The 55803-nt window shown below is 55.7% G+C and carries 57 protein-coding genes and 8 pseudogenes (2 of these 65 running past the window's edge); 23 read left to right on the top strand and 42 right to left on the bottom strand.

Annotation, left to right across the window (positions count from 1 at the left end):
* The 4 genes and pseudogenes from CNO20_RS24330 to CNO20_RS10450 all read right to left on the bottom strand — a co-directional run.
* Nucleotides 1-201: pseudogene (locus CNO20_RS24330) on the bottom strand (IS200/IS605 family accessory protein TnpB-related protein) (its annotated part extends 33 nt beyond the left edge of the window); the annotation flags it as partial.
* A gap of 102 nt (nt 202-303) precedes the next feature.
* Nucleotides 304-927 carry a class I SAM-dependent methyltransferase gene (locus CNO20_RS10455; RefSeq protein ID WP_269844138.1) on the bottom strand — a complete coding sequence of 208 codons (624 nt, stop codon included), beginning with the start codon at nt 925-927 and terminating at the stop codon, nt 304-306.
* Nucleotides 928-2484: 1557 nt separating this feature from the next.
* Entirely contained in the window at nt 2485-2763 is a 279-nt protein-coding gene (locus tag CNO20_RS23805; protein WP_233204111.1) for a hypothetical protein, read from the bottom strand.
* 340 nt (nt 2764-3103) lie between these two features.
* Nucleotides 3104-4383: pseudogene (locus CNO20_RS10450) on the bottom strand (MFS transporter).
* Nucleotides 4384-4757: 374 nt separating this feature from the next.
* Here CNO20_RS10450 and CNO20_RS10445 point away from each other — a divergent pair.
* Nucleotides 4758-4925, top strand: a complete 168-nt coding sequence (locus CNO20_RS10445) for a DUF1931 family protein (protein WP_101296063.1) — start codon at nt 4758-4760, stop codon at nt 4923-4925.
* A 133-nt stretch (nt 4926-5058) separates the two neighbouring features.
* On the opposite strand, the gene CNO20_RS10440 is transcribed toward CNO20_RS10445, so the two are convergent.
* From CNO20_RS10440 to CNO20_RS10405, 8 genes and pseudogenes are all read right to left on the bottom strand, one after another.
* A complete protein-coding gene (locus CNO20_RS10440; protein ID WP_101296062.1) occupies nt 5059-5343 on the bottom strand; it encodes a PadR family transcriptional regulator in 285 nt (94 codons plus the stop codon).
* Between the two features lie 189 nt (nt 5344-5532).
* Nucleotides 5533-5871 (bottom strand): annotated as a pseudogene (locus CNO20_RS23800) (helix-turn-helix transcriptional regulator); the annotation flags it as partial.
* Between the two features lie 436 nt (nt 5872-6307).
* On the bottom strand, nt 6308-6703 hold the full coding sequence (locus CNO20_RS10430) for a VOC family protein (RefSeq protein ID WP_101296201.1): 396 nt from the start codon (nt 6701-6703) through the stop codon (nt 6308-6310).
* A 173-nt stretch (nt 6704-6876) separates the two neighbouring features.
* On the bottom strand, nt 6877-7503 hold the full coding sequence (locus tag CNO20_RS10425; RefSeq protein ID WP_101296060.1) for a superoxide dismutase: 627 nt from the start codon (nt 7501-7503) through the stop codon (nt 6877-6879).
* 284 nt (nt 7504-7787) lie between these two features.
* A complete protein-coding gene (locus CNO20_RS10420) occupies nt 7788-8321 on the bottom strand; it encodes an Rrf2 family transcriptional regulator (protein ID WP_101296059.1) in 534 nt (177 codons plus the stop codon).
* Nucleotides 8322-8383: 62 nt separating this feature from the next.
* A complete protein-coding gene (locus CNO20_RS10415; protein ID WP_101296058.1) occupies nt 8384-8806 on the bottom strand; it encodes a DoxX family protein in 423 nt (140 codons plus the stop codon).
* Nucleotides 8807-9031: 225 nt separating this feature from the next.
* Nucleotides 9032-10168: a serine hydrolase domain-containing protein gene (locus CNO20_RS10410; RefSeq protein ID WP_101296057.1), complete on the bottom strand. Its 1137-nt coding sequence runs from the start codon at nt 10166-10168 to the stop codon at nt 9032-9034.
* A gap of 369 nt (nt 10169-10537) precedes the next feature.
* Nucleotides 10538-11059: a universal stress protein gene (locus CNO20_RS10405; protein ID WP_394337259.1), complete on the bottom strand. Its 522-nt coding sequence runs from the start codon at nt 11057-11059 to the stop codon at nt 10538-10540.
* Nucleotides 11060-11326: 267 nt separating this feature from the next.
* Here CNO20_RS10405 and CNO20_RS10400 point away from each other — a divergent pair.
* Nucleotides 11327-11740: pseudogene (locus CNO20_RS10400) on the top strand (transcriptional regulator TrmB); the annotation flags it as partial.
* Nucleotides 11741-11845: 105 nt separating this feature from the next.
* Here the strand turns inward: CNO20_RS10400 and CNO20_RS10395 are convergent.
* On the bottom strand, nt 11846-12259 hold the full coding sequence (locus CNO20_RS10395; protein ID WP_101296055.1) for a MarR family transcriptional regulator: 414 nt from the start codon (nt 12257-12259) through the stop codon (nt 11846-11848).
* Between the two features lie 129 nt (nt 12260-12388).
* Between CNO20_RS10395 and CNO20_RS10390 the strand changes: the two genes are divergently transcribed.
* Complete coding sequence (locus tag CNO20_RS10390; protein ID WP_101296054.1) at nt 12389-12937, top strand: DUF8170 family protein; 549 nt, start codon at nt 12389-12391, stop codon at nt 12935-12937.
* Between the two features lie 81 nt (nt 12938-13018).
* On the opposite strand, the gene CNO20_RS24325 is transcribed toward CNO20_RS10390, so the two are convergent.
* Both CNO20_RS24325 and CNO20_RS10380 read right to left on the bottom strand, forming a co-directional pair.
* The gene (locus CNO20_RS24325; RefSeq protein ID WP_101296053.1) at nt 13019-13558 is read right to left on the bottom strand and encodes a hypothetical protein; all 540 of its coding nucleotides are present in this window, start codon (nt 13556-13558) and stop codon (nt 13019-13021) included.
* A 342-nt stretch (nt 13559-13900) separates the two neighbouring features.
* Nucleotides 13901-14338 carry a hypothetical protein gene (locus CNO20_RS10380; protein WP_199174803.1) on the bottom strand — a complete coding sequence of 146 codons (438 nt, stop codon included), beginning with the start codon at nt 14336-14338 and terminating at the stop codon, nt 13901-13903.
* A gap of 606 nt (nt 14339-14944) precedes the next feature.
* Here CNO20_RS10380 and CNO20_RS10375 point away from each other — a divergent pair.
* Nucleotides 14945-15238 carry a PadR family transcriptional regulator gene (locus CNO20_RS10375; RefSeq protein ID WP_101296052.1) on the top strand — a complete coding sequence of 98 codons (294 nt, stop codon included), beginning with the start codon at nt 14945-14947 and terminating at the stop codon, nt 15236-15238.
* Nucleotides 15239-16215: 977 nt separating this feature from the next.
* Here CNO20_RS10375 and CNO20_RS10370 read toward each other — a convergent pair.
* From CNO20_RS10370 to CNO20_RS10360, 3 genes are all read right to left on the bottom strand, one after another.
* Nucleotides 16216-16593: a hypothetical protein gene (locus CNO20_RS10370; RefSeq protein ID WP_143423185.1), complete on the bottom strand. Its 378-nt coding sequence runs from the start codon at nt 16591-16593 to the stop codon at nt 16216-16218.
* A gap of 500 nt (nt 16594-17093) precedes the next feature.
* Nucleotides 17094-17396, bottom strand: a complete 303-nt coding sequence (locus tag CNO20_RS10365) for a transcriptional regulator (protein ID WP_101296050.1) — start codon at nt 17394-17396, stop codon at nt 17094-17096.
* 406 nt (nt 17397-17802) lie between these two features.
* On the bottom strand, nt 17803-18297 hold the full coding sequence (locus tag CNO20_RS10360; protein WP_101296049.1) for an Lrp/AsnC family transcriptional regulator: 495 nt from the start codon (nt 18295-18297) through the stop codon (nt 17803-17805).
* 1046 nt (nt 18298-19343) lie between these two features.
* On the opposite strand from CNO20_RS10360, the gene CNO20_RS10355 reads away from it, so the two are divergent.
* Entirely contained in the window at nt 19344-20021 is a 678-nt protein-coding gene (locus CNO20_RS10355; RefSeq protein WP_101296048.1) for a helix-turn-helix domain-containing protein, read from the top strand.
* Between the two features lie 556 nt (nt 20022-20577).
* Nucleotides 20578-21411, top strand: a complete 834-nt coding sequence (locus tag CNO20_RS10350; RefSeq protein WP_101296047.1) for a TrmB family transcriptional regulator — start codon at nt 20578-20580, stop codon at nt 21409-21411.
* Nucleotides 21412-21659: 248 nt separating this feature from the next.
* Here the strand turns inward: CNO20_RS10350 and CNO20_RS24510 are convergent, their stop codons facing one another.
* Entirely contained in the window at nt 21660-21821 is a 162-nt protein-coding gene (locus CNO20_RS24510) for a DUF7522 family protein (protein ID WP_158237390.1), read from the bottom strand.
* Between CNO20_RS24510 and CNO20_RS24320 the strand changes: the two are divergent.
* Nucleotides 21807-22785: pseudogene (locus CNO20_RS24320) on the top strand (hemolysin family protein); the annotation flags it as partial. The gene CNO20_RS24510 and the pseudogene CNO20_RS24320 sit on opposite strands and share 15 nt — an antisense overlap.
* A 166-nt stretch (nt 22786-22951) precedes the next feature.
* Here CNO20_RS24320 and CNO20_RS10340 read toward each other — a convergent pair.
* Nucleotides 22952-23992: an AI-2E family transporter gene (locus CNO20_RS10340; protein WP_199174802.1), complete on the bottom strand. Its 1041-nt coding sequence runs from the start codon at nt 23990-23992 to the stop codon at nt 22952-22954.
* 317 nt (nt 23993-24309) lie between these two features.
* Here CNO20_RS10340 and CNO20_RS10335 point away from each other — a divergent pair, with 317 nt between their 5' ends.
* The 3 genes from CNO20_RS10335 (at nt 24310) to CNO20_RS10325 (ending at nt 27312) form a co-directional block, all read left to right on the top strand.
* Nucleotides 24310-26115, top strand: a complete 1806-nt coding sequence (locus CNO20_RS10335; RefSeq protein WP_101296198.1) for an SLC13 family permease — start codon at nt 24310-24312, stop codon at nt 26113-26115.
* A gap of 95 nt (nt 26116-26210) precedes the next feature.
* Complete coding sequence (locus CNO20_RS10330; RefSeq protein WP_101296046.1) at nt 26211-26639, top strand: DUF7539 family protein; 429 nt, start codon at nt 26211-26213, stop codon at nt 26637-26639.
* A 352-nt stretch (nt 26640-26991) separates the two neighbouring features.
* Nucleotides 26992-27312: a DUF5789 family protein gene (locus CNO20_RS10325; RefSeq protein WP_101296045.1), complete on the top strand. Its 321-nt coding sequence runs from the start codon at nt 26992-26994 to the stop codon at nt 27310-27312.
* A 221-nt stretch (nt 27313-27533) separates the two neighbouring features.
* Here the strand turns inward: CNO20_RS10325 and CNO20_RS10320 are convergent, their stop codons facing one another.
* Together CNO20_RS10320 and CNO20_RS10310 are read right to left on the bottom strand one after the other, a co-directional pair.
* Nucleotides 27534-28784, bottom strand: coding sequence for a magnesium transporter (locus CNO20_RS10320; protein WP_101296044.1), 1251 nt, complete (start codon nt 28782-28784; stop codon nt 27534-27536).
* A gap of 392 nt (nt 28785-29176) precedes the next feature.
* Complete coding sequence (locus tag CNO20_RS10310; RefSeq protein WP_101296043.1) at nt 29177-30388, bottom strand: CBS domain-containing protein; 1212 nt, start codon at nt 30386-30388, stop codon at nt 29177-29179.
* A 329-nt stretch (nt 30389-30717) separates the two neighbouring features.
* On the opposite strand from CNO20_RS10310, the gene CNO20_RS10305 reads away from it, so the two are divergent.
* Both CNO20_RS10305 and CNO20_RS10300 read left to right on the top strand, forming a co-directional pair.
* The gene (locus CNO20_RS10305; protein WP_233204101.1) at nt 30718-31083 is read left to right on the top strand and encodes a hypothetical protein; all 366 of its coding nucleotides are present in this window, start codon (nt 30718-30720) and stop codon (nt 31081-31083) included.
* Between the two features lie 164 nt (nt 31084-31247).
* Nucleotides 31248-31856 (top strand): DUF998 domain-containing protein, encoded by a 609-nt coding sequence (locus CNO20_RS10300; protein ID WP_158237389.1) that lies wholly within the window; start codon nt 31248-31250, stop codon nt 31854-31856.
* 196 nt (nt 31857-32052) lie between these two features.
* Here CNO20_RS10300 and CNO20_RS10295 read toward each other — a convergent pair whose 3' ends face one another.
* The 3 genes from CNO20_RS10295 to CNO20_RS24315 form a co-directional block, all read right to left on the bottom strand.
* The gene (locus CNO20_RS10295; RefSeq protein ID WP_101296040.1) at nt 32053-33432 is read right to left on the bottom strand and encodes an FAD-binding oxidoreductase; all 1380 of its coding nucleotides are present in this window, start codon (nt 33430-33432) and stop codon (nt 32053-32055) included.
* Between the two features lie 180 nt (nt 33433-33612).
* Nucleotides 33613-34122 carry a halocyanin domain-containing protein gene (locus CNO20_RS10290; RefSeq protein WP_101296039.1) on the bottom strand — a complete coding sequence of 170 codons (510 nt, stop codon included), beginning with the start codon at nt 34120-34122 and terminating at the stop codon, nt 33613-33615.
* 123 nt (nt 34123-34245) lie between these two features.
* A complete protein-coding gene (locus tag CNO20_RS24315; RefSeq protein WP_394337258.1) occupies nt 34246-34740 on the bottom strand; it encodes a DUF6220 domain-containing protein in 495 nt (164 codons plus the stop codon).
* A 128-nt stretch (nt 34741-34868) separates the two neighbouring features.
* On the opposite strand from CNO20_RS24315, the gene CNO20_RS10285 reads away from it, so the two are divergent.
* Entirely contained in the window at nt 34869-35498 is a 630-nt protein-coding gene (locus CNO20_RS10285; protein WP_101296038.1) for a helix-turn-helix domain-containing protein, read from the top strand.
* 120 nt (nt 35499-35618) lie between these two features.
* Here CNO20_RS10285 and CNO20_RS10280 read toward each other — a convergent pair whose 3' ends face one another.
* Nucleotides 35619-35798 carry a geranylgeranylglyceryl/heptaprenylglyceryl phosphate synthase gene (locus CNO20_RS10280; protein WP_101296037.1) on the bottom strand — a complete coding sequence of 60 codons (180 nt, stop codon included), beginning with the start codon at nt 35796-35798 and terminating at the stop codon, nt 35619-35621.
* 299 nt (nt 35799-36097) lie between these two features.
* Here CNO20_RS10280 and CNO20_RS10275 point away from each other — a divergent pair, with 299 nt between their 5' ends.
* The 4 genes and pseudogenes from CNO20_RS10275 to CNO20_RS10260 all read left to right on the top strand — a co-directional run bounded on the left by CNO20_RS10275 (nt 36098) and on the right by CNO20_RS10260 (nt 39527).
* Nucleotides 36098-36892 carry a formate/nitrite transporter family protein gene (locus CNO20_RS10275; protein ID WP_101296036.1) on the top strand — a complete coding sequence of 265 codons (795 nt, stop codon included), beginning with the start codon at nt 36098-36100 and terminating at the stop codon, nt 36890-36892.
* A 490-nt stretch (nt 36893-37382) separates the two neighbouring features.
* On the top strand, nt 37383-38060 hold the full coding sequence (locus CNO20_RS10270; protein WP_101296035.1) for a helix-turn-helix domain-containing protein: 678 nt from the start codon (nt 37383-37385) through the stop codon (nt 38058-38060).
* A 100-nt stretch (nt 38061-38160) separates the two neighbouring features.
* Nucleotides 38161-38623, top strand: a pseudogene (locus tag CNO20_RS10265) (zinc ribbon domain-containing protein); the annotation flags it as partial.
* Nucleotides 38624-39062: 439 nt separating this feature from the next.
* Nucleotides 39063-39527, top strand: a complete 465-nt coding sequence (locus CNO20_RS10260; protein ID WP_101296034.1) for a nucleoside deaminase — start codon at nt 39063-39065, stop codon at nt 39525-39527.
* Between the two features lie 30 nt (nt 39528-39557).
* Here CNO20_RS10260 and CNO20_RS10255 read toward each other — a convergent pair whose 3' ends face one another.
* Nucleotides 39558-39830 (bottom strand): DMT family transporter, encoded by a 273-nt coding sequence (locus CNO20_RS10255; RefSeq protein WP_269844137.1) that lies wholly within the window; start codon nt 39828-39830, stop codon nt 39558-39560.
* A gap of 433 nt (nt 39831-40263) precedes the next feature.
* On the opposite strand from CNO20_RS10255, the gene CNO20_RS10250 reads away from it, so the two are divergent.
* Nucleotides 40264-40650, top strand: coding sequence for a hypothetical protein (locus tag CNO20_RS10250; protein ID WP_101296033.1), 387 nt, complete (start codon nt 40264-40266; stop codon nt 40648-40650).
* Nucleotides 40651-40815: 165 nt separating this feature from the next.
* On the opposite strand, the gene CNO20_RS22580 is transcribed toward CNO20_RS10250, so the two are convergent.
* From CNO20_RS22580 to CNO20_RS10245, 3 genes are all read right to left on the bottom strand, one after another.
* Nucleotides 40816-41109 (bottom strand): DUF7344 domain-containing protein, encoded by a 294-nt coding sequence (locus CNO20_RS22580; RefSeq protein WP_143423184.1) that lies wholly within the window; start codon nt 41107-41109, stop codon nt 40816-40818.
* Nucleotides 41110-41467: 358 nt separating this feature from the next.
* Nucleotides 41468-41674, bottom strand: a complete 207-nt coding sequence (locus tag CNO20_RS24310; RefSeq protein WP_143423183.1) for a helix-turn-helix domain-containing protein — start codon at nt 41672-41674, stop codon at nt 41468-41470.
* Nucleotides 41675-41746: 72 nt separating this feature from the next.
* Complete coding sequence (locus tag CNO20_RS10245) at nt 41747-41989, bottom strand: GAF domain-containing protein (protein ID WP_101296032.1); 243 nt, start codon at nt 41987-41989, stop codon at nt 41747-41749.
* Between the two features lie 549 nt (nt 41990-42538).
* On the opposite strand from CNO20_RS10245, the gene CNO20_RS10240 reads away from it, so the two are divergent.
* On the top strand, nt 42539-43204 hold the full coding sequence (locus CNO20_RS10240; protein WP_101296031.1) for a helix-turn-helix domain-containing protein: 666 nt from the start codon (nt 42539-42541) through the stop codon (nt 43202-43204).
* 39 nt (nt 43205-43243) lie between these two features.
* On the opposite strand, the gene CNO20_RS24505 is transcribed toward CNO20_RS10240, so the two are convergent.
* The 7 genes from CNO20_RS24505 to CNO20_RS10220 form a co-directional block, all read right to left on the bottom strand.
* Complete coding sequence (locus CNO20_RS24505; protein ID WP_449405043.1) at nt 43244-43462, bottom strand: DUF7835 family putative zinc beta-ribbon protein; 219 nt, start codon at nt 43460-43462, stop codon at nt 43244-43246.
* Nucleotides 43463-44707: 1245 nt separating this feature from the next.
* A complete protein-coding gene (locus tag CNO20_RS10235; protein ID WP_101296030.1) occupies nt 44708-45007 on the bottom strand; it encodes a hypothetical protein in 300 nt (99 codons plus the stop codon).
* A gap of 138 nt (nt 45008-45145) precedes the next feature.
* The gene (locus tag CNO20_RS10230) at nt 45146-45406 is read right to left on the bottom strand and encodes a hypothetical protein (protein ID WP_101296029.1); all 261 of its coding nucleotides are present in this window, start codon (nt 45404-45406) and stop codon (nt 45146-45148) included.
* 18 nt (nt 45407-45424) lie between these two features.
* Nucleotides 45425-45577 carry a hypothetical protein gene (locus tag CNO20_RS22970; RefSeq protein ID WP_158237388.1) on the bottom strand — a complete coding sequence of 51 codons (153 nt, stop codon included), beginning with the start codon at nt 45575-45577 and terminating at the stop codon, nt 45425-45427.
* A 388-nt stretch (nt 45578-45965) separates the two neighbouring features.
* Entirely contained in the window at nt 45966-46205 is a 240-nt protein-coding gene (locus CNO20_RS24305) for a hypothetical protein (protein ID WP_199174826.1), read from the bottom strand.
* Nucleotides 46097-46366, bottom strand: a complete 270-nt coding sequence (locus tag CNO20_RS10225; RefSeq protein WP_199174800.1) for a hypothetical protein — start codon at nt 46364-46366, stop codon at nt 46097-46099. Before CNO20_RS10225 ends, CNO20_RS24305 begins: the two co-directional genes overlap by 109 nt.
* The gene (locus CNO20_RS10220; protein WP_101296028.1) at nt 46359-46724 is read right to left on the bottom strand and encodes a nucleotidyltransferase domain-containing protein; all 366 of its coding nucleotides are present in this window, start codon (nt 46722-46724) and stop codon (nt 46359-46361) included. Before CNO20_RS10220 ends, CNO20_RS10225 begins: the two co-directional genes overlap by 8 nt.
* A 646-nt stretch (nt 46725-47370) precedes the next feature.
* Between CNO20_RS10220 and CNO20_RS10215 the strand changes: the two genes are divergently transcribed.
* Both CNO20_RS10215 and CNO20_RS10210 read left to right on the top strand, forming a co-directional pair.
* The gene (locus CNO20_RS10215; protein WP_199174799.1) at nt 47371-48105 is read left to right on the top strand and encodes a haloacid dehalogenase type II; all 735 of its coding nucleotides are present in this window, start codon (nt 47371-47373) and stop codon (nt 48103-48105) included.
* Between the two features lie 275 nt (nt 48106-48380).
* Nucleotides 48381-48716: a DUF7553 family protein gene (locus CNO20_RS10210; protein ID WP_101296026.1), complete on the top strand. Its 336-nt coding sequence runs from the start codon at nt 48381-48383 to the stop codon at nt 48714-48716.
* Nucleotides 48717-48740: 24 nt separating this feature from the next.
* On the opposite strand, the gene CNO20_RS10205 is transcribed toward CNO20_RS10210, so the two are convergent.
* The 4 genes and pseudogenes from CNO20_RS10205 to CNO20_RS10190 all read right to left on the bottom strand — a co-directional run bounded on the left by CNO20_RS10205 (nt 48741) and on the right by CNO20_RS10190 (nt 53171).
* Nucleotides 48741-50051, bottom strand: a complete 1311-nt coding sequence (locus CNO20_RS10205; RefSeq protein WP_101296025.1) for an RNA-guided endonuclease InsQ/TnpB family protein — start codon at nt 50049-50051, stop codon at nt 48741-48743.
* Between the two features lie 218 nt (nt 50052-50269).
* Nucleotides 50270-50368 (bottom strand): annotated as a pseudogene (locus tag CNO20_RS23780) (PadR family transcriptional regulator); the annotation flags it as partial.
* A gap of 385 nt (nt 50369-50753) precedes the next feature.
* Entirely contained in the window at nt 50754-52151 is a 1398-nt protein-coding gene (locus CNO20_RS10195) for an FAD-binding oxidoreductase (RefSeq protein WP_101296024.1), read from the bottom strand.
* A 639-nt stretch (nt 52152-52790) separates the two neighbouring features.
* Nucleotides 52791-53171 carry a DUF1428 domain-containing protein gene (locus CNO20_RS10190; RefSeq protein WP_101296023.1) on the bottom strand — a complete coding sequence of 127 codons (381 nt, stop codon included), beginning with the start codon at nt 53169-53171 and terminating at the stop codon, nt 52791-52793.
* Between the two features lie 595 nt (nt 53172-53766).
* On the opposite strand from CNO20_RS10190, the gene CNO20_RS10180 reads away from it, so the two are divergent.
* Entirely contained in the window at nt 53767-55158 is a 1392-nt protein-coding gene (locus CNO20_RS10180; protein WP_101296197.1) for an ATP-binding protein, read from the top strand.
* A 28-nt stretch (nt 55159-55186) separates the two neighbouring features.
* Here the strand turns inward: CNO20_RS10180 and CNO20_RS23775 are convergent.
* A pseudogene (locus CNO20_RS23775) lies at nt 55187-55393 on the bottom strand (IS6 family transposase); the annotation flags it as partial.
* A gap of 309 nt (nt 55394-55702) precedes the next feature.
* Here CNO20_RS23775 and CNO20_RS10170 point away from each other — a divergent pair.
* A protein-coding gene (locus CNO20_RS10170) for a hypothetical protein (RefSeq protein ID WP_101296022.1) crosses the window boundary here: on the top strand, nt 55703-55803 show its 5' end (the start). Its footprint extends 349 nt past the window's final position; the window shows 101 of its 450 coding nt (coding positions 1-101); it begins with the start codon at nt 55703-55705; its stop codon lies off the right edge, out of view.

Below are 55803 nucleotides of genomic sequence, written 5' to 3'. Positions count from 1 at the left end.
CGTGAAGCGGTCGAAGATCCATCCGTGGCGATCAAGGTTACCGTGGTCGCCTCAGTTACGGGCATCACCGTTTTCATCCTCACTGATCCAAGATCGCCGATGACAATTGTTCCGATACCTCGCTCGACGCACTCAATAACGATGTCCTTTGACAGTGTGTAAAAAGTACGTCCGGCGGGCGGTTCGCGTTTGATCAAGACGCTTCGTTCTTCAGGCGCATCAGATCCAACAGACTCTGATAGTGCACACTTAGCACTTCCTGTCGCGGGCACCAGGATTCGCTCGTGGAGGGTTCGAAACGGTCTATTTCTGTGCAACATAATAGGGTGTGACTTCCAAATACTTCCGGACATCGTCGTGTTCTACAATGAAATTAATCAACTCAAATCCCACCTTCTCAAGTTGTGCGCGTTGTCGAAGAGGATTAGAGAAATACGTGGTTGGTTCCCCTGTTCTGGTTTTCACAGGCCGATATCGGGTGAATGGATGCAAGAGATTTTCCTTGCAAAAGAGGTAATTTTTCACCCTGGTGTGATCGAGGAAGAGTGCAGGAAGCAGGTACCACTGGTTGTGAGAGCTGAACATGAAGATGCCATCTGGTTTGACTACTCTGTGTATCTCGGCTAATGCACGGTAACGCTGTGATTCGAGGGAGATATAGTCGAGACTATAATAGGAGAACAGAACATACTCGAACGTGTTTGAGTCAAGCTCGAGGCTTGTAGCGTCTCCAGTCCGAAAGTCGATCTGCGGAAAAAGAGCGGTGGCTGCATCGATCATCGGTTGGCTCGGATCTACTCCCGCCACATCAAATCCCCTGTCGTGGGGGACAGAAGTGACGTGTCCGGTGCCACAGCCAAGGTCAAGAGTTCTCGCCCCTAACTCCGTAAAGTAGCGCGTGATTGCCTTCTGTTCTTTTCGAAACAGCCCCCTCTTTCGCTCGTGTCGCGTAATCGTCTCCTACTGTCTCTGAAGCAAAATAACCGCCACCCTCTTCGTGTTCGTCGCCCTCAGATGTGTCGAAAAAATCATTGGTGGTCTGTGACACAGCCTACGTGATAGGTTCATTGGCCGAGTCTCTATTCTCCCGCGATCTATTCAACTTGCAGCCTGAGCAGAGCAGGTCGCCGGACACACCTGACCTGTGTATTCACCCGTACTGAAGAATCGACCGTTCCGGAAGCACGCCTTAATCTTCTCACAAAGAAACGGAGTGATTCAGCCTACAGGTCACCTCGAAGCTGGAATGAGGTATTTGACTTACTCTGTAGAGAGAGAAATTCCTACAATTGTGTACCAATCTTGAGTCAGAGAAGGGAGGAATTCGATGTGACGGTCCTCTTTACGTCGACCATGACAGTCATATAGGTAGCCAACTGACCCAGACACATGCTATCACCCGACAGGAAGAATGTGTACGGTGGCTCAGATGGCCACACCTATACAGAACAAGACCTCACTTCACGGATTGGAAAGGGCACATGGTTACTGTGCATGTGGAGCCCTGCAGAGGGATGGTATCTGGTCGGGACTAAGGTAGGGAAGCTACTATGGCTTGCTCCACTTACACAGAAGACTAGTCATCGAGAGGAAGAAATGCGAGTACAACCAAAAGTGTCACCAGACGTTGATCAGGAGTCCCTTGACGAGTTCTATCGATGATCTGCTCGTTTCGAGATCCATCCACAGACGAGGGTGAGTATACTCCTATCTCCTCTTACAGGATCTCACAACCCGGTGACTCCACTTTTTAGAGTATTCACGTGAAGAGATGTGAGAAGCTCTCTTCCACGTTGCGCTCCTCAATTCACGAGAACCCGACCTCCACTACCTCTGTAGGTAGCCGGTAGATTGACATAGAGTTAGCTTTCTTCCCACGTTGGGCATGGACGGGCAAAGAACACCACCACAGCTGGAGTTACGGACTACACCGAATGGGGAGACGGAGTCAGCGCCCGATTCAGTGAGTCACTCAGCGCTGAATTCGTACCGTCTGCAGTGTCTTGGCTGCGACTACACGATGATCGTTGACGGGATCAAGCCAGCACTCAAGATGAGCATCGATCACGAGGAGCAGCACGGTGACGATCATTTCGTCGAACTCGAACTAATTGACGAGTGAGCAAGAAAGGCCACCTGGTCAGAAGAGTCGATACAGTTGTTCGACGATCCATCTTTTTCGTCTCTTGTCTCCAGTCCACCGTGGAGCTGACGTCCGTCCGACGGTTCTTCTGGAACAAATAGATCAGGACCTTCCAGTGCATCGCCTCGAATCACTACGTCACCTACAGACGTTCTGGCGATCGAACTCTGAGTGGCGAGAGTGCTGCGAAGTGCGGGTTGTCTTTTGTTACTCAGTGCAGGAAGACATGAATGAACAGAGTTGCAGACGCGACGAGGGCTCAGATCGACCGTATGGTTTGTTTTCGTGGTGTTGAGCAGCCACTAACCGAGAAGAAGTTTGATTCTATAAATCTCTCTTGCTCACGCCGTTGCCGGCGAAGATATCGGAGACCCCCTTACGACACCGAATACCACTTCAGCGCCCGACTTCAACCGAACCGACTCGCCGACGTCCACTCTCAGACCGATCACGTCCCTAGACAGCGACACATCCAACGATGACGGCAACACAGCTGGCCCAACGGCAACACTCCAGCCAACCACTGCACCGTCATCATCACCAACGCCAGACATCGAATCCCCAACCCAAACCGCAACAGCAACATCAACTCCCACGTCCACACCGAGAGCTACACCCACACCGACTCCAACACCACCACAAAACGGAAACGGTGACAACGAAGAAGATGGAGATACCGACAATCAAGAAGGCGAAGAAGATTAATACCTTCCGCAGTAGTTCGTCTGTTGAGGCCCTGAGTCGGTCGTTGGTGGATGTATTAGCGTCGAACTGGCCAAGCTACCCGTCTGACAGACGGCCGACCAACATCGACGGTGGTGGACGTTTCTCACTGATCCACTCTGCGTGAGCATCTTCGATCGCAGTACCCAACTTGTTGCTCCCACTCTGTGCCAGATGAAGAAACATAGTGAGTCGTACCTGTTCACTGCTCTGTTTAAGTCCCCGCGTGCACGTAATTCAGTCCCCTGGTACCCCAGCCGTCGATTGGTGGCGGCGTGTGCGCAAGCGGACCAGCCCGAACCCTCCGGTAGCGAGGATGATGAACCCCGCCGCGGTAAAGAATGCGACGCTGGTTGAGACGTACTGTTTGATGATTCCAACGAGGAGCGGCCCCGAGATTTGGCCAATTTTCCACGAAATCGATCGCAATGACATACTGCTTGCGACCGAGTCAAACTGTTCACCCTCTTCGACGAACAGTGCCATACTCGCGGGAAGTCGAACACTGTCTGCGACCCCAAGCAGTCCATAGGCAGCGAATAGTGTAAAGAATGCACCACCGAGCGACAGTGTGCGGCCATACATCTCGACCGTTAGTGGGTCGATACTCTTCTCCAAGATGAATGACGCGGGGATGAGGGCGGTCCCAATTCCATAGAGGAGTGCGCCAACCGCGACGAACGTCGTTTTCCGACCGAGACGATCGGTGAGATCCCCAATGTAGCCCTGGAGGAGGCTCTTTGTGAGCTTCCCACCGGCGAGAATCCAGCCGATGGCGAAGGCCCCAATCCCGAACTCCGTATGTGCAAGAATCGGAAGAAACGTGATGACCGCCATCTTTCCGATGCTGAACGCAAGGCGGAACAGCACGAGCGCCTGCACCACCGGGCGAGCCAGAAGCGTACGGAACGTTTCGATGCTTGTCGCGTCCGCTGGGTCTGTCCGCCCTCCTGGATTGTCACGAAGGAACCAATACACTAGGACGAACGCACCAAGAGTGACAAGGCTCAAAACGAAGTACGTCAGCCGAAAGCCGTGCGCAAAGAGGAGATAGCCACCGGCAACGTCTCCTGCCAAGCTCGAAAAGGCAGCGACTTGATTGTAGGATCCGAGCCATCGACCACTCGCATCGTCAGGGCTAATTTTCCCAACAACCGTCGATCCTGTGATCCAGAGGATACTTGCGCCAACGCCTTGGAGGAAACGGACGAAAACAACGTGGACTGCATTCTGGACAAGAGCAAACCCACAAAAGACACAGACGTTGAGAACGAAGCCTGCAAGCAAGAACCGTTTCGCATTCCCTGTGTCGATTTTTCGTCCAAGGGGGAGAACGATGAGCAGTTGAGCAACTGCGAACGCTGTTCCAAATAGTCCTTCGATGGTTCCAGTTGTATGAAACCGTTCTGCGTAGAGCGCAAGCGCGATGAGAATCGTCGAATACGTTGGCTTCGAGCGAACGCAGTGCCCGCTAAGGCAGCGAATTCCCGGTCACGAAGAAGGGCAATAGAACTCATACAGGTAGACGCACTACGTCCACCTACTGGAGGAAGACGGTTAAACGAAGAGAAGACCCACGGCTTTGCCTACTGATACCAACTGCTCGTCGTACCAGAATGATTGGAGAATGATCTCACCACGAGCTCATTACGAACAGTCCTCTCTGTGACCACTGTAACCGATGGGGAGTCAAATGCAACCCATAATCCCGTTTGTCTGGGTCTCTTGCCCCGGCGTAGGGTGATAACTTTCATCCACTAACGGAAACTAGAACAATGCTGGCAAGGTGCCCTTCCAGAGTAAGAGGGATAACCACGTACTCACTCTGGAAAGATCTGGCGGTGAGTCGCCCGAATCTTTATTGTGAGGCTGTGCGAACCGGTGGGCCGCTATGGCAGACCTGATCGTCAACTCGGCTGTCAAAGACGCACTCGAAGGCCACAACGTCTCGGGCGAGTTCTACGATGCCCTCGACGAGCAAGTCCAAGAACTTCTCGACCACGCCAGTCGACGAGCAGAAGCGAATGGTCGGAAAACGGTCCAGCCACGCGATCTCTAACGAGGAGCAACGCGTCTCTACCCAGTGCCGTCTCTGATTCGTCATGTGAGCCACTGGAACCGTCAGCTCCCGCGCTTTCAGTAGATCCTCTTGTGGTCCGCACTAAGGAGATGAATGACCTGCTTTGTTGCTCCTAGTGAGCGATCTGGGGGACGGTGTCACGCTGCCAGTCAGCCCACTCACGGAGTGTGTCGAGTCCGTGATCAGTCACCGCATAGAAATTCGTCCGCCGGTCGAGCGTCCCCTTTTCGACGTACCCCTGCTGGACCAGCGTGTCTAAGTTCGGGTACAACCGGCCGTGGTTGATTTCTGTGCCATACACCGCTTCGAGGTTCTCTTTGACGTCTTGACCGGATGGCTCATCGAGGCCGGCGATCACGACGAGGAGGTCACGTTGGAATCCGCTGAGCTCGAACATTGAAATAGAAGATAGATCGATTGCACACATTGTTATTCACATATATCACGTTGTAACGTATCCCTACTCCTTCGATACACTTGTGATTGGACTGGTGTCCGCTCAAGGAGTGTCAACAGCATCAGTAGAGTGGGAGCACTGGCGCACCTGTTACGAATGAGTTTTCGTTCTTCTCAAGAGAAGGAGCCGTTATGATTCGTTCTGTGCGAGGTGAACGATCCACTGAGTAAACGCATCAGACGTGATTGGATCGATCTCCTCGGTGCCAACGAATGGTGAGAACATGTCCCCAGCCATCAGCACCGAGAAATCGAGGTCTTTCTTCGCTGGAAGGAGCAAGTATGTTCGCTGGCCATTATACGTGGTTTCTTCGCGGCGAATCAATCCCTTTGCTTCGAGACTGGTTGCTAGACGACTTCCTGTCCGGCTACTCACCTCAAGTTCCTTCCAAAACTCACTCTGGTAGAGCCCGCCTCGCTCGCGAATAAGTGCTAACGCACGCGTTTCACGAGCAGTGAGGGCAGTGTCCGCATTGTCCTCGACCGCTTCCTCTGGACGTTTGCTTTCTGTCTCCGCGGACGTTGTCGCGTGCCCGTTTGTCGGCTTCAGCAGGTAGGTCCGTTGGCCCTTCTTGGTTGTTTGTTTTCGTGAGAGGAGTCCTTTCTCTTCAAGAGTTGTCGCAAGGCGGCTGCCCGTGCGGCTCGACACGTTGAGCTCTTTCCACAACTGGCTTTGGAGGAGACCGCCTTCGGCAACAATCAGGTCGTACGCTTGCCGTTCGGTTGGAGAGAGATCCGCACTCGTGGTCATTCTTAGCGTAGGTCTCACTAGGTGTTCGCCACACAAGTTCTCATCGATGAGACGCTCCGCGCTGTAAGTGGGGAGATCCGTCCTGCACACGGTACATCTTGATTGACAGCCGGTTCTCAACTGGGGGTGAGGGCGTCCACGCTCCGCCGTCTTGTTAGCCGATCCGTGTTGCAAGTACCCAGAGATTTCCCTCCGGATCCTCTACGATTCCCCGTTGATCAGGATCATCCTCCTGCTGCAGTGGGTCCTGGACAGAGACACCACCAGCCTTGAGAGCACGCTGGTAGGTGGCGTCAACGTCCGGCACGTAGACATGGACCATTGATGTGAATGCTGAGACTGTGTCAGTGTCAGGTCCTTCACCGAGCATGATGACCGTGTCGTCGAGACGCACTTCGACGTGCATGATGGACCCGTTGGGGCGCTCGTATCGACGAAGGTCGGTTGTCTCGAACACGGCCGAGAGAAAGTCGATGACGCGCTGGGCATCCTCGACCACCACGTAGGGAGAGACGCTCGTATATCCCTCCGGTTTGAAATGATCGCTCATCGTGAGTTCCTCGGCACCGCTGTATGAGAGCTGAGACCAAATCACTAGCGACAAACGACTAGGAAGATACGGGTGAACCACGTTCTCAGGTATTACATAGTAAATTCAGTCTACTGAGTGCCTCTTGAGGATTCAACCAGCGTAGCTGCGGCAGAAGGCAGTGAGAGGCGAAGTTAGTGAGTGTGCTGGCCGAGCACGTCCGCGTTCTGTGCCTCGTCGTAACGCTGAGCCACATCGTCCCAGTTAACAACATCCCAGAAATTGTCGACGTACTCTCCACGGCCGTTCTCGTATTGGAGGTAGTACGCGTGCTCCCACACGTCGAGTACGAGCAGTGGCGTCACGCCCTGCGGCGTCTGATTTTGGTGATTTTCGGCCATCGTGACGAGCGGTTTGTCAGCAACATGGTCGTAGACAAGGAACCCCCAGCCGGAGCCCTCGACCCCCTTCGCGGCCGCTGAGAAGTGCTCCTTGAATTGGTCGACCCCGCCGAAGTGCTCCTCGAGGGCGTCAGCGAGTTCCCCACCTGGCTCACCACCACCGTCGGGGTTCATGTTCTCCCAGAAGACGGTGTGATTAACGTGCCCCGAGAGGTTGAACGCGAGGTTGCGCTCGACGCCTTTGATGTCACCATAGTCGCCACTCTGACGCATCTGTTCAAGTGTTTCGAGCGCGCTGTTCGCACCGTCGACGTACCCCTGGTGGTGCTTGTCGTGGTGCAGTTCCATGATGCGCTGGTCGATCGCCGGTTCGAGCGCGTCGTAGTCGTACGGAAGGTCTGGAAGTTCGTAGGGTGCCATGCGACAGCTGGACACACATCGGCGAGGTCCTTCAGTGTTCGCTGAATGCATTTTTTGTTAGATGGTTTCTATGTAGTGGAGAGTGTGGCTCTCAGGTCGTGTCGGAGACGATCACTACTCACCCGTGCTGTTCAACTCATCAAAGAAACGCGAGCCACGCACTCGTGGAGTCCAGATACGGTTCTCAGAAATCCTACTTAGCTACTTAAAACGGCCTAGTGGGATTGCTACACAGCTTCTCAGAAGGCAGACTCACGGACTGACCGCGAGGTACCACCGTTACCTTAGTGAGCCGGTCCGTCGGCCGGTGCGACCATGTCCTCAATACGGAGGATAAGGATGTTATCGGTGTCGTCGATTCCATCGACCGTGCCTTCAACGACGAGTTTTGACAGCGGTGTCGGACCGACTGTCACCACATCGTCCTCGTCAAAGTCGTGGAGGGAGCCTTGCACATGGATTTCAGCCCGGCACTTCTCGGGATGATGGACGCTCGAGAGATCCACCTCTTGGACGTTCGCGCCCTCAATTAGTTCATCATTGTGAACCAGTGGGACTGACGCAGGCTCGTCCATCTGATCGATGTCGAGTGCCTCATATGCGTTTGTCGTCGGCTTATAGCCGCCTTTCGGACCGGGTACCCCCTCGACCAGCTGCAATGCCTTCAGGCTCTGCATCTGATTGCGGATAGTGCCTGGGTTGCGATTAACTTCCTCTGCGATGTCTTCACCCTTCACCGCACTCTCAGTTTCGCGAGACAGGTTGACAAGGGCGGTGAGTATCATCCGTTGGCTCGGCGTTAGATCGATTGATGACATAGAAGGATATCACCGGGGAGATTCTATAAATCCCAAGGGTACATTCTATGGGCTCCTGATTATCAAACGAGCTCTCGATCGAAGAGAAGGTGTGCGATGCTATACTGCCCAGCACCATAGATACTGAGGACACAGAATGCCGCGATGTAGAGAAGGCCAAGTTCGCCCCCGTTTTGAATTGGAATCACACCGTTTGGAAGATGGGCAATAAGCTGAGCGACAACCATTTCTCCGGCCGCGATTATGGCGACCAGTCGAGTGAGGAGCCCTACAACAATGAGGAGGCCACCAGCCAATTCAATGACACCAGCGATTCCGTACATGCTGAGTAGTGGTACTGTTTCACCGCTGCCATCAGCACCTCCAAAGAGTCCGAGCAATTTCTGCGCCCCGTGTTGGATGAACAGCAGTCCTACAAGGACGCGAAAGACAACATAGAGGGGTTCTTCATACGCTTCTGTTAGCCGGCCAATCAGCGCTTCCATATCGACTCTATCCCTTCTACTGAATTTAGTGTCAAGGGTAGCGGTTAATAGTGTACTCACCGATGGCGGGTTGGGAGTTAGCCCTCGAATTGACTAAATTTATCATTTTCTCGGAGAACGACCGATACCGCGACTCCACCGTCTCAACCTGTTTATCACGATTCAGTGTGTCCTTTAGACGTATCTTCCACCGCTGAAGCGAAGAAGTGCCGACGAAACGCAGCCTTAGTAGCCGAGCAGTGCCAGCCTGACGGCATCGGACATGCCGCTCACTCGAGCTGCGTGCTCCCACGATTCCTCTCGAATGCCGTTCGTGACGTAGGCGAAGCCCACGTTCAGTTTGGGATCGCCCCACCCGAAAATACTCCCCAGTCCGGCGTGGCCAAACATTCGCTCTCGACTGAACGAGCCAAACATGTCGTTGGCCAGCCCACCAGTCCAGAACCCCAAGGCGTATCGCGCTGGTCGAGACAACGTGCCGTCCGACTCCGTTTCAGCGTGAGTTCGAGTTGCTTCGACGACCGTCTCTTCAGCAAGCAGGCGCGTCCCATCGAGTTCGCCACCGTTAGCAAGACAGGCGTAGAACCGCGCCATATCCCGAGCAGTCCCGATGCCGTTGGCCGCCGGAATCACTGCCCGATGGATCGCCTCGGTGTTGAACGCCTCGGCCGACTCAGGCGCAGGGATACCGAGTCCTTCACCGGGGTTGCGACACCGGTCGAACTCCTCGAATCCCGTCAGAGTGGCGACGTCGTCTGGTTCGTCGTCGGTCAACCCGATCGACGTTCGGTCCATGCCTAAAGGATCGAACACATGTTCGGCGACGTACTCGTCGACATGTTGCCCGCTGATGCGATGGATGAGTTCGCCAACGAGCCAACCGTAGTTGAACGTGTGGTAAGCCGGTTGTTCGCCGGGGTCGAAGACCGGTTTGATCTCCTCCATCGCTTCGACGACCGCATCCCAATCGCCCCACTTCTCGGCTTGATTGTCAAATTCGCCATAGGGGACACCGGCGGTATGGTTGAGAACCTGTCGGATCGTGATCTCGGCCTTGTGGGTGCCGGCGTCGGCGAACTCGGACCAGTGGTCGATGACATGGTCGTCATAATCGGCATTCCCGTCTTCGATGAGTTGGTGTAACCCAACTCCCGCATATGGTTTCGTACACGAGAAGATGAGATGACGCGTTTCCGGTGTGGTTTCAGCTCCCTCGGGACCGGTCGTTCCACCCGCGGAATTCACGACGAGATCACCGTCGACGTAGACGGCCAGTTGGGCGCCATGATGCAACCCAACGTCGAAGTGCCGATCAAACTCTGCTTTAAGTTGGTGTCGGTCGCTATCGGTAATCTGTGCCATACTGATACTTGATAGCTATCTCACAATAGCTGTTTGGCTCAAAATATAATATGTGACATTCACTACAGGCGGTTGATTCTTGGTCTACTCTCGGCTGAACGAGCATGAGGGCACTACTTAGTAAAGCCGACTCGGCCGTCTATGAGTAGGTAAACATCTGGGCGATTTTCAGTCTCACCAGCGGATTCAGTTCGGTTGTCTCTGGTGTCGGTAAGCGCTTACATCCCATTTGACGGATCGAGAACCCATCCCTGACAAGAGAACACCGCTCTTTCTGGATATCTGGCTCTGGCGCTTATTTAGGAGATTCCAAACGGTATTCTAGAACACGCTTCAAGAGAAAGGAAGAAGGATGAATGGTCACGGAGCTTATGTGTCGGACAGATCATCAGTTTGGTCACACGGCTCTGTGTTTGTTTCAACGCCTTTCAAATCTCGACGTAGCCCCGCTTGAATGTCCGCTTTTATAACATCGATGTCGCCGACCGCAACGGTCAATACGGGAATTGGTGAGCTTCGGACGACTTTTTCGGCGACGCTCCCGAGGAGATAGCGTTCGTAGCCGGTCCGACCGTGAGTTCCCATGACGATGAGCTCGATGTCATTGTCGACCGCATAGGAAAGGATCGCGGCACTCGGATCTCCACGACGAACCTCGCGGACAACGGAGAGGCCGGCATTAAGCGCCCGTTCCGCGACAGCCTTCGTCGCCATGTGACCGTCCTCTTCGAGCGTCTCCCGGAGTTGATCACGCATCTCGTCAGGAATTGTCAGATACGCCCGTTCGTCGACAACGTGGAGTGTATGAACTGTTGCAGTGCAGAGTTCGGCGAGTTCGAGACCCTGTGTCACTACCGTCTCCATCTCTCGTCCCCCGTCAGTTGGGAGCAGGATACTGGTATCGTACTGAAATCCGTTCTCCGCGACAGTCGACTCGCAAATCTGGCGTAGTCCCGTTCTCAATTTGACTTCACACCCCTGGTCATGAGTGTATTTCCTGACTTCGCTAAGGGGTGAGGAGAGCAGACACCCCTCATCAAGAGTGTATCTAACGATATCTCCGATAAGGAGAGACGAGTGCACACCCCGCCATCGAAGTGAAATTTACAGGTTAGAGGTTCTAGAACGTCCCGTCCCAAGTCAATAGCTGCTCTCCCTATACACCGGCAGCGTCTTGAATCCGTCGCGTCGACCGGGACGATTCTCTGGGAGGACTACGACGAGTTTCTCGCGCAAACGGAGACAGAGATCAACGCCGAGCACTTCCACGAGACCGGGCTTGCGCGGTTCGCAGTGTTCAATCTCCAATGCCTGCTGACCCGCAACCGCTACTACCATTACTCTGAGGACTTGAAGGCAGTCTCACCGGCAGAACTCTGTTGTTACACGCTGTTGATCGACGACGACACCCGCCACCGCTCGTACTGTCTCCTGCTACTCAGACACGTCGACGTCGATGAGGGCGAACTCCGAGACCAAGCGGCGAAATACGGACTCAAAGACGAAATCGATGCCCTGCTTCAGTTTCTCGGGGCCCGCGGTGACGTTGACGATGATCGCTTCCCCGAGTGAAACGTGTTTCAAGAGCTGGCAGCCGACTACGAGGTCCCTCTGTAGGTCTCCCTGCTGACTCGGGTAGCCACACGACGCAATCCCCCACTCGCAGTCATTCGAAGACTAGTGGTCGTCAGGACGGGGGGCATTCTCGTATTTGACCATCTTCTCGGGCTTATCCGAGATGGTTTCGTAGATTTGTTGGAGCGTCTCCTCAGCGGCGAGTAGATTGTGCTCCTCGAGGAAATCTCGCCCCTCTTCCGTGAGGCCGTAGAACTTCCAGGGATAGCCTTGTCGGCGCTGGTCGTCGTCCAGGGCGACCTCCTTGACGATGCCGGCGTCGACCAGCTTCTGGATGTGCTTGTAGACGGTGGCATCGCTCACGCTGGGGTTGAGCTCTTCGAGTTCGTACATCGAGGGGAGCTGCTCGGGGTGCTGGAGGATGTTGTTGACGAGCGCAAACCGCGTCTGCTGGGTCACGAAATGGATGAGTTCGCGCGTTTCCCTCCCTTCAGCAGTCCCCAGATCGGTGCTCATGTGTCACGATACACGGCCTGGCGGCAAGTAGTTTACCATTGAGTAAACCACTCTAGAGTAAACCAAGACACGATTGAGTGAGTAATTTACTCCATAAACCATATCTCACGGCTTCGAGAAGGGCAGCACATGTCCGACGAGGAGCCGCCCGTCCCCGAAGAGGTCCTCACGAGCGCCAAGGACCGACTTGACGACGAGGAGATCTCACTGGCGGACAACGAGGAAATTCTCCATGCCTTGAGCGAGTTGACCCCTGTCTATGAGAACGACCGGTCATACTTCGTCCTCGGGAACTACGACCGAGAACCGATCCGGCGGCTGAACGTGGTGGTCGACCGCCTCAACCGGCGCACTGACACCTACGCCTTCCGGATGGTCGACATCCGCGGGGAGTGGGACAATAGTATCCAGAAATTCTACCTGATATCGGATATCGTGACCTACCTCGTCGGCGTGGCCGAGAAGGAACCGAGCGACTTCCTCGTCGAACAAGGACTGCTCGTCGGCACGATCGAGTACTTCACGAAAAGCCACGTCCTCAAACGGGAGTACGAGGACGAAGCGCATCCGTTCGGTTGGATGCAGGACGGCGTCTTCGACTTGTTTGACCGCGAGGGACGGTTATATCGATGGCAAACTGAAGAGGACCTCGTCGAAGCGACCGACGAATTGCCGTGATTTTGGCTTTCACGCCCGGATACGACTATGATTAACCAACGCTGGGTGGTACATGGCTGGGATGTTGGTTAACCTTCTCGTCTACTCAATCGAGAATTCCTCGATAACCGCCACCGTAGCTTCAAGTTTCTGCCGTCGCTCCTCGCGTTCCTCGATTTCTTGGTCCAGCTCACGAATTTCCGCTGAAAGTTGTTCGACCACGTCCGTCATCTCCGGGAGACGGCCATCGGGACGAGGGACGTTCCCACTCCGAACTTCGAGATCGGTTCGCCGTAGATGCTTGCACCCACCGCTCGGGCTACGCTTCGTGAAATCTGGACACGTACACGTCTTACTCGCGACGTCGACCTTGTAAATGTTCCCTGACTTCGATTGCACCTCGTAGATCCCTCCCTTCTGCAGTAACGAGACGTCCATCTCTTCGGTTCGAGCTCGTTTAGTGCGCGGCTCGAGTGTCTCTTGAGATGAGTCCTCGTCAATGGTGGGATGTTGGACAGCTTCAGCAGGTGTCGAAGCTGCAGGAGTGGATGCTACAACTCCACCATCTGGTGAATATACTTGCTCTTCGTGTTCTGTTTCGTCTTCGTTCTGTGTCTCGACGACGTCAGTTCGTTCAGTCATGATTTCGGCTGAATCGACGTGACGAGTTCGCGCACGCCGTCGCCCTTCGACGGCGTGAAAAACTGGTTTTCAACGCATCTGGGCCTTCACTCGATTAGTTTCGACTGTGAGGCTCTGTTGGAAATCTTCAATCAGTGATATTTTGACGAGGTCGTGCTGAATACAGAGGATGAGTCCAGCACGCCAACTTCGGTTATTTTTCGCGGTCTGCATTAAACCAGCCGCTCAGTAAGAGTGCGAGCTGAGCATCACAGGCGTCACAATTTCTACACAGTAATTTGCGCTGGTGCAGGTCGGAGAGACTGAGTTTTCCACACAACGGCAATCAAAAAGGGAGTCGCTTCACGCTGTTTCAGGTGACAGCGCGCGTATGCTGAGGAAGGTCAGTGCAGCACCAACTACAAACACAATCGTCGCGAGGTAGATGGGGCCGAGGTGTGCCATCCAGTCGTGTGTGAATCTGCCGGTGTAGTGCATCGGCAGGGCAATCGCCAGCGCAACTACTGCAACTGTGGTGGCAGTTGCCCATGCCCACAACTGTCCCGTGCGGACGCCGTACCACGCTAACGCCGCGACTGCAATGCCGGTGGCAATGATGAATCCGGCGAGAGCGACGTGAATGTGAGTGATATAGTACACCACTTCCGGGTTCGTTCCGGCTAATTCGCTTCGGGTGAGTCCATCAAGCATACTGACTCCAAGTTCGAATCCGCTACCAATGAGCGCGAGGGCCAAGAAGACAAGGCCATAGCCGATGAACGCCACCCCGGCAAGGGCCATCAGGAGTGAGCCCGTTCGTAATCGTGAATCGGTTTCGATCTGTACTTCGCGGGAAGGTATTGTGGGTTGCTCTGTAGCCATATTCTTCACCAGTTATAATGTCGCTCCCTGAGGGGATATACTATTCTTCGGTGAAACTGTCATATTTTTAAATTATAGATTCGTGTGCACCGTATTCATTGCGAATTTCTGATAAACATTTTTCTGACCATCATGGTACCTTGGTCACCTCTACTAACCGATTTTCTCCGCTCGGATTGAGCGGTGGTGCGTGCTGCTTACGCGCCTTCTATTCAGCACGACCGTCAGAAGCTATCATTGATATCGAATTACACCTCATCCTAAAACTAACAGAGCAGGTGATGTGGGTTTACGAAGCTCTCCTGTCCGAGACACCCCCTAATCGCTTGGCTAACCCACATCTCCCCATTCAACTCTGTGTGGGTTAGGAGAGAAACACCCAAGCCATCTCCTCGCTCGGTGTGACAACAGTTTCCCGACCTCCCAGCCAACCAAAAGAGACCCAAGACTCTTCCGTCCACCGATCACTCACGCATACCACACAATGCTGACGATTATATCCGTGGCTATTGCACCTTCTCAGTGATGACCCTCTTCGAACTCAGTGGCTTCCAGCGTGACCTCCTCACCGTGATCGCCGGCCACGACCAGCCCTCAGGCCAACAGATCAAAACCGACCTCGAAGAAGCCCGTGACGAAGAGATCAACCACGGCCGCTTGTATCCCAACCTCGACACCCTCGTCAACACGGAGTACGTCGAGAAAGGTGAGATCGACCGCCGCACCAACTTCTACGAAATCACCGACGAGGGTCGCACTGCCTTGAGAGAGCGCCGCGAGTGGGAAGAGCAGTACCTCCGAGAGACCGCACTCGCCTAAGCCCAAAGTTCCTGCTTTCCTTTTTGGTGTGTAGTTAGTCTCTTAATTGAGTCTGGGTAGGGGAGATGCTAGTTTGTTTATCCAGGACATTTAACCGAACAATTTACTGTAAGACGCTAGCAGAAAAGACCTTAACTGGCTCTCCAAAACATCTGGAGAAGAAGATGGCGTCACATCGACACACTGCGGTTGCAGCCCGCGCAATTCAACTCGCGATCCGAGAGGGACTCTTCACGGCATCGGATGTTTGCAGAACGCTCCGCCACCCACCAATGCAGCACGCTGTAACCCAAATTTTGGAACATCTCGAAACGGAGGGGTGGATTGAGCGGGTTGACTCCGAGTCGTCTGTGTGGCGTGCAGGAGACCTCGCAGCTCGGTACGGGAAGATGGACGACCATGCAAAGCGCCAGGCACGAGTGCGCGCATGAAGCACCGAGTGCCTTCTTACTTCCTGGAGCAGATCTCCTGCAGGATGGCGATGTCGGTAGTCCGGACCAAAGCTAACGATTTCTGACATTGGGAATGCCACGCCACCTTCCCAAACGGGTGCCTGAGAGGACCCATGACCGACGATGTCCGGTGTGCGAAGCGCTCTCTTCTACAAAACGGCTGGCACTTAATGGGACCGTCTTCGTGTGTCAAAATGGTCACCGCTGGTTCCGTGAGTTGGATGTCGGGCGTGAGCGTTACTCATAGAACTGCTGTCACTAATCTAGACGCGCAAAGTCCAGAAAAAATAGATCGGTCACTGCTTAGTAACTGATACGGAGGAGATCGATCTCGCTCTACACACCGGCGACGAGCCAGTTAGTGCTGCGCTTGGAGATCGAGCGCTTGACTCAGAGAAGGGGGCGGACAAGTAAGGTTGGTCTTTTCTCACGAATCGCTTCAGTGATCGATTCGCCTCTTTCACTTCCAAGTACTCTTCAGAGAACTCTTGGCCTATGCTGGAAAGCAGTTTGTCACATCCAGGTTTAGCTTCTTCGCGCCACAGCTGAATAGACGGAGAGCACAAGGAGAAGCCCAAAGGTCAATGCTGCCCACTGTACATCCGAAAGGAACGCAAAAGCATCGACTTCAAAGTATGAGCCGACGATACCTACGAGTCCGCCCCCACTCACGAGGGTATACACTCCCACAGGTACTACTTCGTCTGCTGATTGCTGGGTGTTAACCTGCTCTCTTTCGAGAATCTCCTCAACGAGTTCGGAGACGTGAAGTTCGCCGTCGGTGGCTGCGAGCGCCTCGATCACAGCCCGTGAACGGTCATCGCTCATGATCTCCGAAAGATCGTCTGCGTGCGTGTCTGGTTCGTGTCCGGTCTCACGTACTGACCCACTCTGTCCGCTCATCTTAGGTCTCCAGCCCACGCCAGCGTTTACAGTGTGACCGGTGACTCAGCCAGTGCCCGTGCCCAGTGAATTCTGAAGAATCGAGTTTTGTTTGTTGCATGTATATGGGGTGCCTCTGGTTGCCCACGCGATCGTCGCTTGTAGTTAGCGCGTGCCCCCAACCTAGCACCCACCGCCAACGGAATCGATAATACCCTACACGTCTCCAACTCAGCTCTCGCTATTCCGTGGATACTATACTCCTAGTGTTAAAAGTACCGTTCGTATGTGGGCCCTGTCTCAATTTTAATCGAAAATGTAGTTATCCGTTCAACTCACCCCACTGGGATTGGTACCACTTCATCGTCTCCAACCCGAATTACAACGCGCTCTCTCCCCATTTGAAGTCATTTTGAACCCTTCATCCGGTTTCAGCATGATCTCAGACGGAACCTTCGACCTCACAGAACGACCGGGGCGAGTAAGTAGAACGGAACAGTTTACCTCTCTTCTGTCGGGCGTTATTCGTCTGATGACTCATCTCTGGACTGTGATGGACCAGCCAAGAGCGGCTGAATCTCCTCAAACGTTGGTCCCGCAGAAACTGTATCGGTTTCATGATCCCAGTCGACAACACCTCTCTCCACCAACATCGGGAGCGTGGATTGGATTAGTTCATCCTTGACTACCGCTTCCTCAACCGCGACAAGCTCGTCATCCGGACGCTGCACAGCGGCCTCGCTCTCTGAGTTGTGGCCCATGAGTGCGACCATTATTCGATGCTGGGATACCGCGCGGAGCGCGCTGACTATTTTGTTGGACATTGCAGATCACGACTCTGTCTCTGTGAGGTCTGGTTCGATGATTTCGCGGTCTTTCTCGGATCGAGTCACCTCCCATGGTGCACTCTCCCTCACCACCTTCTCCATGGTCAGTGGTCGCACCTCCGTGTCGAGTCGAGACAGTAAGAATCGGCGGTGTGGATGAGCCAACACACCGAAGATGGCACCCCACATACCATCACTAAATTTAATACTCGAATAATTATGTGTAGTCATCACCTCATGGTTAAGTGCCCAGACTGAAAAGGGTTGTCTAGGGATATTCTGTCATATTGTGATTATCGGCATGTACCGCAGCTCACTTCGGAATCCCACGACCTGTGTTGTGGAAATTCCCAAATAGGCCGGCAGAATCTGCTACATTACCAATCAGATAGAGACCTAACGATTACTCGTCTGATTGTTCAGCCTCCGAGGCGTGGTCTGGGTTCAAGTGAAAGTGGTTAAATGGCTGGACGCGGCGTTGGCTCATGATTTCCGAACTTTCGATGCTGAGGTCCAGCGCGTGAATCGCGTCGGTGATTCGGGTGATATCCACCGTCGACGTCCCAATCACCTCCACGTAGATGTTCCGGCGACCGGTTAACATCTCGCGGACGTCGATAACGCCCTGAATGCCGAGTACTTTCTCTACCATCTCCGACCGTTCAGTGGGGTCCGCTGTGCAGACGAAGAGGATCTGGAGCGGGAAATTGGCCTTTTCGTAGCTAATTTTGGGATGATAGCCCTCAATAACACCCTCGTCTTCGAGGTGGTCGATGCGATTGCGGACAGTGCTGGCCGAGACGCCTACCGTGTCGGCGATCTCTTGGGCCGTTTTCTTTCGCGCTTCTACCTGTAGTTCGTGGAGAATCCCCCGATCCACGTCGTCGAGTTCGACCATGCGTCAGAGAGGGAGGGGCAACGTCAAAACATCTTGGGGGGCGAATCCATCTCGGTGGTCACGCGTGGTTATCACGTCGAAATGACAGTAACACGTCATTTGTGCTTCAGAGAGGGGGAACAATCGTCATCCGCTATTCGGCGTCGCGTTCGTAGAGGCGGTGGAGGTAGCGAACATCTCTTTGCGGAAGTGTCGCGCTCGCTCGTCGGCACATGGACAGGGATGTACTAAAGACGACTCCGATGCACAACGGGCGTGCTACCTGCCGTGGTGTGATTATTCAGGTGATAATCTGACTTTTAGTATCGTGCTACCCTCCTCTAGGTCGCATGTTAGATACCTCAACTGTTCCGCTTGAACAGGATCACCCAGCTGATGACCGCAGACGGACAGCCAGATCCGCTCACCGTACAGCTTTGACCGAGAGCCGACTCGTGCTAGCGAAGGGCCCTCCATCACATGTTTGAATGCGCTGGGAACACAAGAAGCGACGAATTTATTGATGACAGCAACGCAAGTCTCTCTTCTCTTGCTACTGAGCGCTGTGCTCTCTATTACTGGAGTGATTTCAAACGTTACACTATTTCCCTTCCGAGAGTCGTGAAGGAAGGGTCCGTCGAAATCGATCCGTCCCATGGATTACCGCACCCTACCGCTGGGGCTAACACTCTCGCGCTTGAGGGAGGATGTCCTTGTCTCGACGAGGGGGCTCACACTCATACGACGGACAAGCGTAGCGATTCCAGTCTCTGCAGGTGTTGGGTTCAGGGTACCTCACTCCTCCCGTTTCGACACTCGATCCACACATCCAGAGCATGCTTGATTTCGCATCCTGTCCACGGACACGCTGCAGTAAAGCGCCTTTCATATCGTTTCAATCCTCTAGAAGTAAGATACAGTTACAGAAATACAAAGAAGTCATGCGAGCAGTGTCGCTCTTCCCTCCCAACTTCACTGTTCAGTGAGGAAAGAACCTTGCCGCCCTCGCTTACCGGTAAAGCCGCCCAGTGCCACCTCGCCAATTGCATCGAGGAGGTGTTACAGATATGTTCGTAGACGTGACTGCCCCTATTGGTGCGCTTTTACCCCATCAAGCAGGTAGCGTCCTCTCTGGAATCAAAGCTGATGTTAAAAGCGCAGTCCCAGTCGAGAGGCACCTTTTTGCCATCGTTTGGATTTCCAGTGATAATGTGGCAACAGGGGTAACTGCGTTTCAGCAAGACCCTCACGTCAAACACGTCGATCTCATCACCGAAACTGGGAGTGAAGTCATTTATCAAGTAACGTGGGGTCCCGAACTGCCTTCGTTGGTTAAGTGTCTCCAAGATGCTGATGGTGTAATACTCTCTGCAATCCTCCTTGATGATTCGTGGAGCCTCAGCCTTCGATTTCCAAACCGCCAAGCAGCGTCGCGATTCTATGAAGACTATGATTCCTCCAGGAACCCACTCACTATTCGTCGCATTAGCTCACAAGTACTCTCCAATCACGACCTGGATTCAAAACAGCGGGTGACGGCTAAACAACACCACGTCTTGACTCTTGCGCTGAAATCGGGGTATTTCGAAGTTCCACGACGGGCTACCCTTACCGATCTCGCGAGCGAATTAGGTGTCTCGGATCAGGCTGTCTCGGAATGCCTCCGGCGTGGGATAGCAAACGCCCTCGCGGATTCCGGCGTAGAGTACCGAGACTACGAGGTCAATGGTCCCAGTCCGATTTGAGACGAAATTGTGGGATGATGAGGGCTATCTCAGAAACTACCCTCTGGGTATAGGGTAGTCTTGGCACGCGGCGACAGGGTGGTTGGGACCCATCTGAACCGCGTGCCAACTGCCAATTGATGGGCACCCCATAAAGTCTTGCTGTGATTAACTGGGTGAACGAGTACGGATGGAAGCGTACGGAGATCCGATGAGAAGATCCGGCCTCATGGGTAGCAACGTATCCAACTGGGTTGCGGTTGGTCGTACAAGATATATTCTATTCTGTTTATAAATAAATTTATAACTCTTATTTACTTTATAAACAGATATTAACCTATATTCTGCTCTTTTGCTCTTCCTTAGTGTGATTCCCCCGAATTTGTGGCCCTATCGATGTGGATACCGCAATAAGATGGGAAACTTACACGTTGGGTTAATGGGTTCTGAGACGAACTACTTACTATGTCAGGCAATCTCGATCAACCAGCTCGATGGGGAAGAAGGGAACTGACTTGTGAGCGGGTACACAACAGGCGAGACGGTACCGGATACACCGGTAGCATGGTTGGGACCCATGAACGACAGATCTAATCATCAACGAGCGGTCGAAACGCTCCAGCAACTCGGGTTGAAAGAGTACGAATCGAAGTGCTTTGTGGCGCTCGCACAGCTCTCGAAAGGGACGGCCAAGGAGATCAGCGAGATCTCCGAGGTCCCTCGAACACGCGTTTACGATGCTATCAGGGTGTTAGAAACGAAAGGACTCGTCGAAGTCCAACATTCGAACCCCCAGCAGTTTCGAGCCGTTTCGATCGCTGAAGCGGCCGAGACACTCCGTCAAGAGTACGAATCGCGGACGGAGACACTCGTCGAGGCGATAAACGGTCTCGAACCAACACTCTCTGACAGTGAGCAGGAGGTAACGCATGAAGTCTGGGCGCTCTCGGGGAGTACACCAATCGGAAATCGGACACAGCAACTCATTACTGCCGCCGACTCTGAGATCATTCTCGTCATCGGTCATGCAGACATTGTCACCGATCCGTTGATCGATCACCTGCGAGAGGCTCACGAACGGGGCATCAGCGTTATCGTTGGAACGACCACCGAACAAGTACGTAACCAGCTGCAAGAAGCGCTCCCCGCTGTCAAGGTGTTCGTCTCGCAATTAGGGTGGTTGGAGAGCTCTCCGTTAGATGCCAGCGACGAAACGACGATCAGTCGCCTCCTGCTGATCGACCGGAACACAATTCTGGTCAGTTCGGTCCACAAGACGAGTACCGGCGCAATCGAAACCGAAAAAGCGGTGTTTGGCAGGGGATTCGACAACGGTCTCGTGATAATTGCCCGCCGACTGATGGCAACAGGGTTGGGGGCAACTGCGGATCCGGGGAAGCGAGAAGAGTGACGCTGATGTCCCGACTATTATGAATCATAATCAAAGGGGGTACTAAAGCGTATATTGTGCTGAACTCAGCATCTGCCGTCGCAACGGTCACCCAAGCAACGTACGATCTCACTACCGCAATCTCGGCTGGCGATCGAAGTGCGTTGAGTGTCTCTTCGTTCCGCGGTGGGAGCGGTATTCGAGGATCCAACACACAATGTGACGAGGTAGTGTACAACCGACAAGAGTCACTATGTTCCAAAAGATAGCTATACTTCGGTGCCTTCATCGGCACCACCAGCGTCTACAAGAACCGCTTTGAGGGCGGTGACCAGCTCTTCGAAGCGATCGATCGACATCTGATCGGTCGTTACCCAGACACCGATTGACCCTTGGATGATTCGCGTGAGATAATCATCACGTTTCTCCACGTCGTCTTCGGGGAACTCGCGCCGAAGACGTTCGCCATCCAGGAGGCTACGCGTATCGCCCTCCTCGTCGCACCGCTGATGAAGTTCTTCTATTACGTGTTCGTGCCCGGCATCATCGTCTTCAACGGGACGGCCAACTACTTCACTCGCCTCGCCGGAGTCTCGCCAGCGTCCGATAGCGAGGAGATCCACAGCGGAGAAGAAATCCGGATGATCCTCACCCGCTCGGAGGAGACGGGACATATTGATCTTGACGAGGTCTCGATGATCGAGAGCGTCTTCGAACTCGGGGATACGATCGCTCGCGAAGTCATGGTTCCGCGTCCGGACGTCGAAACCGTGCTGCCTCGATGTCACTCTCGGAACTTCAGTCAGTTGCCGCTACGGGGACTATACGCGCTATCTCGTGCTCGAGGAGGATGAGGAGCAACCAGTTGGATTCGTCCACGTCAAGGACATCCTCCGAGCGAGCGAAACCGAGATGGATCGCGACTCGGTCACTGCTCGTGAACTCGCACGAGAGGTCCTTGCAGTCCCGGAGACACGACGGATCGACGAGATCCTTGCCGACTTTCAGACGCGTGGGGAAGGACAGATGGCCGTCGTAATCGACGAGTGGGGTGTCTTCGAGGGTATCGTGACTATCGAGGATATTCTCGAGGAAATCGTCGGTGACATTCAGGACGAATTCGACACACGAGCCCAGGAGCCATCCATCACGAAGCGAGCCGACGGGGCATACGTCGTCGACGGTGGGGTTCCAGTCCAGGACGTAAACGATCGGCTCGACACTGGATTCCAGAGCGACGACGTCGAGACGATTGGGGGATTCGTCTTCAGTCACTTCGGCAGAGTACCCGAAGTGGGTGATCAGATCGAACAGAGTGGGCACGTCCTCCGAGTGGAGGCTGTCGACGACGCTCGAATCGAGCGTCTCGTAATCCAACAGGCACCGTCTGCATAAGGGACAAGAGACGAGTAAGTAGCGCCACCCTGAATCGAATACTATCATATTCGAGTCAGCGAGTCCGACGCCGTCGCGGTGTGTCAAACGATCGACGTTGGCGGGTGAGATGGTACCGCGGCCACGGGTGATTGTCACGTGAGGACCGATGGCGGAAACGATCCCCCTATCGGTTGACGGTTGAGTCCGCTCGCTCCTGGGCAAACAGATCAAGGACGACCTTCGAGCCGCCGAGTATGACGGGGCCGACGAACAGACCGATCGCCCCAAACAGAACGATTCCTCCGAAGATTCCCACGACGATGGTCGCGACGTTGATCGCTCCGCTCCGGTTGATGATCGCCGGGCGAAGATAGAGGTCCGAGGCGCTGACCAACGATCCGTAGACGAAAAGCAGTACCGCTGTAGTGGGGCGACCGATTGCGAGCAGGTAGCCCGAAACCGGAAGCCAGACACCGAATGCCCCAACGAGTGGGAGCAACGTGAGGACAAATGTCGCCACGGTCAAGAACACAACCCCCGGCATGCCAACGAGCGCCAATCCGATGCCGAGCAGTAGCGCCTGGACCCCCGCGACGGCGACGTTCCCGATAACGGACGCCCACATGAGGGCGTCAAGTTCTCTAAGAAGTTCCCGCTCCACACGATCAGAGAGCGGGACAACCGAACGCAGCCATGTGACGAACTGTTCACCGTCTCGCAATAACGCAAAGAGTACGAAGACCGTCACGGTGAGTCCGATCAACACACCAGGGAGACCGACGACGACGGTTACCGCGCCGGTTGCGAGACGCTGCAATCCGCTAGCGATTGGCTCTTGATATGTCGCATACAACAGACCGAAATCGATCACATAGCCAATGGCTTCGAGTCGATCCTGAATGATGTCAAGACTGAGTCCCCCTTCTTGGAGGGCAGTTAGCAGCCCTAGTCCCTGCTGAATTGCGACTGTGAGGAGATACGCGACCGGGATGAAGAGGACAACTACCGAAAGCGAAATGAGGGTGAAGGCAGCCGTAGTTGAGCTTGTGTGACGCTCGAGCGTCCGTTGTGCGGGTGCGAGGACGTATGCGAGGACGATCGCGAGCAAGATATACTGAAGCTGTGTGAACACGAAAAGTAGGCCGAGAACGCCGCTCACTATCGCCAAGATCGACAGTACAACGTGGTCCGACAACCAATGCTGACGGTCTCCCTGTTCAGTCATATTCAGTATAGAGATTCCCCTCATTCTTGATTTGTGTGTACAGAATCGGGTCATCTGTCAATGGTCGTCACTGGCTCCGAGTACTGCCACTATTGAAACGGGTGTAGTCACGTCAGATTGAGAATCAGCGACAATCAAACTATAGTACTAGACACCTACGTAACACTCTGTGAATCGCACAAAATGGATCTGCCAGGGCGCAGATGAGACAGTGTCAATACCAGTTCTTTCCGTTGTTAGCGTCTCTTTTCGGTATGTCTTTCCCTTTGAATTCTCTGGCAGTTCAGGGTCTGGCCTCAACGCCGGTGACGGCCGAGATGCTTGTCATCTTCGTCCTCATTCTCCTCGCACTCGTTCTCTTTGCGACCGAACGGTTCCCGATTGACGTCACCGCCATCTTGATCATGGTGCTGTTGATGGTACTCGAACCGTGGACACAGATATCCCCGCGGGAGGGAATCTCCGGATTCGCGAACCCGGCGACGATCACGGTGCTGGCAATGCTCATCCTGAGTACGGGGATCAACCGAACCGGCCTCGTCCAGTTGATCGGCCGCAAAATGGCCACGTTCGCCGGGACCGACCGTCGCAAGCAACTCGCCGCCACGGTCGGGGTCACCGGTCCAGTCTCGGGGTTCATCAACAACACGCCGGTCGTCGCGATTCTGGTCCCCGTGATCGCTGATCTCGCACACGAGGGGAAAACCTCTCCGTCGAAGCTACTGATGCCGCTGTCGTTCGCGTCGATGCTCGGGGGGACGCTCACACTCATCGGGACGTCGACGAACATCCTCGCGAGCGATATCGCGGCCCAGCTCGGGGCGGGGTCGCCCGGGCTCGGATTACATGCGTTCGGGATGTTCGAGTTCACCAAACTCGGTGTCATCGTCTTCGCCGTCGGTGCCCTCTATCTCATGACGATCGGCGTTCGGCTCCTTCCCGAACGGATTCCGGCCGACGAGGACCTCGTCGAGGAGCACGCTCTCCAGGAGTATCTCGCGGACGTGGTCGTCCCGGCGAATTCGGCACTGATCGGCCAGACTGTCGGGGAGGCGCTCGGCGACGACCTCGATATCGACGTCTTACAGCTGATTCGCTACGGTGAGCGGTTCGACGAACCTCTTGCTCGGAAGGAGACCCACGAAAACGACACGCTCCGCCTCAGGACGAACCGAGAGACACTCGAGGACGTCATAGATGCGGAAGGACTCACACTGTCGGGCGGTCCGCGAACCGAGGACGACCTGCATCCGGAGGAGGAAGAACCGGTGCTCGTCGAAGTCGTCATCCCGTCGGGATCGTTTCTCGTTGGCGAGACGCTGACGAGTTCGTCGTTCCGACAGCGCTACGACGCGAACGTTCTGGCCTTTCGCATCCGTGGAGACGTCGTCCGGGACCGGTTCGAGGACATCCGTATTCGCGTCGGTGACACGCTCCTCGTCCAGGCACCGCCCGATAGCCTCACACGGCTTGTCGAGAACGAAGATTTCATCGTCGCCCACGAGTTCGACGAGGTGACCTACCGGAGCGAGAAAATTCCGTTCGCAGTCGGTATCATCGCCGGCGTGGTCGCACTGCCGGCGTTGAACATCCTCCCGATCGTCGTCTCAGCACTTGCCGGCGTTGTGGCGATGATCTTCACCGGCGTCCTCAAGCCGACAGAACTCTATTCCTCCGTCGAGTGGAACGTGATCTTCCTCCTCGCCGTCGTCATCCCGCTTGGTATCGCCCTGCAGCAGACGGGCGCTGCGGCGCTGCTCGGTGATGCCGTCGCTACGACGTCGGTGTTCCTGCCACCGATTGGCGTCCTGTGGATCTTCTACCTCGCGACCAGGCTGTTGATGAGCGTCATCAGTAACAACGCGAGCGTCGTGTTGATGATTCCGGTGGCTGCCAACGCGGCCCAGTCAATCGGGGCGAACGCGTTCGCGTTCGTCTTGGCGGTCACGTTTGCAGCCTCGATGGCGTTCATGACGCCGGTGGGATACCAGACGAATCTCTTCGTCTACGGGCCCGGTGGGTACACGTTTTCCGACTTCATTCGGGTCGGTGCGCCGTTACAGTTCCTCCTCTCGATCGTCACCGTCCTCGGGATCACGTTCTTCTGGGGCGTCCGCGTGTGAAACGACCCGGTTCGCTCCGGAGAGTGCGAAACGCCACCATCCCTGACTGAGGGCGTCGTACGAACGTTGATTCACCTGGCGGCCGTGCTAAGTATATGGCCGAGTTTCCAGACGAACGACAACTCGTACTACGAGCGCGTTCCCAGTTGGACCAGTGGACGAAAAGTGCCCGAATGGAGGCGTACGCTGAACTGTTCGAGGGTGACGATCGCCTCCTCTCCCCTGAAGAGGTGCAATTGCTTGATGCGCTCGATTCCGAACTGGAGCGAGAGGGCGGCGATGGTGTCTGGGGAACCGATCAGTACGGAATCCACACGGCGGGGACCTCAAGTTCGGATACCTCACTCGGAGTGGTCTGTGTGTACCACCCACAGATCACCAAAGACTCCGTCCTTCGCGGGGCCGACGATCTCGACGACGAGACCGAAGAGCGACTCAACGCAGCACTCTGGCAATATAGCGAACGCGTCGCGACGCTCATCGAAGAGCAACTCGATGAGTTTATCGGTCAAACGCAGAGATAGGTTTCGACTCAGGTTCGATCCCGCATTGACAGGTAGTTGGTTTACACGATAGCCTCTTCTTTCCACGAGTTGACAGAGGGGAAATGACTGCTCGAATGGCACTCGTGGCTTACTGGCTGTTCGCCTGCATATGCGTCGAACCACCCGTTTTCCGATTGCTCGAGCATTCTGGTTGTACTCCCAAAATTCATCAGCTGGCACCGTCGGCCGCTTTTCGTTGAGATCGTTCATCTCCATTGGCGAAGGCCATTGAGTACGTTCGATAAACTGCTACTCCCTACGAGATGTACCCGCGGTGTTCACACCGACGAGCGTCCACACAGTTATCCGAACCGGACGCCTAGTAGAAAGGATGCCAGACGACAAACAGAGCCGAGACGACGAACAGCGACAACAGCCAGAGCGAGAGGTAGAAGAAGAACGTGACCGCGCACATGAAGACCGAGCGATGAGCGGTGACCCTGGTGGGCGACTTGGTGATCTCGATGAAGCACTCGAAACCCACGGTTATCCCATCACGACGGATGAATTGGTCGAGGCCTATGGCGACTACGAAATCGAAACACAGGGAGGGACGGAATCCCTAGAGGAAGTGCTCGCTTCCACTGATAACCAAACGTACGACTCTGCTGATGATGTTCGAAGTCGAATACTGGGACTGATACATCGATAACGAATCGGCTCGCAATGTGCCGAATTCTATCCTGGTAGTTCTCTAGGCTGGTCGTGTTGACACTTTTGTCTACCCTGTTTGCGCCCTGCCGAGCTCTTTTTCGTCGTGTGCGGTCTCCACTGAGTACCAGAGCGCCATCGTCTCAGGAGGATTTCATGGGTCGATTCCCATTTGCATAGGTGCTAGACCACCGGTACGGACTAGTATCTCTAACAGTCAGTTCAGAGAAGAACAACCTGCGCCAGTCCGAGGAATATGAAGAATCCGAGGACGTCAGTCGCGGTTGTGATGAATATGGTCGCAGAGGTTGCCGGATCGTAGCCGACCCGGTCCAGTACGAGCGGGACGAGTGCGCCGAAGAACCCGGCGATGACGAGGTTCAGCACCATCGCGATGCCGATGACCAGCCCCAACAGCGGACTCTGGTTGAACAGGGTGGCGATGGCGGCCACGATACTACCGGTAATCACACCGTTTGCACCCCCCGCAAGCACCTCGTTGCCGATGGCGCGTCTCCCAGTTCGAAGCGAGATCTGCTCTAACGCGATTCCGCGGACCGTCACGGCCATCGACTGCGTGCCGGCGTTCCCACCCATCCCGGCGACGACCGGCATGTAGATCGCCAGCAGCGTCAACGCCGCGATTGTGTCTTCGAATAACCCGACAGTCGCCGCCGCGAGAAAGGCGGTCCCGAGGTTGATGATGAGCCACCTGTACCGCCGGCGAACCTTCTCAAGGGCGCCATCGAGAACGCTCTCCTGCTCGTCGACACCCGTGAACTCATAGAGCGTCTGGCCGGCCTCTTCCTCGATGGCCTGCAAGAGGTCGTCCGCGTAAATGACTCCGAGAATGCTGTCGTCCTCGTCGAGGACGACGATTTTACTCTGCGGGTTGGCCCTGAACACCTCGATGACCTCCGAGTCGGGCTGTTCGTATCGAATCGTGGGAGAGAGGCGAAGATACTCGGTGATGGCAGCCGACCCGTGGCCAGCCAGGGCCAAGGTATGGCCAGGTAACTCCCCCAACACCTCGTCGCCATCGGTGACGAAGACAGTCGGGAAGCGCCCCGTTCGAGCCTCGTGGCGTCGGACGAGCCGTGCCACCTCCTCGAACCCCTGGTCCTTGTCGACGGTGACATAGTTGAGATTCATCATACCGGCGGCGCTGTCCGGACTGAACTTCAAGAGGAATTCGATCCGCTCCCTTCGATCGGTATCAAGCTGACTGAGCACAACCTCCTGAGTGTCCCCGTCGAGCAATCCGATCACGTCGGTCGCATCGTCAGGGTCGAGCCGGCGGACGAATCGCCGCACCTCCTGGCGATCCATGTCATCGAGTACGTCTCGCTGGATCGACTCGGGTAGATGGAAGAATACGACTCGTTGTCGTGTCCACGGTAGTGCCTGGAACTCCGCACCTGGTGTCTCCGAGGCAGCTATCTGCTGTTGGACATTGATCGTGAATTCTTGCATACGGTTACCCCGTCTCGCGTCGCATAAATCCCAGAAACCGACGTGACGTAGCGGAATCCGGGGTGTTTGAACCAATAGTAAGTGAGACGCTGCACATAGCCCTCCCTACCCCCGAGATCGCTCGTGTTCTGGGGCAAGGTTGAGAAACACGTCGTTCTCCGCGCCACACCGTGTGGGCAGGTATGTACGAAGTGGAGACCATCCTCATCACGTTTTTCTATGCGCCACTCTGACCGGGCACGGGCGACGTTTCCACACTCTTTGCAGCGTTTGGGATGATCCTGAAGGTACGTCTGCATGAAATCGATGAATGACTGCGTTCCATGGCGGTGCGTCGGCATACTTTATTCATTCGAGGTGTAGTCGTATCAACGTGTTCACCCCCTTTGGCACTATTTGCCCCCGAGCCACCAGCCGTAGAGCTGTTCTTGCTCGTCAGTTTCGGGATGCTTCTTCGACTGACCGTAGGTCTTCCCCTTGAGGAGCTGGCGTTCGACTGCGTTCGCTGCCAGACGGAGGGCGTGAGCGGCACCATAGCCCTCGCCATCGGCCGTAAAGTAGCCGCGGTCGGTGACCAAGCGGATCCGTGCGAGCACGAGTGGGACTCCCCGCGATTGCTCCTTGTGCTCCTGCAGTTCGATGCTGGCCTTGATCACGCTCATCTCACCGTACTTCGAGGTCATGTTCTCGATCAGCGCGGCGACGTCGTCGTAATCCATCCCCTCAAGTAGGTCGAGACCGAACACCTGCACGGCGTTCCGGTCGTCGCGTTCCCAGGTGAGCGCCTCGATGACGTCCGTCTTCGTGATGATCCCGACCGGCTCGTCCGCCCCGTCGGCCGTGACGACGAGCGAGGAGATCTCCTGTTCGAACATCGTCTCGACGACCTCGCCGAGCGGTGCGCTCCGCTCGACCGTCACGACCGCGTCAGACATTAGGTTCCGGACCGGCAGGTCGAGCAGACGGTCGGCGTCGCCCTCGCGCGCGCCGAACCCGCCACGGTTCTGCCCCCCGCCACCGCTGCCACCGAAGCCGCTCGACGAACCGCCCTGGCTCTTGCTGCCGCCCCGCGTCGTGAATTCGATGACGTCGTACAGACTCAGCATTCCCACGAGGTCGTCCCCGTCGACGACGGGGAGATGAGCGATACCAGCTTCTCGGAGCATATTGAGCGCTTTCCCGATTGTGGTTTCAGGGATCGCACTGATCAACTCTGCCGTGTAGGCGTCGTCGACCGTCACCGCGTCGAGAAACGGACGGACGGCCTCGAGGACGGCATCGCCGGTCACCACCCCGACGACACGGTCGTCGTCGAGTACGGGAAGCGTTTTGGCGTCGCTACCGATCATGAGTCGCGCGACCTCGCGGACGTCCTCGGTACGGTCGACCGTCGGGACGTGCTGTGCCTGTGAGCCGACCTTCGCAGACGGCTGGTTGGACGAGGACGCCAGCTGTCGACGACTGACGACACCGCGGTACTCGTCGCCGTCCGTCACGACTACGGCATCGAGTTCCTGGTTCTCGAACGCCCCGGCGACTTTCGAGAGCGGGGTTCCGATGTCGAACTCGGTGAATTCCGCCGAGAGTATCTCGGAGATATCCATGGATAACTCTCTAGTGAGAGGAGTGCTGGATGGTTATGCCTATCCCACCCTTGATTCTAGAGGCTGGGGTGTGCGAAGCGCCGTTTGCGTGATGAACTGTACTGCGCTGACCGTATGCATTGAGACTAGGAGTCTCAACTACTGCGCTAACCGACTGCTGAATACAGGGCGCGTATCTCGCACGACAGCGTCCCGGTATCCGATACTCCCATTACCGAGGAGCGACAAGTCCGTATGACTCTCTCATGGAGGCGGAGCCTGCATTTCATGAAGTACAGCGGTTTCGTCAGCGGTGGCTGTGGGCACTACTCGGGGGTACCACGCTTCTCATGCTCGTGTTGGGGCCGATCTCGTGGGGAGGGCTCATCATCGTTGGTCCCATTGCCGTACTCCTCTACAGTCTTCGGCTCCAGACCGAGGTCAGAGCCGACGGCATCTACCTCAAAATGTGGCCACTTCACCGGTCATTCCGTCGGATTTCGTGGGCAGAGATCGGGCGATACGAGCCCAGACGGTACCGGCCACTTCGTGAGTTCGGGGGCTGGGGAATCCGCTGGGTACCCGGGAAACTCGCATACAATGTCAGCGGCAATCGAGGCATATGGATCGAACGAACAAACGGGCGCACAATTCTTATCGGCTCACAAGACACCGAGGAGTTCGTCAGGGCGATCGACGAGGCCTTTGAAGGGTGAACAGCGTGCGCGTATTGCCCAGCCTCAAGGGTGTGTTTGTCAGGGGAACCGGTACAGTCGGGTGGAGAAGGAAACAGAGCAATGATGCGTAGACTCTCACGGGAATGACCGGTGGGACCGAGCAATCAGTCCACAGTCCGGTGAGGGATGAGTCAACTCTCCGAATGCTTTCTATCGCAGGTATCGCCGGATCGGTGCTGTTCTGGGTGGTCGTTGTCGTGTTGGGAGTCGTCACACCAGGCTATAGCGTCGTCTCTGACTACATCAGCACACTCGGTGCTATCAATGCGCCCTACGCCATCGTCCAGCGGGCAAACTTCGTCATGTTTGGTGGGAGCATCCTCGCGTTCGCGTTCGGCCTCGATCGCTGGTCACGCGAGGGGCGGCGACTGTGGCTCGGGATCGTCTTGATTGGGGTATTCGGCGCAGGCATCGTGGGTGCGGGGGTATTTCAGGACGACGTAGCGAACCCACACTCGACGACAGCGCAGATACACCAACTCGTCTCAGGCGTGGCATTCGTTGCTGCACTGATCGGCATGTCGCTCGCGTCGTGGGAATTCGAGCGGAGCGAGCGGTGGCCGGAGTATCGGTACCGATTCACGAGTGTCGGGCTCGCCATTGTCCTGTTTGCGTCACTCGCGGTCTTTCGGGTTGGGCTGGACACGTGGTGGGTGGGCGTGGCCCAGCGACAGTTCCTTCTCCTCCTGACAGGGTGGATCGTGCTTCACGCGGTGACGCTCTATCGCCTGACCCGGCGTCCGCAGGACTGACCGAACCAGAATCTCGCTCGAAAAGATGACTCTCTCGTCTGTCGCTACCGACCTGCTGCATTTACCCTCTGTATCTCGCACGCAGTTTCTGACTGAAATCCGGTAGTTCGTCGAGCTGCTGCTGAATACACAGCACGTATTCATCACGCTTTGCCGGATCAACCGCTACTTCGAAGGAATGTCGAGGGAAAACGTCTCAGACGGTCGGCTCAATGTTCTGATTGAGGTGGAACACGTTCTCGGGATCGTATTCGGTCTTGATCTCGGCGAGACGCCAGTAGGTGTCCTCACTGTAGGATTCGCGGACCCGTTGGGTGCCGTCATCGGCGTCGAGGAAATTCACGTAGACTCCCTCTCGATGAGGTTCGAGCGCGTCGAAGAACTCACGAGTCCACTCGGTGTCCGACTCAGCGAAATCTTCGTCGGGACGCCATACGCCGTTGATGTTGATATTGTGCGACGCGTGGCGACCGGCGTAGGAAGTGGCGTCGTCCGGGACGCGCCTCACCGCACCGCCGAGGTGGAATATCACCGAGTACGAGCGGGGTGACTCTGCCGAGTAGGCGTGGTCGACGAACACGTCGATCAGGTCGTCGGACAGTTCCGGCAGATTGGTCGACTTCCAGTAGTAGTGCCATCCATGGGGGACGGTGCTGTCGAGCCCGCCCTGGTGCGCCAGATAGGGTGTGGGGGAGACCAGGTCGAGAAGCGGTGTGCCGTGCTCACGCAATGGTCGGAGGACGTGTTCACCCTCGTCGACCGGGCCGGTGTAGCAGGTGTTGATGGCCATGGCGGGTCGCCAGTGAAGTTCCTCGGGGACGGCTGGGAGGGGAGGAATAGTCCCGAACCTGATGACGGTGCCAAGCTCGTCGGGAGCATCCCGCGCGAAGTCGCGATAGAAGCGTAGCACGTCGGCGGTGTCGTCCGCCGCCCAGAACACGGGGCCGGCAAGTACAGTGGGACCGACAGGGTGGAGGGCGAACTCGAAGGAAGTCACGATTCCGAAGTTTCCGCCGCCGCCTCGGAGCGCCCAGAACAGGTCCGAGTGCTCGTCGTCCGAGGCTCGGATGAACTTACCATCGGCGGTCACCACATCGGCGGAGAGCAAGTTGTCGGCGGTAAGGCCGTGCTTGCGCATCAGCCAGCCGATCCCCCCGCCGAGTGTGAGTCCGGCGACACCGGTGTGGCTGACGATGCCGCCCGTGGTTGCCAAGCCGTGGGCCTGGGTCTCGTGGTCGACATCGCTCCACAGGGCACCGCCCTGTACCCGGGCGGTCCGCGCGCGAGGGTCGACCCATACGGCTCGCATCGCTGAGAGATCGATGACGATCCCGTCGTCGCAGACGGCGGTGCCGGCGACGTTGTGGCCGCCGCCGCGTACCGCGATTTCGAGGCCGTGCTCCCGTGCGAAGTTCACAGCCGTGATCACGTCCGAGGTGCCTGCACACTTGGTGATGACCGCAGGATGGCGGTCGATCGTCCCGTTCCAGACCGCACGGGCCTCGTGGTAGCCCTTGTCGTGGGGCAGGATTAGGGTGCCTCGAAGCGTTTCTCGGAAGTCGTTAACTGGCACCATGTCTTACGTTCCCTACCGCACGAATCGAGTTAGCCGTTACCGTAGCGCAAGGTCTGCTGAATACATACTCTGTATTCAGCACGCCGTTCGTATCATCTACTGAGGATCTCACAGAGTCGAGAGCATGTAATGAGCGTCGAGAAGAGGTGGGTGACTCCGTCGTGAGGTGACAACGGCGCTTTACACACCTCCCCCTTGCGACTCGACGGTGACCGCTCCCTTCATTCCCGTCGAACGGTGCGGTTCACAAACGTACTTGTAGACACCCTCACCGTCGAACGTGTATTCAAACGTATACCCGTCCGAGGATGAATACTCTGACTCGAATTCGCTATTCTGTGCAACGACGTTGTGGGTGCCTCCATTACCGGTCCATTCCCAGACGACGGTCGTGCCTAGGGAGACCATCACTGCTGGAGGGGCAAAGGCCATTCCTTGCTCCCTCGCACCAACACGTACGATTACCTCGTCCTGTCCCCTTCTGTCCACGGTTCCACTGTAGTTGCTAACGTCATCGAACCAGCCATCGTAGTCGGGAGCAGAATCGACGTACCTCCCATCAGGAGTCCTCGTCGTGTCGGTCTCCTCCCCGGAGTCGCCAAGGCACCCTGCTAAGGCTGTGGAGACTGCTGTCGCTCCCAGTATTCGAAATACGGTGCGTCGAGAGTAATTTATGAACTCTTCAGTCATGTCGAGTGTTGAGTTGCTGATGGTCTGCAGACTGGCCGGTGGTTTGAGTCTCGAAGAACTGACACCAGGGATTAGATCCCCACTGTTCGAGTTCCCTGTCAGATTGGTCCTTGAGATCCTCGTTTATGATGTGTGATCTCCTGTGGAGCCTCCTTCAGCCGTGACTTCCGCCCATGCGCGCTGGACAGTAACCGTTGACAGCCAGAATATCACAACTGCATTAACGGGGTGAATTGCCCCGACGAGCGACCCAAACCGATGGGCGGTACTGAATTGCACGAAGAATAAGAGGAAAATCACAACTGGAAGTCCCTTGTGAATCCGCGGTAGACGTCCGATGAACGCAAGTACGAACAGTATCAGTAGGAATACCGGCAGAATATTGCCGAACGAAACGTGGGTGCTCCACCGAGCTGGATCCACAAACACAGCCAGACCGGCAATGTATACTTGAATGAGAACACTGGCTGTAAGGAGAAGAGATGCTCCGAGGTAGCAGTACGTAGCCCATCGAACTCGTGATGGGATTGTAGTAATTTGGTCTGTCTTCTCTACTTGGGCTGAATGCGTCACATTAGAAGGCTTCGCGGAGACCTGATTGAAAATTCTCGTGAACATGTTGCCCTGCGGAGTGAGCCACTGGAATTCCCTCCGTTCCATGGAGGAACTTCCGGGGTTTAACCACAGGAAACGTAGGTGAACATGTTTACCTCTATCCCCATTATCCCACGAAGCCAAGGAAACTCATGCCACGAGTTCGCCTCAAGGTCGGCCCGATGCCGGATATGGAAGCCGTTGCCGAGGCATTTCCGGAGACTGTTATCCGGTTTTTAGCGAATTATCCGACTGATAAGGGCGTCTGTAGCGTCTTGGAAATTCGGACGGATGATCCGGACCGCTTCATTCACGAAGCACTGGCGCATTGGGAAGCAGATACTATCGAGATCCTACACAGCGATGAAGATACGATCGTCGTAACCTTTGAAGGGGAGCCACCGGAGGGATATTTCGTTTCCGAAGATATCGAGTACCACCCGACGACTCCAGTCGTCGCCCGTGACGGGTATCTCTTCATCGAGTTCGTGATGCCGGAGTCAAAGATGGCGGCCCTGTGGGAGTCACTCGACGAACGAAACGTCAAGTACGAGATTCTCTCTATCACCGAGGGATACAACGTTCTCGATTCGCTCACCGCTCGTCAACGAGAAATCCTCACAGTCGCTATCAAACGGGGATACTACGATAATCCACGAGGGTGTTCGTTGACTGGTCTTGCCGACGAACTTGGGGTGAATAAGTCAGTGATTAGCGGCGTTCTTCATCGGGCTGAAGGTGAAATCATCAAAGACGCGATCGGCGACCCGCGTGACCAGTAGAGAGAAAACACGTGGAAGAATGTGAATTGATCCAATACGAGACACGCGCGCTGTATTCAGCACGCAGATTTCAGTAGGGAGGAAACTTGTGACGTTGAAGCGTATACAGACGTCCGCTAATCACTGAGAGAGGTCGCCGAGAAGCGACCGGACGTGGTGTTCAGTGACGGTTGTGGTGCCGCCGATGATGAGTGTATCCGTGCCCGTGTCAGCGATCGCCGCGTAGATGTTGCCGTCAGGGAGTGATTTGTCGGGATCAACCTTCGTCACGTGTGTCCAGTTCGTCCACCGAGTCAGCATATCTCTGGTAGTAGATTCGTGTGCAAACCATTTTCTCCTGTCACCTGTTATCATCATTCCAAGCTAAACTTACGACGGATTACACCAGCGTCGACGAACTCCAGGCGAACGGAGTAAGAGCTGACGGTGAGAACCTAAGCAGCTGGGATTAGTTGCCCTTTGGCTATGGATTTACTACCTATATCATATTTCTAGAGAGTTACGAGACGTGGCGGTAACGGTGAGGAACGGTTCATCACTCGAGACAAGACCGTCATTCTCAACCGTGGGTTTTTGCGTGTTAAACCAGTACTCACGATGTGACTGAGACTCCTACTCCTCGTCCGGGTGAGATATTTAATCGAGCCGTCGAGGAAGGTACGCGCCGACTCGATCAGTCGCTGCTTGAATTGGTCTCAACCAGCTTCATCGCCGGATTCACGATCGTCTTTGGCATCGTCGCACTCGGCATTGTTGAAGCGATTGTTCAGCCACACTTCGGCGAGATAGCCAAAATCACGGGGGCACTTGCCTTTGGGGCTGGCCTTGTGTTCCTCGTCGTGGGGCGGACGGAATTATTCAACGAAAATTTCTTCGACCCGGTCGCGGCGGCAGCCGACCGCTCTGGATCGTGGATGCTTTCCTCACTCTTTCGTCTCTGGGTCATTACGCTCGTGTTCAATTTACTCGGTGGGGGCCTCTTCGCGCTTACCTTCACTGTCCACGGCGCACTTCCTCCAGGAACGGGAGAAGTATTGACTGCGTTCGCAGAAGAAACCGCACGCCAAGGAGCTAGAGCGTGGTTTGCGAGCGCAATCGCAGGAGGTGCACTCGTGAGTCTGCTGTCATTCCTTCTTGTGGCTGTCAACAGCGTCCGGACCCGAGCCACCCTAGCGTACGTTGTGGGGTTTCTCCTCGCCCTCGGACCGTTTAATCACGTCGTCGTCACCGCGTTGCACGTCTTCTTCGGTATCCTGTTCGGGGCGAATGTCGGCTTTGGCACACTCGCGGTGATGATTACAGTTGTGACAATTGGCAATTTCGTCGGCGGACTTGGCTTGGTTACGCTCACGCATGTCACCCAGGCGATGGGTGCGCGTGAGTCTGGAGAGTAACCTCGATGGAGCGACTTGAGACGTCAGTTTGGATCAGCGATTGCTTAGAGAGTCTTTGAACTCGCACTACTACTGGGATCCCAAACCCACCGTTGATCGATGTAGGAAGGATAGCGTTGGGCAAACCCACAACTAGACGATCTCCTCTGCATCGTGTGCTTCCTGCACCGTTTCTTCGCGTACCGTAATCCCCTATTCGTGGACGAGGTCACCGCCGACGGCCGTGTCAGCAATCCTTTCCATCTCGTATGCTTAGTCGTAGTCATGGATACCGCCTCCGTGGAAGAACATTGCCGCTGACAGAGCGGTCCGAAGTCTGCCGACGAGAGCAGGGCTACTCAAGATGAGAGAACAGATGAGGGAGGAGGGTGATTTGGTGGCGCGTTAATGATATTCCGGTAACCAGTCTCAGTTAATGATTTGACCAATACGTTGACAGACTTGTTGTATATAAAATACATACAAATAGCCACAGTACCACCGTAGGGATGTGAGCGCAATTCTCACGTTCGACGTCGTTACTGACGACTTTCCGTTCGGACGAGCACTTGAAGAGAACCTCCACCTTACCTTCGAAATTGAGCGAATTATCCCACTTGGGGGGCACACCTTCCCTTTACTATGGGTCTCTGGCCCGGATAGAGAGCGCTTCGATGAGGAAATTCCAAAGCATCCACACGTAGATGATATCAAATTTTTAGGGAGTCAAAATCAAAAGTCACTGTATCTTGTTGAGTGGGAGGGACTCTCGCATGGGCTCATTCAGACGCTCGTTGACGTTGAGGCAATTCTTCTGTCTGCCTACAGTGAAAATAGTCACTGGACGTTTCGAGTCCTCTTTCCGGACGATACTGACGCAAGTGAGTTTCATACTCACTGTCGTGCTAACGGTATTCACATTACCGTGGTGAAGTTGGCCTACTCGGTCGATCTCACCGATTCTACTGACGAGGTACTTACCCAAGCGCAATACGATCTTCTCACTACCGCCCTCAAGGAAGGGTACTTCGAGATTCCGCGCAAGATCAGTCAGGCTGAACTCGCACAGACACTTGGGATTTCGGGGCAAGCTGTTTCTGAGCGGATGCGCCGTGGCGTTCAGGCGCTTCTCATGCGGATGTTGGAGATCACTCCAGAGACGCCAGTTTCTGAAGAACTGGAAGAATGAGGTGTGGGTCGTTGAATATACGTCACTGGGGTAAGAACTCACACGCTTACCGAGGTCGTGAGGAACTCGTCGAACGCGTCTCTGTACTCCAGGGGCATCTGAACGAGGCGTAGGCCGTATTAACTCGGGACGCTCGCTGATGTCCGTGAAGACGAGAACGGTGAGTCGAAAAACCGAGGTAAGCACGGAAACCTTGACCTGCATGGGTGGGCGTCGACCGATTCTCAAACATCCTCGAATACAAAGCGAAGATTGCAGGCATCGAAGTCGGAGAAGTGTCCGAGTACGATACGAGCAAAACGTGTTCGGTGTGCGGTAGAGAAGACGATGGTCAGCGTGTTGAACGCGGGTTGTACGTCTGTAAAGAGTGTGATGCGGCGTTCAACACTGACGTGAATGGGGCGAAGAACATCCGTCTGGACTTGTCCCAAAGTAACTCCGAGTCTTCCGGGCAGTTGTCCGGGGATAGGAGTACCGGCTGGTTGGCTCAGCCTTCAGTCTACCTTCATGACCTCACCTGTGGATTCTCACCACAGGAACGGGTGGTAGACTGCAAACCGTAATATCCCACTCCAGCGGTGCGGTGCCGTGGGATTCCTCCGCGTGAACGCGGAGGAGGAAGTCAACCAAGGACTGGAGGCCGCCGGTGCGGATGTCCATGAGACGCAGCTGTATCGATTAGATTGCCCGACGACTGCTGCAGGCCAGTCACCCTCGCAACGGATGGTCAACTCGATGGGATACTGTTCACGTCACCGAGGACAGTGGACCACTTCTGCGAGATCGCGGCCGAGCAAGACGGTGTCTCCGCACTCCAGCGGGGAGTAGCGGGGACAATTATCGGGGCCATGGGATGCCGACGGTTCGTGCGATTCGGGAACAGGGTATCATGGTGGACGTAATCCCAGACACAGTCGGATTCTCTCAACTCGCAGATCGCACCGTGAAGGCAATCGACACCCGCTATTAACTCCTACTTCCTCATACCTCCTCTATACAGCCATGACCACTCCACAGTTCGATGATTTTTCGCACGAGTCGCACATGCATGAGGCCTTCGAGCTCGCGCGCGAGGCTGCGGCCCGCGGCGACGAGCCGCTTGGATCCGTTCTCGTCCACGACGATACTATCATCATGACCGAGTCAAATCGTGTGCGAACAGAGACTGATATCCGGCGTCATCCCGAACTCCATCTTGCGTACCGTGCGTGTCGAGAGTATGACGCCGATGAACGCGTTGAGATAGTGATGTATACGAGCACTGAACCCTGTCCAATGTGTGCTGGGGGAATGGCGACAGGTAGGTTCGGGCGCGTCGTCTACAGTGTCGAAAGTGATGAAATCGCGGCGTTCACTGGGAACGAGCTAGCAGTCCGGTCCGCAGAAATCCTTGCTGGCGTCAGCGACGTGGTCGGGCCGCTGTTGAACGAGGAAGGCCGCCAGATCCACCAGGAGTACGACTGGTGACCACGCCAGACACCGTTCGGTGAGGTGTTGTCAGTGCTCTCCAGAGACGAGGTGGAGGCCGACGATTCCAAAGATGATCACGGAGATAAACAGGAGGCGAGCGCTCGTCGCCGGTTCGTCGAATACGATGATACCAAGCGAAGCGGTTCGGACGGCGCCGGTCCCCGTCCACACAGCATACGCGGTCCCGATCGGCAAATCCTGGATCGCTTTCGCGAGCAACACCATACCGATGGTAAGCGCCACGACTGTTCCCACCGTCGGGACCGGTTCTGAGAGGCCGTCAGAATACTCTAAACCAATCGCCTAGGCGATTTCGAACAGGCCAGCGACGAAGAGAACGAGTCACGACATTTCCTTACTTCTTGCTCACAAACCGGACTCGAGCTTTCGATATCGAGGGATAGCTCTCGATTCGATACCTACTGAACGAGTAACTATTTCCGCGATCAAAATTGAGACAGGGTCCAAATAGGAACGGTACATTTAATACCAGAAGTGTAATATTCATGCACTAGCAAGATATGAGTTGGAGAAGTGTAGAGTATTACCGGTTCCGTGGGCAGTGAGTGTTAGGGAGGGCACGTACTAGCTCCAAGTGATGATCGCGTAGGCAATCAGAGGCACCTTATGGACATTCAACACACAAGACTCGGTTGCTCAGAATTGACCGGGCACGGGCACTGGATGAGCCACCGGTTACAGGGTAACCACTGGCTTGGGCTGGAGACCTGAGATGAGCGGACAGCGTGAATCGGTACGTAAGACCGAACACGAACCAGACACGCAGGGAGAGACGCTTTCGGAGATCCTGGACGATGAGCGGTCGCGGGCAGTCATCAGTGCCCTTGCAGACGCTGACGGTGAACTGCACTTGTCCAAGCTCACTGAGGAAGTTCTTGAAAGAGAGAAAGAGCACCAGCGAATGGATCGGCCAGCGGAGAGCGTGGTTCCGGGGTGGGTGTATACATTTCTAAGTGGGGCAGGCCTCATAAGCGTGGTCGGCTCGTACTTTGAGGTTGGACCGTTTGCGACCCTCTCGGTTGTCCACTGGACGGAGGTGATTTTCGGACTCTTTCTGGTACTCTCCTGCTATTCGATCGTCACCCAGGCAAGACGTTAACCAGAAAGAGACACTTGTAGGGGGTGAAATGGCCAAGTCAACTCTGAGCGTACAAATGGGACCCCTCGCTGCAACTGGCGAGGAAGATGTCATTCTCACGTCAGTGGTGGACGTAACGATGCACGGTCTCAGTATGACAAAGTGAGTTGAAGGATTCACTGCCATTCAAGTTGTTGAGGTGTCTTCGTCTTCGTGGTCGTACACCTGCGAGAGGTACTGAGAAATCTCCTCGAAGTTAGGGCCTCGTCGAACCGTTCCGGTGTCTTTGTCCCACTCAATGTATCCAGCCTTCGCGAGTTTCGGAAGGTGGGTGTGATAGAGTGCCACCTTGAGTCGTTCAAAATCATCACCTTCGGCCACGAATTCATCGACGGAAAGCTCAGCCTTGTCACGAGGAGAGTAGTTATTCAGAGGAAAAAGAACTCGGCGACGATACTGGTGACTGAGCGCGTCGAACATCCGATCCAGTCGTCGATGGTCACCGCCCCCGTCCGTTTCGAGAGTGGCCGAGGACGTGTTGTCTGTTCGACCCGGTTCAGCATCGTCGCCTGGTGTCATCGTATATGCCACCGCCTCTGTGGATCTCTGTTTGGTTTGAGAACGAGCTCACGCAGTCGAGTGCTCCCGAAGCCATGAGTTCTATTCTGTGAGGATACTATTGGTCTTCACCCCTGTCTTGCTCTGAGGCACGTAGAGAACGTGTGAGTGAAAAGATTTACCTTAAATAGTAAAACCGCTTTTCAGTCCGATTTCAATACTTCAGTTTGTTTTTAAATGGGTGACGATCAGGTCGTTTGAATGAGAGCACCAATTGACCCTACGCGTGCGATATCTCATCAAAGATGACGTCGCAAATGGATCGTTCAGCGGCCCGCAAATGCTCGGAGAATGTGGGCTGGAAAATTCCTAAGAGTTCGGTGACTTCCTGGCCCGTACATCCTCCGGTGAGATTCCGCGAGCAATGAAGAAGATGTCGGCATGCCCCTTCGACCGGAGGACGAAACCCTGGTGGTCGATAGCACATCCTGTCTCCCGGGCGACATAGCGGTGTGTCGGCGTCCTCAAACTGGAGCGTGAGTTCGACGACGCTGTCGGTTTACAGCGTCGCTCTCGTCTCTCTGGCGTTGAGCGTATGCGCGATCGTGTCGCCGAACTCCGAGAGCACGTCCAGATTCTGCTCGTCTTCGTCCAACTGAGGGCGGTCGGCGTAGACGGTCATCACGCCATACGCTGTGTCGTCGTAGGCGAGCGGGATGCAGACCAGCGACCGAGCGCCGCGTTCGAGCGTCGCTTCCCGCCAGGCAGCGAAGTCGCTGTCCGTGGCGATGTCTGCAACCACCTGCGGGTCGCCGGTGTGTACTAACTAGCTCTTTTATTATAAACATGAATCTCCTATTTCGGTTACCGTCTAATCTACAGCCCCTCCGTCGCGCCAATTCCGTGTTCTCAGGAACAATGTCGTCTCTCTATGAGATTTGATCAAGCGGATCCATCGTCGTCACTATTTCTGAGGGCTGGGTGGGTGTTCTTGATCGCGGGTCCGAGACGGGACAACGCTCTCCTCAGAGGGCTGATCGCGAGGGAATTTAGCACCTGTAGGAAGCAGTCTCTCCGCACACGCAGGTGTCCCGCACGGGATCCTCACTCACGGAACTATGTTCCCTTTCTGGGAAAATACCTGTGTCTCTGCGGCCCAGGCGTCGTCTCATCTCTCCGCGTCATTCTGAGCGCCTTCATATTTTGTGCCGAGATGGGTTTCTGAAATGACTTCCGCCAGGAGCATTTTCCCCGTGGACGGTCTGTACTCCCCTACTGTGACATCCGCAGACAGAGAACTGCCGCACAGAACCGTATGTGACTGTCCACCGCTCCTCCGAGCTGAGAGCTCATGATCACCGCAAAGTTCACCCTCCAGGTTCCGTTTCTCCAAGAGGCGCTTGCCGCGGTCCCAGACATGGAGCTACAGATCGAGCCAGGACAATTCCCCTTTATCGCTGAGAAGAAAACACGACTCCTTGTCTGGGCCTCGGGAGATGACTTCGAGCGCTTTGAAGTACAGGCAGACGAAGATTCTCTCATCCAGGAGCTTGTCACAGTAACGACGGAGGGCTCGTCTCGGCTCTATCGGGTTGAAGCAGAACACGAGGAGCTGCGCTCGCTCTTTCAGATCCTTTTCTATGATCACGATACCCTTCTGGAACGGGGGACGGTCACAGCCGCCGGCTGGCAGTTTTGGCTCCGCGCAGTTGATAGAGACGCCGTCTCAACCGTCGCGACAAAATTGCACGAGCACGGCGTCCAGACGGATTTTAGAGCGATCTATACAGAGCACGGCGGTGAAGACGTCACCGCGAGCCTCACTGACGGCCAATACGAGGCACTGGTCACCGCCTATACCCGTGGGTATTTCAACGTCCCTTGTGCAGTCAGTCAACAAAAGCTTGCAGCCGACCTCGGGACTTCAGGCCAGGCCGTCTCTGAACGACTTCGACGCGCGGTCAGAGCTATCCTCGATGATACACTCAACGTCACTTCTGATCAAGACAGCCCTTAGTTCACTCGGAAAAACCTGATGCACTAGCGTTCCGTCAGCTCACTCTTCATGTTGAAAGCGCCCTTCGTGAGTGACGGTTCCGCATACAGTACATGTAACTTCCCGAGATGGTGCTTTAGCGTACTTGGTGTTTTCTGAAAGCACCTCCGATTCGTCAGCCGTTGAGTCCAGCCGAAGAGATACGTTATGGACTGTTTCTTTGTTGCACTGTTCACACTCTCTCAACACTTCATTCGTGTCACGGTCGCGTTGGGTCATGAGGCTCGGTTTATAGACGGGGTGGAACACCAACGCGGTTTTACGAACGAAAGTGTAGTAGAGAGATCACTTCTCTCTACTTCCGTTTACATCTCTATATTCTCTGCACTCATTGATAACTGTTATGTATATTACCAATCAGTTCAGGAGATGATGTGATCATGCTGTCTCACTTCCTCATGGCGGTGGACGCGAGACGGATAAGTGGCTTGTACACGCAGGCAATGGGACGAACCATCTAATGGTACACAACGTATATGCGGGAATTCCCCGCAAAGGTGCCTCTAATCGCTTGAGCTCCTGACGCTTAGAGGAGAAACAGGCGTCTGAGATCTCTACTCTCCGATCGCCTGTGGTCCTCGTGGTCAACGTGGTGTGTCAACCCAACTGTGGGATCTGAGGCCGTCAGTGCGCCATGGATCTCACACTCGGCCCTCATCAAGCAAAGGAAAGGGGGGTCGCACAACTCCTTCGTGATCGTAAACCCAGCGTGAACGTCCTCACAGGACGTGAGACTGGTACACTGGTTCCAAATGCGCAGATGTCAGATTAGATCCAAACTCGTAGGTCTATTTGTTCTCTTGCCCTCAAGCCACTACATCTCCGCGTCGATCAGTCTTCATCAAAGCGAGAGTGTGCACATCGGACCAAGGCCGCTAGTACTCAGCTGGGACTTAAAATATGGGCCGTGGTATCCGCTTCTATTCGTACACTGGAAGAGAACATAATTCGATGACTGACGAAGAGACTGGTTTTCGGCATGTTTCTATGGAGGCTATTAATGAGGTCCCTGATTTGCACAGTATCTCTCTTGACGTTCAACTCATGAACTCGCTCGTGACGCGTGAGCACCCTGCTCGGATACGAATTACGATGAGCAATCGTTCGCGAACTGATCGGGTGTATGTGACGGGGTATATGAGGGTCTTCGGTGAGGTGTGGAGCGCCGAGACAGCGCCGGGACTAGTTCTTCTTCCTCCAGAACTGCCACTCGAATTTGAGGACCACCAATTTAGACCAACTGAACGGAATATCGCCTTCGATGCTGCAGAAATAGTAAATCGTCTCCCACCCGACGAATCTACCTCGATTCAATACGATGTTTGGGATGCTCCTCAAAATACAGGAGAGCCATTAAAGCCTGGTACCTATCGATTCCAGAGTGAGTATATTCGGTACTCATCATGCGGCAATCTAGAGGATTCATTTGTCTGGGGTGTCACACTATCTATTACAAGGCCATAGTTAGAGGGACCCGTCGAAGATCTCCGCGAGTTCCTCCTGTACAAGATCGCGCATCGCGTCAGCGCGCGCCTGTCGTCGTGTCCGTTCGTCGAGGTAATTCAGTTCCGACACAGACGAGTCTCGACTTCCCTGTGAGGCCGCGACCGCCGCCGTTCCCGCTTCGATACTGGGGCGCTGCTGACGGTAGAGCCGATACCACGTCTGGCGATCCATATTCGGGAACGGGTGACGGCCGGCGATCCGGACGTCGGCGCGTTCACCGACATCGCGGAACCACCGCCGTGCCGTCTCCGTCGACATGGGGCTCTCAATCGACTGCCCGGGGAGCAGGTAGCTCGTCCAGTCGTCATACGCGCCGAGGATGTCGATCTGCTCACAGATGGCGTCGACGCCGACGAGGAGTTCGACCGTGTTTCTGGTACGCCGTGCGTTCTTACGCTAGTCAGCCTCGAACTCGATGTAGGGAATGTCGTCGTCGGGGTCGAGCACTAGCTGGTTCACGTGCAGTTCGCACGCCTCTACGGGTCGGAGTCCCCACCCAGCGAGCGCGAGCAGGAGGAAGCGCTCCTCGTCGTCGCCGGCGGCGAGCAGCGCCGCGAGGTCCTCGCGACCAAGGCTGGGATGGTCGTATCGGGGATCTCCATCCCACCCGAAGCGGTTCAGGAGGTTCTCGGCGGGGTTATAGAGGCCGCTGCCCATCTCTTCGAGAAAGGTGTATCAGTTTTTCATCGCGGAGACGTACTTCTTCTTCGAGGCGAGCGTTCCCAGTTCCTCGTCGAGGACGCGGAACGTATCACATACGCGTGCGATCTCGTCGGGCTTCGCGGTCTCGTCCAGCAGCGGCGAGAGGAGGTCGCCCGTCTGGTTCACCTCCCGGTAGGTCGTGACGTACGTCCGCAGCCGGGACCGGCGGGGGCCGACCGTGGTCTCGGCGCGCCCGCGGTCGTGCTTGAGTTCTTCTAGATAGTCTTCGAGCCCTCGGATAGTCGGTTCGTGGCCGATTCCCCATGTGTCGTCCGTGCCGTCGGGATTCGGCGGGAAACCGACCGCGTCGTAAAACTCGCCGGGGGAGAGCTCGTGGTCGCGGCGGAGGCGTTCAACGAATCCCGAGAAGTTGCTCTTGAGCCACGGGTAGGTGGGGTATTCCGGTCAGGATCGACGTCGATGTCGGGGTCGGCGCGGAGCGTAGGCACAATCTCCTCGCAGTAGAACTGCTCAAAGTCGTCGAGGCCGTCGAAGCGGGCGTAGTGCGGCATCGTTAGTCGGCGGAGATGCAGAGGGTTTCCACCTGCGAAACGAATTGCTGAGTCCGTGCGAGCAGTGCATCGACGTCTTCGTCGATGGTTTCGTAGCCGTAATCGGCCTGCTTGCGGAGTTCAGAGAGATCGTTCAGGAAGCGTCCGTCCTCACGCCGCGCGTCGCCAGCGAGGACGACCTCGGACCCGAAGAGGGAGAGAACGCTTCCGTGGGTACTGGGGTCGTGGCCGCGGTCGTCCAGAACGGCTTGTGCAGCATGGAAACAGCATAGTACAGCCGGTTGATAACGACTGCATCAGAGAGGTTCGCATTCCGCGCACCCTCGGCGTCGGCAAGCGCTTGGTGAGCTTGCCGAAGTTGGTCTTCGACCGCGGCTTCACCGGGCTTGTCGTCATCAGGCATATGAGCGGCCCTCGGTGACGACGTTTCTGATGAACGGATTCCCCTCTCGCTGATGCCGGGTAAACGTGGATTCGGAGAGGATGTGGAGTTCGACGACAGGGCTGTACTCCAACATCACGTCGTAGGCGAGATCACGGAGTGAGTCGGCGGTGGTGTTCTGGTCGATGTCGTCGTCGAGGACGATGAGGACGTCGACGTCACTGCTGAGGCCGTGCGCCTCTCCGCGGATAGTCGAACCGAAGAGGTACAGCTCGGCGATTTCATCACCGTGCTGAGACCGCGCGCGATTGACGAACGCCGCCGCTGCGTCGGTGTGAGCGTCAGCGGGGAGTGTCTCGTGCGCGGTCTCGTCGTCCATGTGCGGTGGTACGCGCTTCGGTGTCATTTATATTTCCCCGAAGGAGTAGTGGTGAAGGGCGAGACTGGGTGGAGAAGGCCACTCGATGCGTCTGGTGGCAATTCTAAGGGCATGGGTTTCGGTACAGAGAACGCTACAGTCAGTTGTGTTAGTATTCTTGGTGAGTGGTTGTCTGGGTTGGACAACCAGACACCACGCCAGACCGGCCAAAATCCTCGAACTACACGTAAGGTTCACAGTGATCGTATCACCGGTCGGCTTCGCTATACATCAGGGCCGTTTTTCATCGACGACTTACTGGTCATTGTGACGTTCTTCCTTGGTGTGTTCGTCGTGGATCTGCGGGTTCTCCACCCGTTGCGACCCCTCTGATCTTTTAGCCCTATTTAAATTGCCTGTTGTTGATAGGTTCCTAGCGGTTGGGCGGAATACAAGGCGTACCTCTCACACGAAGATGAGTTCAAATTGGACTGAACACCTCACACCTACCTTGCCATTCCTTCGTGGAGGCTTCGTCAGTACCACCAAAGAGTAAAGACTACCTGCTCGTTCCGTCCTGTATGAAGCACCCTGCTATCCCGTCGCATCAAAGGGACACGAGGAACGACGATATCGATCGATATCATCCCGGATGGGGTGGCCCCTGATGACGGTCCCGACTGTGGATGCCCTCGTTTTCGACGTATTCGGCACGGTCGTGGACTGGCGGAGTGGCGTCATCCGTGACGGGAAGCGAGTCAACGAATCCAAAGATATCACTGTCGACTGGGCGGTGTTCGCAGACGCGTGGCGCGGGGAATACCGTCCCTCGCTGGATCGCGTCCGGCGGGGCGAGCGTTCCTGGCAGAACCTCGACGCGCTCCACCGTGAGGCACTTGAGGAGTTGCTTGACCGCTTCGGCGTCGAGGGCCTGGCCGAGACGGAAATCGAGTACCTCAATCGCGTCTGGCACCGCCTCGACCCCTGGCCGGACGCGATCCCTGGACTTCTGCGCCTCCAGTCCGACTACGTGATCGCTCCGCTCTCGAACGGCCACGTGCGACTCCTCACGAATATCGCCAAACGAGCTGGCATCCCCTGGGATCTGATCCTTTCCGCAGAACTCTCGGGGCACTACAAACCGGACGAAGAGGTGTACCTGACCGCGGTGGACCTTCTCGATCTCGACGCTGATGAGGTCATGATGGTCGCGGCACACGAACGTGATCTCGATGCGAGCCGCGCCGCGGGGCTCCACACCGCGTACATCCATCGGCCGCTGGAGTGGGGCCCCGACGAGGCCGACAGCACCGAGAAGCCCGACGAATCCGCCTACGACATCGTGGCCGATGACTTTGTCGAGCTCGCAGAGCACCTTGATGCCTCGCCAATCATTCGATGAGAACGGTCGTCAGAATGACGAGGCGAAAGCCCCCACGCTCTGCTGAATAGATTTTCTGAGTCGGTCACCACATACTTGACACAAACCGAGTAGTTCGAGTTACGCGTGCTGCCTATACCGCGCATACTCAGCCCGGAGGCTCACCCAGACGAATCCGAATCGGATCAAGAGATACAGAACAGGGATCGACCAACGTTGAGTATACCGAGTATCAGAGTAAGTGATACTTATCTTTAAGCATCTACTTGGTGAACTACCAGTAGAGGTGTTATCGAATGGCACGCGACCTCCTTCACCAGGCCGCTGACAATGTAGAAGCCGTCGAGACGGAAAGACCTGCCAAGGATACAAGTAATCGTTTGGCGTCTCTCGCCGACCAGCTTCGGTCGCAGGCCCAGCGGGACGCCACGCCTGCCCTCGGGGTACTTGATCGTATCCAGCATGCCCTTCACGATATCGCCGAAGAAACTGACGATGACACGGTGAGCAACCGCTTAGAGGATGCTCGCGAACAGATCTTTACATTTCTTGAGACACTTGAGGACCGTGGGATGAAACAGCATGGTTGGAGTGAGAACAAGGAACCGAACGCGTCGGCGAACCACGAGTAAGGATATACACTCCAGGATTGTGAACTACCCCACCCTACTCGCTCGCTTTCGCTCGCGCTTGAGGGTGGGGCTTCCTGCTTCCACGACGCGCTGTGCAGGAACCACTATGGTTCCCGTAGGGAGCGCAGCCTCCACAGGCGTTCGAAAATCGTTCCACGATTTTCGCAGCCTGTCAGAATCGCGGTGTGATTCTGAGGACGGTGATTCGGAGCGTCCCGCTCCTACTTTCTTGATTCCGCGCCGGAGGATGTTCCACGCCCCGTTCCAGTCTCGGTCGGCGGTGAACCCGCACGTCGGGCACGAGTGTTCGCGGATCCACAACGGCTTGTCGCTCTTCACGCCACATGCCGCACATTCTTTGGTCGTGTTCCGTGGATTGACTGGAATGAAGTGTGTTCCTTCTCGCTCGCACTTATATTCGAGCATCCGCAGAAAAGTCCCCCATGCGGCGGATACTCGGTTACGCGAGTTTGAATTGAACTGCATCATTCCGGCAACGTTCAAATCTTCGACGGCGACGAGGTCGTATTCCCAAGCGTAGTAGGTCGAGAGTTTGTGCAAGAAGTCCCGGCGTTTCCGCCGAAGGTCCGCGTGACACTCCGCCACTCGACGCCTCTGCTTCTCGTAGATGGCAGAGCCGTGTTGCTTCCGCGAGAGTTTCCGTTGCTCGCGTTCCAATCGCTCACGTTCGGAAGACAGGTCGAGCGACCCGACCGCCGTCCCACTCGTATCGTGGGCGTACGTGAGAATCCCCACGTCGATCCCGACGCACCGCTCGGGATTCTCGGGCTTCGTCGGCGGCTCACGGTCGAGTTCGACGCCGAACGTGGCGAACCACTCGCCGGTCGGTTCCTTCTTGAGCGTGACCTGCTTGAGCGTCGCGTTGTCGGGGATGGTGCGGTGAAGCCGTATCGGGATGTCGCCGAGTTTCGAGAGTGACAGTAGCGTCCGACCGCCCTTCTTGTCGAGCTTGAAGCCGGATTGACTGTACGTGAAACTGTGGAACTCCCGTGGGGGCTTCCACTTGAGTTGGCCGACGCCGTAGCCGTTCTGTTTGAACTTCCCGAGTGCGTTGACGCTGTCGGCGATAGGCATGACGGTGGTCTGAAGCACCGTCGAGTAGACGGTGGGAAGGTCGTCCCACCACTGTTTGAGGTCGGGGAGTTCGTCTCGGACTGACCGGACGCGCTGTTTGACGGTGCCTACGTCGTCGGCAATTTGATTGAATCGATAGAGCGCGTGATTATACAGTTGCCGACAAATATCGCGGTGGCGGTCCAACTCCTCACGGTGGGCGTCGGGCGGCTTAAATCGATACTTGTAGGCGTAGTACATAACGCTACTCGCGTTCCTCGATAAGTTCGTCCAATTTGTCTTGAACGAACCGCGAGAGATTCAGGTGATTCTCCTGAATTCACTCCTCTTGGTCGTCGCGTATCGAGATGTTCTTGCGCTTTACCACACGACAAGTTACACAAGATATGTGGCTAAGTGTGACGGAACGTGGGCCTGTGGACCTGCCACCGAACACGTTTGAGAACTGTGCGGGCGTCTTCGAGGTCTGTTTTGATCTGTTGGCCGGAGGACTGGTCGTGGCCGGCGATCACGGTCAGGAGGTCTCGTTGGAAGCCACTGAGGTCAAAGAGGGTCATCACCGAGAAGGGACACCAGCCACGGATATAATCGTCAGCATTGTGTGGTGTGAGGGAGTACTAAATGGACAGAAGAGTCTTGAATCTCTGTTGGTTGACTGGGAAGTTGGGAAAGCGTTGTCACACCGAGCGAGGAGATGGCTTGGGGTGATTTTCTACTAACCCACACGAAGTTGAGGGGGAGGTGTGGGTTAGTTGAATGGCTGGGGATGCGTATCGAGCACGATCGCTTCGTAAAGCTGCATCTCCTGCTGTGTTCGTTTTCGGGTCGGGTGAACCGCTCTCTCGATGGGAGCTTCTGACGGGCGTGCTGAATAGAAGGCGCGAATGCAGCACACCTCAGTAAAATAACCCGGACGCTTCGGGGGAGAGTGGAGACCGACCCTTAGACGCTCGGTTTGATATTCTGATTCATTCGGAACAGGTTCTCGGGGTCATACTTGTTCTTGAGTTCGACCAACCGATCGTAATTGGCACCGTACGCTGCCTTTACCCGTTCGTCACCTTCGAGGCTGAGGAAATTCGGCGCGACCCCCGGCGTCGCATACTGTGCAACCTCTTTCAGGAATTCCTGGGCCCACGAGATGATTGCGTCGTCGTCTTCAGGATCCGTCCATCGCGGGAGGATGTTAAACGAAAATGGGACGTTTCGGTGGCGATACGCCGTTGCAGCCGGATCAACCCGCGCGATCTCTCCGCCAATGTGTTCTAATACGATCTGGGTTTCCGGTGACGGGAGTGTGCCAGCGCGTTTCACTACGATGTCGATCGCTTCGTCGGGAAGCGGCTCTATCAGTTGGGTCTTCCAGTAGTTTCGGTAGCCCGGTCCCAACTCCTCGTCGAACATCTGCTGCATGGCCGTGAACGGGAGGGGTTCGACAAGATCAACAATCGGTTCGCCGAACTCCCGGAGCGGTTGGATGACTTCTTCGCCCTCTTCGATGCGGCCCGAATAGCATAGAACGAGCGCAACGACCGTTGTTTCGTGTATCTCCACTGGGAGAAACGGCGCTGGGGGCGCGGTCAGGATGGCGGCGTAGCAGCAGAGGTCGTCCGGCGCGCCGGCTGTGAACTCCCGGTGAAATCGGAGGACGTCTGCAGCATCATCGAACGAATGGACGATCATCCCGCCTAGAACCTCCGGACCAACTTCGTGGGCGTCGAACTCGAAGGAGGTGGCGATTCCGAAGTTCCCACCGCCGCCGCGGATTCCCCAGAAGAGATCCTCATGTTCCTTGTCACTCGCGTGCAGGAGTTCGCCGTCAGCGGTGACGACATCGGCTGACCGGAGATTGTCGATGGTAAGGCCGTACGTTCGACTAAGCCATCCCCATCCACCACCCAACGTGAGTCCTGCCACTCCGGTCGTCGAGACGATCCCGGCTGGCGTGGCAAGCCCGAACGCTTGCGTCTCATGGTCAAGTTCCCCCAGCGTGACACCGGGTTCGACCCGGACAGTTTTCGCACCGGGATTGATCCGTACTGATCTCATCGGAGAAAGGTCGATCACGAGGCCGCCATCGCAGATCGCGTTCCCGGCGACGTTATGTCCACCAGCCTTGACTGACAGGAGGAGATCATTCTCACGGGCGAAGGTTACCGACGCGATGACATCTGCGACGCCCGCACACTGGGCGATGAGTGCCGGTTCGCGATCGATCATCGCGTTCCAGATTGTCCGAGCCTCATCGTAGCCCTCGTCGTCCGGACGAAGTAGTGTCCCCCGAAACCGCTCCTGAAACTCAGTAACGGCGCTCTCATTGACCGGGGATGTGACTGCCATAACAGGAGCCAATAGGTTTGAGGAGTCAACTAGCTATTTAGCGCCATTCCGGCAGCGACTGGTGCCTGCGCAAACGATGCAAAATAGTCAGCAACTGCAAGCCGGCAATCTCCAGGTTGCAGATCATCCTTTACCTGCTCCCGTTGATAGCACCTAGACCTGGCGACACGATCCTCTATGTAGACTTTTTCTGAATTATCCAACTCAGTCCGTTCGCTTTTTCAAAGTACTGGCTGAGAGAGCTGATTTGAGAAGGCGCGCCCTCGTACCGCTCTTCGAAACGATTCTCTTGGACAGAAAGTATTTACCGATGACTGTCAGTCGGTAAGATATGTTACAGACCAAGACGAGCCGTGAAATGGTCCGCTGCTGTGCGATGTGCGGGGCTGACATCCATCTCCGTGACACGGAAGACGGTACGCAGGCGGAAGGCCACTACTATGGGCCGTTGTTCGCACACTTAGCGTCCGTCAACGAGAGTGAGGTTGACGCTCAGTATTGGGAGTGTGATGAGTGTCGCCGTCGGAAACACTGCAATGTGAACTCCAATGAGCGCAGGACTAACGGTCGAGCATGAGTAGCTAAGCAGGTGCTGCTGATTGGTATCTTCCTCGTCGAAAGACGCCTCTCAAACTTCACTCAGCCCTCGTAGCTGACGATGGAGCGGAAGCCGCCGTAGGCCATGCGCTTGGGGTCGAACGGCATGTCCTCGGCGACCTGTTCTGGATCCATCGCGGAATCTTCCATGACCTTCGCGTTCACCTCGTCGCGGTGCTCCCGCGATTCAAACACAATAAATGAGAACACGACCGTTTCGTCGTCCCCGGTTTCGGCGAGTTGTGGAAAGGCCCGTATCTGCATCCCGCCCATGTCTGGCTCCATGTCGTCTCCCATCCCTTCGAAGTACTCGAGGGCGCCGTGTTCGATCCAAAGTTCTCCGGCCTCGTCGGCCATTTCGCGGTACGCATCGAGCTTCTCGGTCGGGACCGGGATGACGAAACCATCGACGTATCGTTCCATAACCTGCGTAGAGAGGACGCGACAGGAGTTGAACTTTTTTCACACCATCCAAGATTTATCTCATCCGTAGAGTTTGCCCTGCTGAATACAGAGCGCGTATCGTTCACCGACTGACCGACTCAGGGCCGTCGTACTCCCTGTTCAGACTGCGCATGTTATGCCGTGTTGCACTCCCCTGAACGAGAAATCCGTTGAGGCTGCCGGGGAAGATGTCCTCCGCGGTTACCTGGTCTGACACCTGGGCAAGCGGTCGTTTCTGGCGACGCGATGAATACGCTGGCGTTGATTCAGATGCAGGAGCGTTGTACTTCCCACGGTGCAGGGAACCGTCCCGTTATAGAAGAATGGCGCAACGCGTACGAGGAGCAACAACGCGGACTAACACGCTCGGAAGCAGCTGATTTTGGCGAAGGTGATTCGATCGGCGTCCAAAGTCTAGATTGAAATTGGTCGGCACTATCTCATTCGCCTCGGTGAACAATGGATTAATCCCTCCACGTGTTCCATGTTGTTTGTCCTCATCTCTTGCGTGAATGCTAGTCGAGGAGTTGCCCGGAACGCATAAGTCATTATCATGGTAATGATTATCCAAAGTATGATTTTCTACAATCGAGAAGAGGAGCTTGACACGCTGACAGCTGCGTTCGAGTCTCCCGGTGCAGACTTTTTCGTCGTCTACGGGCGGCGTCGTGTCGGTAAGACGGAGCTGCTCAAGGAGTTCTGTGCTGACCGTCCGCACATTTACTTCTTGGCGGCGCAGGGAGCTGAGAGTCGCCAGCGCGAGAAGTTCGTCGACCAGGTCGCAGACTATTTCGACGAGCGTATTCCACGGGTTAACGGCTGGGACGAGGCGTTCGAATACCTCGGAGAGAAACTCCATGCCGAAGCTCTGGTCGTTGTCATCGACGAGTTCCCGTACCTCGTTGCAGAGAACGACTCGGTTCCATCCTATGTGCAGGGGTTGGTCGACGAGCAACTCAAGGAGACGGATTCGATGCTGGTTCTGTGCGGGTCGAATGTGAGCACAATGGAATCGGAGGTGTTCGGCCACGAGAGCCCGTTATACGGTCGTCGAACGGCACAGCTCGACGTGCGGCCGTTCTCATTTCTGCAGGCACGGAATGTCATCGAATACGATATAGCAGATGCAATTCGTTCATACTCGGTTACCGGCGGAACGCCGATGTATCTTACACTATTCGACTACGAGCAGTCGCTCGCGGAGAACGTCAAATCACAGGTGCTATCGCCGACAGCGGTATTGTATACCGAACTGGAGTTTTTGCTCCGGACGGAGCTCCGGAGTCCAGCTCGGTACATGAGCATCCTCGAAGCGATCGCGCTGGGGCACACGACGCCGAACGAGGTCGCTGGTGCGACGGGGATCGATTCTGGCCCGCTGTCGAAGTATTTACAGACGCTTCGCCGGCTCCGACTCATCGACCGGGAAGTTCCTGTGACTGCGTCGGGCAAGAAGTCAAAGCGGTCACGGTACCGTGTCGCAGACGAGTTCCTCCGTTTCTGGTTCCGGTATGTCGAGCCGAACCGGTCGAGTATCGAGGAAGCGCCGGATATCGTCTACGACGGGACGATTGCCCCTGATTTGTCGACCCACACCGCAGCCACGTTCGAAGACGTGTGTCAGGAAGCCGTCTGGGAGGGGGTTCGACGTGGTGAGTTCGACCCGTACTCGGAGGTCGGTCGCTGGTGGTACCGGGAAGAGGAGATCGATATCGTTGGCCTTGCGCCGAACGACGACCGGATCCTCTTCGCCGAGTGCAAGTGGACCTCGGAACCAGTCGGCAACGCACTGGTAGAGAGTCTGCGGGCGAAGGCCGCGAACGTACGGTGGGGACCCAGTGACCGAGACGAACGCTTCGCACTGTTCTCGAAAAGCGGGTTCGTCGACGGACTCGAAGACCAGCTCGACGAATCTTGGTCACTACTCGGCCTCACGGAGCTAGACAACCTCCTCGCCCCAGATTGAACACTACCTCCTCTCTATCCGGTCGTGTTTAGTTTGTAGGATTGAACCAGGCGGCAAATGCTTGGAGCCACTTTTTAGCGGTCTGAGGCTCAATGTGGCTGAACCAGTGCGAGAACGGGGATGTGCGGCGCTTGAGCTCTCGAAAACTTCGTTCGATAGTGTTCCAATTTCCATTCCGTTCTGTTTGAAATCGGAGTGCTGCTCCGGTCAGCGCAGTTTGGAGATGTTGAGTGCCACCCGGTCGGCGGCGGCCAGCTCCAAACGACGCTCGCGTTCTGGGAGTGTATCCTCCAAGCGAGACAGCCGTTGTACGAGACGGCACAGACTGGACCGCAAACGCCGGGGTGACCGCAAATGGGCCGTACTAACCCGACGTACCGCGATACTATCTTCATCAAGGAGAGAATCCCGCCGTTTACGGCGGGCGTGAATCCGACATGGTAGTAGCCAACCGCCGGCGACCGCCGACTGGATATTCCACGTCTACGTTCACTTTTACTCCGCATAGGTCGATGTTAAGTATATTCAATGACATAGGCTATGCATGGCGAAACAGGTCGTCACCCAAACCTACACCGCTGGCATCTGCAACCAGCGCCAGGTGCGCGACGACCTTGATTCGCTTGGATTCGCTGCTCTCCGTGA

Source organism: Halegenticoccus soli (genome assembly GCF_002844195.1).
Lineage (GTDB): Archaea > Halobacteriota > Halobacteria > Halobacteriales > Haloferacaceae > Halegenticoccus > Halegenticoccus soli.
The sequence above is the reverse complement of the archived record's forward strand: the minus strand, read 5'-3'. Positions and strand labels throughout refer to the sequence as shown.

Bases quoted from the DNA above. Each gene is read 5' to 3' on its own strand.
- CNO20_RS10445 (WP_101296063.1), top strand. From the start codon at position 4,758: ATGGCAGACCTGATCGTCAACTCGGCTGTCAAAGACGCACTCGAAGGC.
- CNO20_RS10440 (WP_101296062.1), bottom strand. From the start codon at position 5,343: ATGTTCGAGCTCAGCGGATTCCAACGTGACCTCCTCGTCGTGATCGCC.
- CNO20_RS10430 (WP_101296201.1), bottom strand. From the start codon at position 6,703: ATGAGCGATCATTTCAAACCGGAGGGATATACGAGCGTCTCTCCCTAC.
- CNO20_RS10425 (WP_101296060.1), bottom strand. From the start codon at position 7,503: ATGGCACCCTACGAACTTCCAGACCTTCCGTACGACTACGACGCGCTC.
- CNO20_RS10420 (WP_101296059.1), bottom strand. From the start codon at position 8,321: ATGTCATCAATCGATCTAACGCCGAGCCAACGGATGATACTCACCGCC.
- CNO20_RS10415 (WP_101296058.1), bottom strand. From the start codon at position 8,806: ATGGAAGCGCTGATTGGCCGGCTAACAGAAGCGTATGAAGAACCCCTC.
- CNO20_RS10410 (WP_101296057.1), bottom strand. From the start codon at position 10,168: ATGGCACAGATTACCGATAGCGACCGACACCAACTTAAAGCAGAGTTT.
- CNO20_RS10395 (WP_101296055.1), bottom strand. From the start codon at position 12,259: ATGAGCACCGATCTGGGGACTGCTGAAGGGAGGGAAACGCGCGAACTC.
- CNO20_RS10390 (WP_101296054.1), top strand. From the start codon at position 12,389: ATGTCCGACGAGGAGCCGCCCGTCCCCGAAGAGGTCCTCACGAGCGCC.
- CNO20_RS24325 (WP_101296053.1), bottom strand. From the start codon at position 13,558: ATGACTGAACGAACTGACGTCGTCGAGACACAGAACGAAGACGAAACA.
- CNO20_RS10380 (WP_199174803.1), bottom strand. From the start codon at position 14,338: ATGGCCCTTGCCGGGGTGGCGTTCATCGGCTATGGCCTTGTCTTCTTG.
- CNO20_RS10375 (WP_101296052.1), top strand. From the start codon at position 14,945: ATGACCCTCTTCGAACTCAGTGGCTTCCAGCGTGACCTCCTCACCGTG.
- CNO20_RS10370 (WP_143423185.1), bottom strand. From the start codon at position 16,593: ATGAGCGGACAGAGTGGGTCAGTACGTGAGACCGGACACGAACCAGAC.
- CNO20_RS10365 (WP_101296050.1), bottom strand. From the start codon at position 17,396: ATGTCCAACAAAATAGTCAGCGCGCTCCGCGCGGTATCCCAGCATCGA.
- CNO20_RS10360 (WP_101296049.1), bottom strand. From the start codon at position 18,297: ATGGTCGAACTCGACGACGTGGATCGGGGGATTCTCCACGAACTACAG.
- CNO20_RS10355 (WP_101296048.1), top strand. From the start codon at position 19,344: ATGTTCGTAGACGTGACTGCCCCTATTGGTGCGCTTTTACCCCATCAA.
- CNO20_RS10350 (WP_101296047.1), top strand. From the start codon at position 20,578: ATGAACGACAGATCTAATCATCAACGAGCGGTCGAAACGCTCCAGCAA.
- CNO20_RS10340 (WP_199174802.1), bottom strand. From the start codon at position 23,992: ATGACTGAACAGGGAGACCGTCAGCATTGGTTGTCGGACCACGTTGTA.
- CNO20_RS10335 (WP_101296198.1), top strand. From the start codon at position 24,310: ATGCTTGTCATCTTCGTCCTCATTCTCCTCGCACTCGTTCTCTTTGCG.
- CNO20_RS10330 (WP_101296046.1), top strand. From the start codon at position 26,211: ATGGCCGAGTTTCCAGACGAACGACAACTCGTACTACGAGCGCGTTCC.
- CNO20_RS10325 (WP_101296045.1), top strand. From the start codon at position 26,992: ATGCCAGACGACAAACAGAGCCGAGACGACGAACAGCGACAACAGCCA.
- CNO20_RS10320 (WP_101296044.1), bottom strand. From the start codon at position 28,784: ATGCAAGAATTCACGATCAATGTCCAACAGCAGATAGCTGCCTCGGAG.
- CNO20_RS10310 (WP_101296043.1), bottom strand. From the start codon at position 30,388: ATGGATATCTCCGAGATACTCTCGGCGGAATTCACCGAGTTCGACATC.
- CNO20_RS10305 (WP_233204101.1), top strand. From the start codon at position 30,718: ATGCTCGTGTTGGGGCCGATCTCGTGGGGAGGGCTCATCATCGTTGGT.
- CNO20_RS10300 (WP_158237389.1), top strand. From the start codon at position 31,248: ATGCTTTCTATCGCAGGTATCGCCGGATCGGTGCTGTTCTGGGTGGTC.
- CNO20_RS10295 (WP_101296040.1), bottom strand. From the start codon at position 33,432: ATGGTGCCAGTTAACGACTTCCGAGAAACGCTTCGAGGCACCCTAATC.
- CNO20_RS10290 (WP_101296039.1), bottom strand. From the start codon at position 34,122: ATGACTGAAGAGTTCATAAATTACTCTCGACGCACCGTATTTCGAATA.
- CNO20_RS24315 (WP_394337258.1), bottom strand. From the start codon at position 34,740: ATGTTCACGAGAATTTTCAATCAGGTCTCCGCGAAGCCTTCTAATGTG.
- CNO20_RS10285 (WP_101296038.1), top strand. From the start codon at position 34,869: ATGCCACGAGTTCGCCTCAAGGTCGGCCCGATGCCGGATATGGAAGCC.
- CNO20_RS10280 (WP_101296037.1), bottom strand. From the start codon at position 35,798: ATGCTGACTCGGTGGACGAACTGGACACACGTGACGAAGGTTGATCCC.
- CNO20_RS10260 (WP_101296034.1), top strand. From the start codon at position 39,063: ATGACCACTCCACAGTTCGATGATTTTTCGCACGAGTCGCACATGCAT.
- CNO20_RS10250 (WP_101296033.1), top strand. From the start codon at position 40,264: ATGAGCGGACAGCGTGAATCGGTACGTAAGACCGAACACGAACCAGAC.
- CNO20_RS22580 (WP_143423184.1), bottom strand. From the start codon at position 41,109: ATGTTCGACGCGCTCAGTCACCAGTATCGTCGCCGAGTTCTTTTTCCT.
- CNO20_RS24310 (WP_143423183.1), bottom strand. From the start codon at position 41,674: ATGTGCTATCGACCACCAGGGTTTCGTCCTCCGGTCGAAGGGGCATGC.
- CNO20_RS10240 (WP_101296031.1), top strand. From the start codon at position 42,539: ATGATCACCGCAAAGTTCACCCTCCAGGTTCCGTTTCTCCAAGAGGCG.
- CNO20_RS24505 (WP_449405043.1), bottom strand. From the start codon at position 43,462: ATGACCCAACGCGACCGTGACACGAATGAAGTGTTGAGAGAGTGTGAA.
- CNO20_RS10235 (WP_101296030.1), bottom strand. From the start codon at position 45,007: ATGTCGACGGAGACGGCACGGCGGTGGTTCCGCGATGTCGGTGAACGC.
- CNO20_RS10230 (WP_101296029.1), bottom strand. From the start codon at position 45,406: ATGGGCAGCGGCCTCTATAACCCCGCCGAGAACCTCCTGAACCGCTTC.
- CNO20_RS10225 (WP_199174800.1), bottom strand. From the start codon at position 46,366: ATGCCTGATGACGACAAGCCCGGTGAAGCCGCGGTCGAAGACCAACTT.
- CNO20_RS10220 (WP_101296028.1), bottom strand. From the start codon at position 46,724: ATGGACGACGAGACCGCGCACGAGACACTCCCCGCTGACGCTCACACC.
- CNO20_RS10215 (WP_199174799.1), top strand. From the start codon at position 47,371: ATGACGGTCCCGACTGTGGATGCCCTCGTTTTCGACGTATTCGGCACG.
- CNO20_RS10210 (WP_101296026.1), top strand. From the start codon at position 48,381: ATGGCACGCGACCTCCTTCACCAGGCCGCTGACAATGTAGAAGCCGTC.
- CNO20_RS10205 (WP_101296025.1), bottom strand. From the start codon at position 50,051: ATGTACTACGCCTACAAGTATCGATTTAAGCCGCCCGACGCCCACCGT.
- CNO20_RS10195 (WP_101296024.1), bottom strand. From the start codon at position 52,151: ATGGCAGTCACATCCCCGGTCAATGAGAGCGCCGTTACTGAGTTTCAG.
- CNO20_RS10190 (WP_101296023.1), bottom strand. From the start codon at position 53,171: ATGGAACGATACGTCGATGGTTTCGTCATCCCGGTCCCGACCGAGAAG.
- CNO20_RS10180 (WP_101296197.1), top strand. From the start codon at position 53,767: ATGATTTTCTACAATCGAGAAGAGGAGCTTGACACGCTGACAGCTGCG.